Source organism: Pseudomonas sp. 22189 (assembly GCF_052045635.1).
GTDB classification, from domain to species: domain Bacteria; phylum Pseudomonadota; class Gammaproteobacteria; order Pseudomonadales; family Pseudomonadaceae; genus Aquipseudomonas; species Aquipseudomonas parakoreensis.
On record NZ_JBQEPG010000024.1, the window covers coordinates 1 to 57,671 of the forward strand.

The 57,671-nt window shown below is 63.3% G+C and carries 26 protein-coding genes and 2 pseudogenes (1 of these 28 running past the window's edge); 22 read left to right on the plus strand and 6 right to left on the minus strand.

What is annotated here, in order from left to right; genetic code table 11:
- Positions 1–197 precede the first annotated feature (197 nt).
- The 6 genes and pseudogenes from ACTJKS_RS22025 to ACTJKS_RS22050 form a co-directional block, all read left to right on the plus strand.
- Positions 198–13,211, plus strand: a complete 13,014-nt coding sequence (locus tag ACTJKS_RS22025; RefSeq protein ID WP_440828989.1) for an amino acid adenylation domain-containing protein — start codon at positions 198–200, stop codon at positions 13,209–13,211.
- A complete protein-coding gene (locus ACTJKS_RS22030) occupies positions 13,208–31,030 on the plus strand; it encodes a non-ribosomal peptide synthase/polyketide synthase (protein ID WP_262948581.1) in 17,823 nt (5,940 codons plus the stop codon). Before ACTJKS_RS22025 ends, ACTJKS_RS22030 begins: the two co-directional genes overlap by 4 nt.
- A 66-nt stretch (positions 31,031–31,096) precedes the next feature.
- Positions 31,097–32,245: a macrolide transporter subunit MacA gene (gene macA, locus ACTJKS_RS22035; protein ID WP_198758279.1), complete on the plus strand. Its 1,149-nt coding sequence runs from the start codon at positions 31,097–31,099 to the stop codon at positions 32,243–32,245.
- A 2-nt stretch (positions 32,246–32,247) separates the two neighbouring features.
- Positions 32,248–34,203 (plus strand): MacB family efflux pump subunit, encoded by a 1,956-nt coding sequence (locus ACTJKS_RS22040; protein ID WP_262948584.1) that lies wholly within the window; start codon positions 32,248–32,250, stop codon positions 34,201–34,203.
- A 614-nt stretch (positions 34,204–34,817) separates the two neighbouring features.
- Positions 34,818–35,189 (plus strand): DUF6124 family protein, encoded by a 372-nt coding sequence (locus ACTJKS_RS22045; RefSeq protein WP_262948586.1) that lies wholly within the window; start codon positions 34,818–34,820, stop codon positions 35,187–35,189.
- A 138-nt stretch (positions 35,190–35,327) separates the two neighbouring features.
- Positions 35,328–35,495 (plus strand): annotated as a pseudogene (locus tag ACTJKS_RS22050) (DUF6124 family protein); the annotation flags it as partial.
- A 55-nt stretch (positions 35,496–35,550) separates the two neighbouring features.
- Here ACTJKS_RS22050 and ACTJKS_RS22055 read toward each other — a convergent pair.
- Positions 35,551–36,309, minus strand: a complete 759-nt coding sequence (locus ACTJKS_RS22055; RefSeq protein ID WP_108182929.1) for a helix-turn-helix transcriptional regulator — start codon at positions 36,307–36,309, stop codon at positions 35,551–35,553.
- A gap of 148 nt (positions 36,310–36,457) precedes the next feature.
- On the minus strand, positions 36,458–37,381 hold the full coding sequence (locus tag ACTJKS_RS22060) for a universal stress protein (protein WP_108182928.1): 924 nt from the start codon (positions 37,379–37,381) through the stop codon (positions 36,458–36,460).
- 310 nt (positions 37,382–37,691) lie between these two features.
- Between ACTJKS_RS22060 and ACTJKS_RS22065 the strand changes: the two genes are divergently transcribed.
- From ACTJKS_RS22065 to ACTJKS_RS22080, 4 genes are all read left to right on the plus strand, one after another.
- The gene (locus ACTJKS_RS22065) at positions 37,692–38,765 is read left to right on the plus strand and encodes an NAD(P)-dependent alcohol dehydrogenase (protein WP_262948588.1); all 1,074 of its coding nucleotides are present in this window, start codon (positions 37,692–37,694) and stop codon (positions 38,763–38,765) included.
- Between the two features lie 35 nt (positions 38,766–38,800).
- Entirely contained in the window at positions 38,801–39,016 is a 216-nt protein-coding gene (locus ACTJKS_RS22070; protein ID WP_108182926.1) for a hypothetical protein, read from the plus strand.
- Between the two features lie 38 nt (positions 39,017–39,054).
- The gene (locus tag ACTJKS_RS22075) at positions 39,055–40,293 is read left to right on the plus strand and encodes an MgtC/SapB family protein (RefSeq protein WP_108182925.1); all 1,239 of its coding nucleotides are present in this window, start codon (positions 39,055–39,057) and stop codon (positions 40,291–40,293) included.
- Between the two features lie 116 nt (positions 40,294–40,409).
- Positions 40,410–41,333 carry a universal stress protein gene (locus ACTJKS_RS22080; RefSeq protein WP_041074985.1) on the plus strand — a complete coding sequence of 308 codons (924 nt, stop codon included), beginning with the start codon at positions 40,410–40,412 and terminating at the stop codon, positions 41,331–41,333.
- A 48-nt stretch (positions 41,334–41,381) separates the two neighbouring features.
- On the opposite strand, the gene ACTJKS_RS22085 is transcribed toward ACTJKS_RS22080, so the two are convergent.
- Positions 41,382–41,945 (minus strand): GNAT family N-acetyltransferase, encoded by a 564-nt coding sequence (locus ACTJKS_RS22085; protein WP_041074987.1) that lies wholly within the window; start codon positions 41,943–41,945, stop codon positions 41,382–41,384.
- Positions 41,946–42,170: 225 nt separating this feature from the next.
- On the opposite strand from ACTJKS_RS22085, the gene ACTJKS_RS22090 reads away from it, so the two are divergent.
- Positions 42,171–43,085, plus strand: coding sequence for a universal stress protein (locus ACTJKS_RS22090; RefSeq protein WP_086792804.1), 915 nt, complete (start codon positions 42,171–42,173; stop codon positions 43,083–43,085).
- Positions 43,086–43,101: 16 nt separating this feature from the next.
- On the opposite strand, the gene fnr is transcribed toward ACTJKS_RS22090, so the two are convergent.
- The gene (gene fnr, locus ACTJKS_RS22095; protein ID WP_440828990.1) at positions 43,102–43,845 is read right to left on the minus strand and encodes a fumarate/nitrate reduction transcriptional regulator Fnr; all 744 of its coding nucleotides are present in this window, start codon (positions 43,843–43,845) and stop codon (positions 43,102–43,104) included.
- Positions 43,846–44,105: 260 nt separating this feature from the next.
- Between fnr and ACTJKS_RS22100 the strand changes: the two genes are divergently transcribed.
- Positions 44,106–45,026, plus strand: coding sequence for a universal stress protein (locus tag ACTJKS_RS22100; RefSeq protein ID WP_108182924.1), 921 nt, complete (start codon positions 44,106–44,108; stop codon positions 45,024–45,026).
- A gap of 158 nt (positions 45,027–45,184) precedes the next feature.
- Positions 45,185–45,817: an isochorismate family cysteine hydrolase YcaC gene (gene ycaC, locus ACTJKS_RS22105; protein ID WP_041074995.1), complete on the plus strand. Its 633-nt coding sequence runs from the start codon at positions 45,185–45,187 to the stop codon at positions 45,815–45,817.
- 307 nt (positions 45,818–46,124) lie between these two features.
- Here the strand turns inward: ycaC and ACTJKS_RS22110 are convergent.
- A pseudogene (locus ACTJKS_RS22110) lies at positions 46,125–46,283 on the minus strand (cell filamentation protein Fic); the annotation flags it as partial.
- Complete coding sequence (locus ACTJKS_RS22115; RefSeq protein ID WP_041074997.1) at positions 46,280–46,543, minus strand: hypothetical protein; 264 nt, start codon at positions 46,541–46,543, stop codon at positions 46,280–46,282. The pseudogene ACTJKS_RS22110 and the gene ACTJKS_RS22115, both read right to left, overlap by 4 nt.
- Before the next feature lie 264 nt (positions 46,544–46,807).
- Between ACTJKS_RS22115 and ACTJKS_RS22120 the strand changes: the two genes are divergently transcribed.
- From ACTJKS_RS22120 to ACTJKS_RS22160, 9 genes are all read left to right on the plus strand, one after another.
- Positions 46,808–47,743 (plus strand): Gfo/Idh/MocA family protein, encoded by a 936-nt coding sequence (locus ACTJKS_RS22120; protein WP_108182923.1) that lies wholly within the window; start codon positions 46,808–46,810, stop codon positions 47,741–47,743.
- A 215-nt stretch (positions 47,744–47,958) separates the two neighbouring features.
- A complete protein-coding gene (locus ACTJKS_RS22125; RefSeq protein ID WP_108182922.1) occupies positions 47,959–49,011 on the plus strand; it encodes an isopenicillin N synthase family dioxygenase in 1,053 nt (350 codons plus the stop codon).
- A gap of 24 nt (positions 49,012–49,035) precedes the next feature.
- Positions 49,036–49,845, plus strand: a complete 810-nt coding sequence (locus tag ACTJKS_RS22130) for a MetQ/NlpA family ABC transporter substrate-binding protein (protein WP_108182921.1) — start codon at positions 49,036–49,038, stop codon at positions 49,843–49,845.
- Positions 49,842–50,642, plus strand: coding sequence for a methionine ABC transporter ATP-binding protein (locus tag ACTJKS_RS22135; protein WP_086792814.1), 801 nt, complete (start codon positions 49,842–49,844; stop codon positions 50,640–50,642). Before ACTJKS_RS22130 ends, ACTJKS_RS22135 begins: the two co-directional genes overlap by 4 nt.
- Complete coding sequence (locus ACTJKS_RS22140; RefSeq protein ID WP_108182920.1) at positions 50,639–51,310, plus strand: methionine ABC transporter permease; 672 nt, start codon at positions 50,639–50,641, stop codon at positions 51,308–51,310. The genes ACTJKS_RS22135 and ACTJKS_RS22140 overlap by 4 nt, the downstream gene beginning before the upstream one ends.
- A gap of 8 nt (positions 51,311–51,318) precedes the next feature.
- Positions 51,319–52,869, plus strand: a complete 1,551-nt coding sequence (locus tag ACTJKS_RS22145; RefSeq protein WP_108182919.1) for a sugar ABC transporter ATP-binding protein — start codon at positions 51,319–51,321, stop codon at positions 52,867–52,869.
- Complete coding sequence (locus ACTJKS_RS22150; protein ID WP_108182918.1) at positions 52,862–53,887, plus strand: ABC transporter permease; 1,026 nt, start codon at positions 52,862–52,864, stop codon at positions 53,885–53,887. The genes ACTJKS_RS22145 and ACTJKS_RS22150 overlap by 8 nt, the downstream gene beginning before the upstream one ends.
- 31 nt (positions 53,888–53,918) lie before the next feature.
- Positions 53,919–54,974, plus strand: a complete 1,056-nt coding sequence (locus ACTJKS_RS22155) for a substrate-binding domain-containing protein (protein ID WP_108182917.1) — start codon at positions 53,919–53,921, stop codon at positions 54,972–54,974.
- 611 nt (positions 54,975–55,585) lie between these two features.
- On the plus strand, positions 55,586–57,671 hold the 5' portion of the coding sequence (locus ACTJKS_RS22160; protein ID WP_108182916.1) for a TonB-dependent receptor plug domain-containing protein. The gene runs 302 nt beyond the window's last position; 2,086 of the gene's 2,388 nt are visible here — the first part of the coding sequence; it begins with the start codon at positions 55,586–55,588; its stop codon lies off the right edge, out of view.

A 57,671-nucleotide genomic window follows, 5' to 3' on the forward strand; every position in this document is an offset into this window, starting at 1 on the left:
CTTTTAACAGCAAGATCAAAAGATCGCAGCCTGCGGCAGCTCCTACAGGGTGATTGCGGCGACCGAGCCGGACGCTTGTCCCCGCTTCCCATGTCAGCCCCGCAAGCCCCGATGTTTTAGTTTTTCCAGGCTGCACACAGCAGGCACGGACTCGCGGCTGCGCGCTCCTTTTTCTCGTATTTACAGCAGGTTATCCCATGCATTTCAGCGAACTGATGGCTGTTCTTTCCACCCATGCGATCCGCCTTCAACAGGACGATGAAGACCTGGTCATCCTGGGCAGCGACGACGCGCTGGACGATGCGTTGTGGGACAGCCTCAGCGAACACAAGGCGCAGCTGCTGGAACTGGTCGCGCAAAACGGTGGCGACTGGCTGAGCCCGGCGTTTCGCATCACCCCGGACATGCTGCCGCTGGTGACACTGGATCAGCCGACCATCGACCGGCTGGTGGCCAAGGTGCCCGGTGGCGCCGCCAACCTGCAGGACATTTACCCGCTGGCGCCGTTGCAGGAGGGCATGCTTTACCTGCACCTGTCGGCACCCGCCGGCGATCCTTACGTGTCACAAGCGCGGTTCGCCTTCGACAGCCGCGAACGGCTGGAGGCCTTCGCCGAGGCGTTGCAGTGGATGATCGAACGCCACGACATTCTGCGCACTTCGTTTGTCTGGGAACGCCTGGACGAACCGCTGCAAGTGGTGCAGCGGCAGGCTCGTCTGCACTGCGAGGAAATCGCCCTCGACCCGGGCGCGGATGTATTGGCGCAACTGCTGGAGCGCTATGATCCACGATACTTCCGCCTCGACATCCAGCAGGCGCCGCTGCTGCGTCTGGTGTACGCCATGGACCCGGCCAACGGGCGCGTGGTTGCGCTGTTGCTGTTCCACCACCTGATCATGGACCACGTCGCCCTCGACGTGGTGCGCCGCGAAACCCGCGCACACCTGCTCGGCCAGACCGCGCAGGTCGGGCCGCCGGTGCCGTATCGCGATCACCTGGCCAAGGCCCGTCTGCGTCTGGACGAGCAGGTTCACGAAGCGTTTTTCCGCGAGATGCTCGCCGATATCGACGAGCCGACCTTGCCCTGTGGTCTGCAGGACGTGCAGGGCGACGGCCAAAGCATCGAAGAAGCCGTGCTGATGCTCGACGCCGACTTGAGCCGGCCACTGCGCACGCAGGCGCGTCAGCTCGGGGTCAGTGTGGCGAGCCTGATGCACTTGGCGCTGGCGCGGGTGCTCGGCCAGTTGTCGGGCCGCACCGCTGTGGTGTTCGGCACCGTGTTGCTGGGGCGGATGGAGGCGGGTGAGGGCGGCGAACAGGCGCTGGGGATGTTCATCAACACCTTGCCGCTGCGGGTGGATGTCGGGGCGGACGGCGTGCGTGACGGGGTGCTGGCCACCCATCGACGCCTGACCGCGTTGCTCGGCCATGAACAGACCTCGCTGGCACTGGCCCAACGTTGCAGTGCGGTGGCGCTGCCGACGCCGTTGTTCAGCGCGATCCTCAACTATCGCCACAGCAGCAGCGAAGAGATCGCCGAGGTCAGCGAACTGGCCCCTGGCGTGCAAGTGCTGGGCGCCCGCGAGCGCACCAACTACCCGCTGACGATCAACATCGACGACCTCGGCGAAGACTTGCGCATCACTGCGCTGGCGGATGCGGCGCTGGGTGCCGAACGCATCGCCGCTTACCTGCACACCGCGTTGCACAGCCTGCTGCAGGCCTTGCAATCGACTCCGGATGCGCCGCTGCAACGCCTGAATATCCTGCCGGCCGCCGAGCGCGAATTCTTGGTGCACGGGGTCAACTCGCCGTTGCCGCAATTCCCGGAAACGCCGTTGATTCATCAGCAGTTCGAAGCGCATGCGGCGGCACGCCCGGAGGCCACAGCGCTGCTGTTCGAGGAGCAGACACTGAGCTACGGCGAGCTCAACCGCCGCGCCAATCAGCTTGCGCATCACCTGCTGGCACAGGGAATTCGCCCGGATCAGCGCGTGGCGATCTGTGTCGAGCGCGGCCCGCAAATGCTCATCGGCCTGCTCGGTATCCTCAAGGCGGGCGCCGGTTATGTGCCAATCGACCCGGCGTATCCGCTGGAGCGCATCGCCTACACCCTGCAGGACAGCGCCCCGGTGGCGCTGCTGATTCAGGCCGATACGCTGGACCGGATTGGCGCGCTCGAAGTGCCGAGCATCGATCTGGACAGTGTGCAGTTGCAGGCTGAACTCAGCAGCAATCCGCAGATTCCCGAGCTGAGTCCGAGTCATCTCGCCTACGTGATCTACACCTCGGGCTCCACTGGGCTGCCCAAAGGCGTGATGGTCGAACACCGCAACGTCACGCGCCTGTTTTCCGCGACCCACGACTGGTTCAACTTCAACCCGCAGGACGTGTGGGCGCTGTTCCATTCCTTCGCCTTCGATTTCTCGGTGTGGGAAATCTGGGGCGCGCTGGCGTTTGGCGGCCAGTTGTTGCTGGTGCCGCAGGCCGTCAGCCGCTCGCCGGACGACTGCTACGCGCTGCTGTGCCACAGTGGCGTCACCGTGCTCAATCAAACGCCGAGCGCCTTCCGCCAGTTGATCGCCGCGCAGGGCCGCAGCCCGCTGCAGCACTCGTTGCGCGAAGTGATCTTCGGCGGCGAAGCGCTGGAACCGGGCCTGCTCAAACCGTGGTACGCGCGGGTCGGCAATGCCGGTACACGGTTGGTGAACATGTACGGCATCACCGAAACCACGGTGCACGTGACCTATCGGCCACTGGAGGCAGCGGACTCGCTACTGGTCGGGTGCAGCCCGATTGGCGTGGGCATTCCCGACCTGCAACTGTACGTGCTCGACGCGCAGCGCGAACCGGTGCCGGCCGGCGTGATCGGCGAGTTGTACGTCGGTGGCGCCGGGGTTGCCCGCGGCTACCTCAATCGTGAAGCGTTGACTGCTGAGCGCTTTATTGCCGACCCGTTCAGCGGCCGTGCTGCAGCGCGCCTGTACAAGACCGGTGACCTCGCGCGCTGGTCAGCGGATGGCAGCCTCGAATACCTGGGGCGTAATGACGATCAAGTGAAGATCCGGGGTTTCCGCATTGAACTCGGTGAAATTGAAGCTCGCCTCGCCGCCTGCGCCGGTGTGCGCGAAGCGCTGGTGATCGCTCGTGAAGACAGTCCCGGTGACAAGCGTCTGGTCGCCTACTGGCTGGCCGCCGCAGGCACTGAACCGAGCGCCGCGCAATTGCGCGACGCGTTGCTGCAATCGCTGGCCGACTACATGGTGCCGAGCGCCTTTGTGCGCCTCGACGCCATACCGCTGACCACCAACGGCAAGCTTGATCGCAAAGCCTTGCCACAACCGGACAGCGACGCGTTCGCCCGTCGCGGTTTCGAAGCCCCGCTGGGGCCAGTGGAAACCCTGATCGCCGGCATCTGGCAGAGACTGCTCGGTGTCGAGCAGGTCGGGCGGCACGACAATTTCTTCGAACTCGGCGGCCATTCGTTGTTGGCGGTGAAACTGATCGAGCGCATGCGCCAGCACGACTTGCAGTGCGACGTGCGCGTGCTGTTCGGCCAGCCGAGCGTGGCAGCATTGGCGGCGACCTTGAGTCACCGTCACGCCCGGCAGGTGCCGGAGAATCTGATTCCTGCCGATTGCACGCGGATCACCCCGGACATGTTGCCGCTGGCCACGCTGGATCAGGCCGCCATCGACCGCGTGGTCGCCAGCGTGCCCAGCGGCGTCGCCAATGTTCAGGACATTTACGGCTTGGCACCTTTGCAGGCGGGGATCCTCTATCACCATCTGGCGACCAGCGCCGGTGACCCCTACGTGTTGCAGGCGCAATTCGCCTTCGCCGGTCTGGCGCAGATCAAGGCCTTCGTCCGTGCGTTGAATGCGGTGATCGCGCGCCACGACATTCTGCGCACCAGCGTGGTCTGGGAAGGGCTTGAAGAGCCGGTGCAAGCGGTCTGGCGTGAAGCGCCGCTGGCACTGGAGCGGATCGACGCCGACCTGCTGGAAGGCGATGTGCTGGCGCAGATGCAGGCGCGGTTCGATCCACGGCACTACCGCCTCGACCTGCGCCGCGCGCCGCTGATGCGTCTGGCCTACACCGAAGACCGTGAACAACAGCGCTGGGTCGGCATCCTGTTGCTGCACCACATCGTGCTCGACCACACCGCACTGGAAGTGTTGCTGGCGGAAATGAACGACAGCCTGTACCCGAGCGGCGCCGATTTGCCGATGCCGGTGCAGTACCGCAACTACGTGGCGCAGGCGCAGCAACAGGCCAATGCCGAGGCGCATGAAGCGTTCTTCCGCGACATGCTCGGCGACATCGACGAGCCGACTGTGGCCTTCGGTGTGCAGGACGTGCATGGCGATGGCAGCAGCAGCGTCGAGAGCGCGCAAGCGCTGGATTCGGGCGTGGCCCAGCGCTTGCGCGAACAGGCGCGGCGCCTCGGCATCAGCGCCGCGAGTCTGGTGCACCAGGCCTGGGGTCAGGTGCTGGCAAAGGTCTCGGGCCGTGAGGAAGTGGTATTCGGCACCGTGCTGCTCGGGCGCATGCAGGGCGGCGAGGGCGCCGACCGCGCACTCGGCATGTTCATCAACACCTTGCCGTTGCGGGTCAGTGTTGGCGCGACCGACGTGCAGCAAGGCGTGCGCGCTACCCATGAACGTCTGGCGCAACTGCTGGCGCATGAGCAGGCCTCGCTGTCGCTGGCCCAGCGTTGCAGCGGTGTTGCCGCGTCGCTGCCGCTGTTCAGCAGCTTGCTCAACTATCGCCACAGCGCGGCCGAACCGGCTGGTGTGACCTGGGACGGGATCGAGATTCTCAGCTCGCGCGAGCGCAGCAACTATCCGCTGGTGGTCAGCGTCGACGACCTCGGCACCGGTTTCCGCCTTAGCGTGCAAGCGGTGCCGCAGGTGGATGGTGCGCGGGTCTGCGATTACTTGCAGACCGCGCTGCACAATCTGCTGACGGCGCTGGAGCACAATCCGGCCACACCGCTGCGACAGATTTCGGTGCTGTCGCCGAGCGAACGCCAGCGGGTCGTGGTCGGGTTTAACATCACCGGTCGCCAATACCCGCCGGCGCAAACCGTGCAGCGTTTGTTCGAGGTTCAGGCGGCAGCGCATCCCGAGGCCTTGGCGGCGGTGCAAAGTGCGCAGCAGTTGCGCTATGGCGAACTCAATCAACGGGCCAATCGTCTGGCACATCACCTGATTGGCCTCGGTGTGCAGCCCGATGACCGGGTCGCCCTGTGTGCCCGGCGCAGCCCGGACATGCTGGTCGCGTTGCTGGCGATCCTCAAGGCCGGCGCCGGTTATGTGCCGGTTGATCCAGCGTATCCGGCGGAACGCATCGCCTATCTGTTGCAGGACTGCGCCCCGGTGGCGGTGGTGGCGCAGGCATCGACTCGCGATCTGCTCGGTGGCGTGCCGGTCATCGATCTGGACAACGACCTCTGGCAGCACCTGTCGGATGCCAATCCGCAGGTGCCGGCATTGACGCCGAACCATCTGGCTTACGTGATCTACACCTCCGGCTCCACCGGCCAACCGAAAGGCGTGATGGTCGAGCATGCGACTCTGGAAAACCTCGTGCACTGGCACGCTGAAGCCTTTGACTTGCAGGCCGGCAGCCAGACCGCGAGTGTCGCCGGTTTCGGTTTCGATGCCATGGCCTGGGAAGTCTGGCCGGCGCTGTGTGTTGGCGCGACCTTGCACCTGCCGCCGCCGTCGATCCGCAACGAGCACCTCGACGAGCTGCTCGACTGGTGGTGCGCGCAGCCGTTGCAGGTCAGCTTCCTGCCGACGCCGGTGGCCGAATACGCGTTCAGCCGGCAATTGCAGCACCCGACCTTGCGTACGCTGCTGATCGGCGGCGATCGACTGCGTCAGTTCAATCGCCAGCAAACCTTTGAAGTGATCAACAACTATGGCCCGACCGAAGCCACGGTGGTCGCCACCTCGGGGCGGGTAGAGCTTGACCAGCCGCTGCATATCGGCCGCCCGATCGCTAACGCCAAAATCTATGTGCTGGACGCTGAGCAGCGTCCGGTGCCGGTGGGTGTAGCGGGCGAGTTGTATGTCGGCGGGGCGGGTGTGGCGCGGGGTTATCTGAATCGCCCGGAGCTTAGCGCTGCGCAGTTCCTCTTCGATCCGTTCAGCGACGAGCCGCAGGCACGCATGTACCGCACCGGCGATCAGGCGCGCTGGCTGGCCGACGGCAACATCGAGTACCTGGGGCGCAACGACGATCAGGTCAAACTGCGTGGCGTGCGTATCGAACTCGGTGAAATCGAAGCCGCGCTCGGCAGCCACGTTGCGCTGCAGGAAGCGGTGGTGCTGGTTCGCGATGGGCGGCTGATTGCGTGGTTCACCGAGCGCACGGCGGTCGATATTCAACAGTTGCACGCGCATTTACAGGCACGCTTGCCGGATGCGCTGCTGCCGGCGGCTTACGTGCGGCTGGATGCATTGCCGCTGACCGCCAACGGCAAGATTGACCGCAAGGCCTTGCCTGAACCGGAGCAGGGCGCGTGGCTCAGCCGCGAATATGAAGCGCCACAAGGTGCGGTGGAAACTGCGCTGGCGCAGATCTGGATCGACGTGCTGAACGTCGAGCGGGTCGGTCGTCACGACAACTTCTTCGAACTGGGCGGGCATTCGCTGCTGGCGGTGAGCCTGATCGAGCGCATGCGCCAGATCGACCTCGCGGCCGACGTGCGCGTGTTGTTCAATCAGCCGACTCTGGCCGCATTGGCGGCCGCTGTGGGCAGCGGTCGCGAAATTGAGGTGCCGGCCAACCGCATTCCGCCGGGCTGCACGCACATCACCCCGGACATGCTCAGCCTGACTGAACTCGATCAAGCGAGCATCGAGCGCATCGTCGCCACCGTGCCGGGCGGGGCTGCCAACGTGCAGGACATCTATCCGCTGGCACCGCTGCAGGAAGGCATTCTTTACCACCACTTGAGCGCCGAACAGGGCGATCCGTACCTGCTGCAATCGCGGCTGATCTTCGACAGCGTCGAGCGCCTGCGCACCTTCAGCCAAGCCTTGCAGCAGGTCATCGCGCGTCACGACATTCTGCGCACCAGCGTGGTCTGGGAAGGGCTGGCGAGTCCGCAGCAAGTGGTCTGGCGTCAGGCGCCGCTGGTGGTGCAGGCGGTGCCGCTGGATCCGGCGCAGGGCGACGTTCTTGAACAGTTGCACGCGCGCTTCGATGCCCGGCACAACCGCCTCGACCTGAGCCAGGCGCCGCTGATGCGCATCGTCTACGCCGAAGACCCGGCACAGCAACGTGTGGTGGCGATCATCCTGTTCCAGCACTTGATTCTCGACCACACCGCCATGGAGGTGGTCGGCCAGGAAATGCGTGCTTTCATGTTCGATCAGGCCGACCGCCTCGGCACGCCGATGCCGTACCGCAACTACGTGGCGCAGGCGCGTCTGGGCGCCAGCGAGCAGGAGCACGAAACGTTCTTCCGCGACATGCTTGGCGATATCGATGAACCGACCCTGCCGTTCGGTCTGCATGACGTGCAAGGCGATGGCGGCGACATCGAGGAGGCGCAGCAAGCCGTGGATGCCGGGTTGACTCTGCGCCTGCGTGAACAGGCGCGGCAGTTGGGTGTCAGCCCGGCGAGCCTGATGCACCTGGCCTGGGCGCAGGTGTTGGGGGTGCTTGCCAACCGTCGCGACGTGGTGTTCGGTACGGTGCTGTTGGGGCGTTTGCAGGGCGGCGAGGGCGCGGATCGCACCCTGGGCGTGTTCATCAACACCTTGCCGCTGCGGGTGGATGTCAGCGAAGGCGTGCAGTCGGCTGTCAAGACCACCCACGCACGGCTGACCGCGCTGCTGGCCCATGAACACGCACCACTGGCGCTGGCTCAGCGCTGCAGCGCGGTGTCCGGCGCGCCGCTGTTCAGCGCACTGCTCAACTACCGGCATACCGTCGCCGAGGCGCAGCCGCGTGACGGTCAGGGCATCTGGGAAGGCGTGCAATTGCTCGGCGGCGAAGAGCGCAGCAACTATCCGCTGACCCTCAGCGTCGACGATCTCGGCGCAGACTTTTCCCTGTCCGTGCTGGCGTTGACGCAGATCGGCGCGCAACGCATCTGCAGCTACATGCACACCGCGCTGGAGCATCTGCTGCACGCACTGGAGCAGGCGCCACAGCGTCCGCTCAACCGTTTGCCGATTCTCTCGGTCGATGAATACGAGCGCTTGCTGGTCGGTTTCAATCCGACCGCAACGGCCTATCCGCGCGGTGCAACGATTCAGACACTGGTGCAAGTGCAGGCCTCGCAGCAGCCGCAGGCACTGGCGGTGGTGCAGGGCACGCAACAGCTGACCTATGCGCAACTCAATCAGGAGGCCAATCGCCTGGCGCATCACTTGCTCGGCCTCGGCGTGCAACCAGACGACCGGATTGCCGTGTGCCTGCCACGCAGCCCGCAAATGCTGGTGGCGCTGCTGGCGATTCTCAAGGCTGGCGCCGGTTATGTGCCGGTCGACCCGGCGTACCCGGCGGAGCGCATCGCCTACCTGTTGCAGGACAGCGATCCGGTGGCGGTGCTGGCGCAGGGCTCGACCCGCGAGCTGCTGGGCCGGGTGCCGGTGATCGATCTGGATCAGAACCTCTGGCAGCACCTGGCGGAGACCAATCCACAACTGCCGACGCTGACCCCGGCGCATCTGGCCTACGTGATCTACACCTCGGGTTCGACCGGCCAGCCGAAAGGCGTGATGGTCGAACACGCAACCCTGGAAAACCTTGTGCACTGGCACTGCGAGGCGTTCGACCTGCATGCCGGCAGCCACACCGCCAGCGTCGCCGGTTGCGGTTTCGACGCGATGGCCTGGGAGGTCTGGCCGGCGCTGTGTGTCGGCGCGACCCTGCACCTGCCGCCGCCGTCGATCAGCAACGAACACCTCGATGAACTGCTCGACTGGTGGCGCGCGCAACCGTTGCAAGTGAGCTTCCTGCCGACGCCGATTGCCGAATACGCCTTCAGTCGTGAGCTGGGTCACCCGACCTTGCGCACGCTGTTGATCGGTGGCGACAAGTTGCGCCAGTTCCCGCGTGAGCAGACCTTTGCCGTGATCAACAACTACGGCCCGACCGAAGCCACGGTGGTCGCGACGTCCGGGCACATCAATGCCGGACAGCTGCTGCATATCGGCCGGCCGATGAGCAACGCCAGAATCTACCTGCTCGATGAACAGCAACGTCCGGTGCCGGTTGGCGTGGCGGGCGAACTGTACGTCGGTGGCGCGGGTGTCGCCCGTGGTTATCTGAACCGTCCCGAGCTGACCGCCGAACGCTTCCTCGAAGACCCGTTCAGTGACGAACCGCAGGCGCGCATGTACCGCACCGGCGACCTCGCGCGCTGGCTGGCCGACGGCAATATCGAGTACCTGGGGCGTAACGACGATCAGGTCAAACTGCGCGGCGTGCGGGTGGAACTGGGGGAAATCGAAGCCGCGCTGTCCAGCCATGCGGCGGTGCAGGACGCGGTGGTGCTGGTGCGCGAGGCGCGGTTGATCGCCTGGTTCACTGCCCGCGCAGCGGTCGATATCGAAGAGCTGCGTGCGCATCTGCAAGCGCGTCTGCCGCAGGCACTGGTGCCGGCAGCCTACGTCCGGCTTGAGGCGCTGCCGCTGACCGCCAACGGAAAACTCGACCGCAAGGCCTTGCCCGAACCGGATCAGGACGCCTGGCTCAGCCGCGAATACGCAGCGCCGCAAGGGCCGGTGGAAACTGCGCTGGCGCAGGTCTGGGCCGAGGTGCTGCAAGTCGAACAGGTCGGACGTCACGACAACTTCTTCGAACTGGGCGGGCATTCGCTGCTGGCGGTGACCCTGATCGAGCGCATGCGTCAGCTCGGCCTGAGCACCGACGTGCGCGTGCTGTTCAGCCAGCCAACCCTGGCCGCGCTGGCGGCCGCCGTCGGCAGCGGTCGCGAAGTCGCGGTGCCGGATAACCTGATTCCACTCGGTTGCACGCATATCACTCCAGACATGCTGACCCTGCTGCAACTGGATCAGGCCAGCATCGAGCGCATCGTCGCCACGGTGCCAGGCGGGGCCGCCAATGTGCAGGATATTTATCCGCTGGCGCCGTTGCAGGAAGGCATTCTTTATCACCACTTGAGCGCCGGGCAGGGTGATCCGTACCTACTGCAATCGCGCCTGGCATTCGACAGCCTCGAACGCTTGCAGGCCTTTGCCGCTGCGCTGCGCCAGGTCATGACTCGCCATGACATCCTGCGCACCGGAGTGGTCTGGGAAGGGCTGGCGACGCCGGTGCAAGTGGTCTGGCGTGAAGCCGAGCTGCCGCTGCAGGAGGTTGCATTCGATCCGGCGGGCGGTGATGTTCTGGCGCAGTTGTATGAGCGTTTCGACGCGCGGCATTACCGCATCGACCTCAGTCAGGCGCCGCTGATTCGCCTGGTGTACGCGCAGGATCCGGCCAATGACCGGGTGGTCGCCATGCTGCTGTTCCATCACATCGCCATGGACCACACGGCGCTGGCCGTGGTGCAGGAGGAAATGCAAGCGATCCTCTTTGGTCACGACGAAGCACTGCTGCCGGCCGTGCCCTATCGCAACTACGTGGCGCAGACCCGGCTGGGCGTCAGTGAGCAGGAACACGAAGCGTTCTTCCGCGCGATGCTCGGTGACATCGACGAGCCGACGCTGCCGTTCGGTCTGCTGGAGGTGCGCGGCGACGGGCAGGATATCGAAGAAGTCCGGGAGAACGTGCCCGAAGCGCTGGCGCGGCGCCTGCGCAGCCAGGCGCGGCAGATGGGCGTAAGCGTCGCGAGCCTGTTCCATCTGGCGTTTGCTCAGGTATTGGCGGCGACTTCCGGACATGCGCGCGTGGTGTTCGGCACCGTGCTGCTGGGGCGGATGCAGGGCGGTACCGGCGCCGATCGCGGTCTGGGGATGTTCATCAATACGCTGCCGCTGCGGGTGGATCTGGGTGATGTTTCGGTGCGTGCCGGCGTGCGTGCGACCCATGCGCAACTGACCGCATTGCTCGGCCATGAACATGCGTCACTGGCATTGGCCCAGCGTTGCAGCGGGTTGGCCGCGCCGTCGCCGCTGTTCAGCGCGATGCTCAATTACCGACACAGCGTCAGCGAGGAACAGCAGCAGGCCACGCGTCTGAGCTGGCAGGGCATCGAAAATCTTTCCAGCGAAGAGCGCACCAACTATTCGCTGAGTCTCAATGTCGATGACCTGGGCGAAGGTTTTATCCTCACCGCCATGACCCCTTCGCGCATAGGCGCGGCACGGGTGTGTGGCTTTATGCAGCAGGCGCTGGCGGGGCTGGTCGAGGCACTGGAACAGACACCGCAGCAGACCTTGAACCGCCTGCCGGTGCTGGCGGATGCCGAGCGCCAGCAGTTGCTGTTCGGCCTCAATGCCACGGACGTCGATTACGACCTTGAGCAGACCATTCATGGCTTGTTTGAAGCGCAAGTGGCGCGTTCGCCGCAGGCGCCCGCCGTGGTCGCGGGTGAGCCGCAACTGAGCTACGCCGAACTCAACGCCCGAGCCAATCAACTGGCGCGGCACCTGCGTGAATTGGGTGTAGGGCCGGATGCGCGGGTGGCTATCTGCGTCGAGCGCGGTCTGGACATGGTGGTCGGGCTGCTGGCGATCCTCAAGGCCGGTGGCGGTTATGTGCCGCTGGACCCGGCGTATCCGCTGGAACGTCTGGCCTACATGCTGGAGGACAGCGCGCCGCTGGCGGTGCTGGTGCAGGGTTCGACGCGTTCGTTGCTCGGCGATATAGCGGTGCCGCTGATCGACCTGGATCAGCCGTACTGGCAATCGCTGCCGACGGACAATCTATCGCTCGCTGAGCTGACCCCGCAGCACACTGCGTACGTGATCTACACCTCCGGCTCTACCGGCCAGCCGAAAGGCGTGATCAACGAACATAGCGGGGTGGTCAACCGCCTACTGTGGATGCAGGACGCTTACCAACTGAGTTCCACTGACACGGTGCTGCAAAAGACCCCGTTCAGCTTCGACGTCTCGGTCTGGGAGTTCTTCTGGCCGCTGATGACCGGCGCACGACTGGTCATGGCCCGACCTGAAGGGCACAAGGATCCGCAATACCTCAGCGAAATCATCGAGCGCGAACACATCACCACGCTGCACTTCGTACCGTCGATGCTCGACGTCTTTCTCGCCCACGCCGAAACCGCACGTTGCAGCAGTCTGCGTCAGGTGATGTGCAGCGGCGAAGCCCTGCCGGGCAGCGTGGTACGACGCTTCAAACAGCAACTGTCGGGCAGCGGACTACACAACCTCTACGGCCCGACCGAGGCAGCGGTGGACGTGACCGCGTGGAACTGCGCCGGGCCGCTGGAACAAACGCCAGACAACACGCCGATCGGCAAACCGATCGCTAACACCCGCATGTACATCCTCGATGCCCAGCAGCAACCGGTGCCGCACGGCGTGGTGGGTGAGCTGTACATCGGCGGCGTGCAAGTGGCGCGCGGTTATCTGAATCGCCCGGAACTGAACGCCGAGCGCTTCCTCAACGATCCGTTCCAGGCCAATGGGCGGATGTACCGCACCGGCGACATCGCGCGTTACCTGCCGGACGGCAACATTGAATACCTCGGTCGCAACGACGATCAGGTGAAGATCCGTGGTTTGCGCATCGAGCTCGGCGAGATTCAGGCGCGTTTGACCCAGATCGACGGCATCCAGGAAGCCGCCGTACTCGCCCGCGAAGATGCGTCCGGCGACAAACGTCTGGTGGCGTACTACACCGGGGCACGCCTGGAAGTCGACGTGCTGCGCAGCCATCTGCTGGAAAAACTGCCGGACTACATGGTGCCCGCGCTGTTCGTGCATCTCGATGCATTGCCGCTGAGCCCCAACGGCAAGCTCGACCGCAAGGCGCTGCCGGCGCCGGATCTGGCCGCATTGCCGGTGCGCGAATACGAAGCCCCGGTGGGCGACGTCGAAATCACCCTCGCACGGCTCTGGGCCGAGTTGCTCAACGTCGAGCGGGTAGGGCGCCACGATCATTTCTTCGAACTGGGTGGGCACTCGCTGCTGGCGGTCAGTCTGATCGGCCGGCTGCGTCAGGAAGGCATGGAAGCCGATGTCAGGTCGCTGTTCGAACATCCGACCCTGGCCGGCTACGCCGCAATTACCGAACGAATGGAGATCGTCCTGTGAACGTGATCGAACTGTTGGCCACATTGAAGGCTAAAGATATTCAGCTGGCGGTCGCGGACGACCAATTGCGGGTCAATGGCAACAAGCAGGCGTTGAACGACCCGGCGTTGCTGGCGCTGTTGCGCGAGCACAAACCGGCGCTGATCGAACTGATCAAGGCCGGGCAGTACTCGGCCAGCAAGCACGGCCAGGTCGAGGTGCCGGCCAACGGCATCGTTGCCGGCACCACGCGCATCACCCCGGCGATGCTGACGCTGGTCGAGCTCGATCAGGCGACCATCGACCACCTCGTCGCACAAGTCCCCGGCGGCGCAGCCAACGTGCAGGACATCTACCCGCTGGCGCCGCTGCAGGAAGGCATCCTGTATCACCACGTCAGTGGCGGTGACGGTGATCCGTATGTCATGCAATCGCATTTCGCCTTTGCCAGCCGCGAGCGTTTTCAAGCGTTCGCTCAAGCGCTGCAAGCAGTGATCGATCGCCATGACATTCTGCGCACCGCTGTGCATTGGGCCGGACTGGACGCGCCGGTGCAGGTGGTCTGGCGCCGGGCCGAACTGCCGGTGGAAGACGTGACGCTGCCAGATGCCGCCAACGACGTTCTGGCGTATCTGCATGAGCGTTTCGACGCCCGGCACTTCCGCCTCGACGTTACCCAGGCGCCGCTGATGCGTCTGGCCCACGCGTGGGATGAGGCCGGGCAGCGGGTGATCGCCACGCTGTTGTTCCATCACATGGCCCTCGACCACTCGGCCCTCGACGTGGTGCGCCACGAAATGCGCGCCTGCCTCACCGGGCAGCGTGAACGGCTCGGGCGCCCGGTGCCGTTTCGCAACTACGTGGCGCAGGCGCGTCTGGGCGTCAGCGAGGCCGAGCACGAGGCGTTTTTCCGCGAGATGCTCAGCGACATCGACGAACCGACGCTGCCCTACGGCTTGCAGGATGTGCAGGGTGACGGCAGCGAAATCGTCGAACTCAGCGTGCCGGTCGCGGCGCTATTGGGCCAGCGTCTGCGGGCGCAGGCGCGGACGCTCGGCGTCAGTGTCGCCAGCCTGTTCCATCTCGGCTGGGCGCAGGTGCTGGCCGCGCTGACCGGCAAGCAGCAAGTGGTGTTCGGCACCGTGCTGATGGGCCGCATGCAGGGCGCCGAAGCGATTGACCGGGCGCTGGGGATTTTCATCAACACCTTGCCGTTGCGGGTGAACATCGACGGGCAGGACGTGCGCGCGGCGGTCAACGCCACCCACGCCCGGTTGACCACGCTGATGCGGCACGAACACGCACCGCTGGCCCTGGCTCAGCGCTGCAGCCACGTGGTGGCGCCGACGCCGCTGTTCAGCACGCTGCTCAATTATCGTCACAGCCACAACGTCGCCACCGCCAGCGCCGAAACCCTCGCGGCGTGGGACGGTATCTCCACGTTGCACTCCGAAGAGCGCAGCAACTATCCGCTGACGATGAGTGTCGATGACCTCGGTGACGCCTTCAGCCTGACCCTGCTGGCCAGCACCGAGACCGATCCGCAGCGCATCTGCGACTACCTGCTCTGCGCACTGCAGAACCTGCTGCTCGCCCTGGAGCAGGCGCCGCAGACACCGGTCAATCAATTGCCGATCCTGCCGGCGGCAGAGCTTGAACAGCTGTTGCGCGGCTTCAATGCCACTCAAGTGGATTTCCCTGCTGCACAGACCATTCAGCAACGTTTCGAGGCGCAGGTGGCCGAACGGCCGGACGCGCTGGCGGCAGTGTTTGCCGACGCGCAACTGACCTACGCCGAACTCAATCGTCAGGCCAACGCCTTGGCGCAGCATCTGATCGGCTTGGGCGTGAAGCCTGACGATCGAGTCGCCATCGTCGCCCGCCGTGGGCTGGACACCCTGGTCGGACTGGTGGCGATCCTCAAGGCCGGCGCCGGTTACGTGCCGATTGACCCGGCGCACCCGGCGGAGCGCTTGAACTACCTGCTCGACGACAGCGCGCCAGTGGCGGTGCTGACCCAAAACAATCTGCGCGAGCGCTTGCCGACGCTGACCGTGCCGGTACTCGAACTCGACCGCTGCAACTGGCCGCAGGGCGTGACCCAGAATCCGCGCGTTCCCGGCCTGAGTACCGAAAACCTGGCCTACGTGATCTACACCTCCGGTTCCACCGGTCTGCCCAAAGGCGTGATGGTCGAGCATCACACCTTGAGCAACCTGGTCGACTGGCACTGCACCGCGTTCGACCTCTGTGCCGGTCGCCACACCTCAAGCCTCGCCGGTTTCGGTTTCGATGCGATGGCCTGGGAAGTCTGGCCGGCGTTGTGCGCAGGCGCGACCCTGCATCTGGCGCCGACCCACGAGGGCGGCGAAGACATCGATGCCTTGCTGGCGTGGTGGTGCGCGCAGCCGCTGGACGTGAGCTTCCTGCCGACCCCGGTGGCCGAATACGCCTTCAGCCAGAACCTCGAACACCCGACCCTGCGCACGTTGTTGATCGGCGGCGACCGCTTGCGGCAGTTCAATCGCAACCAGCATTTCGACGTGATCAACAACTACGGCCCGACCGAGGCCACAGTGGTCGCAACCTCAGGTCTGGTGCAAAGCGGCGACGCGCTGCACATCGGCAAACCGCTGAGCAATGCCACGGTGTACCTGCTCGACGAACAGCAGCGCCCTGTGCCAATTGGCGTGGCGGGCGAGTTGTACGTTGGCGGTGCCGGGGTCGCCCGTGGCTACCTGAACCGCCCGCAAATGACTGCCGAGCGCTTTTTGCGTGACCCGTTCAGCAGCGCACCCAATGCGCGGATGTACCGCACCGGTGACCTTGCGCGCTGGCGCGAGGACGGCAACCTCGAGTACCTAGGGCGCAACGACGATCAGGTGAAGATCCGTGGCGTACGCATCGAGTTGGGCGAGATCGAAACCTGCCTCAACCAGTTGCCGGGGATTCAGGAAGCGGTGCTGCTGGCCCGCGAAGATCAACCCGGCCAGCCGCGACTGGTGGCCTACTTCACCGAACAGGCGCAGGTCGAAGCGCTGCCGGTGGGCGAGTTGCGCGCGCAATTGCTCAGCCGTTTGCCGGAGTACATGGTGCCGACCGCGTTCGTCAAACTCGCCGCGCTGCCGCTGACCGCCAATGGCAAGGTCGACCGCAAGGCCTTGCCGGCGCCGGATCTGGCGGCGCTGTTCACCCGCGAGTACGCAGCGCCCGACGGCGAGGTGGAAACCGCGTTGGCGCAGATCTGGGCCGACGTGCTGCAAGTCGAGCGGGTCGGGCGTCAGGATCACTTTTTCGAACTCGGCGGGCATTCGTTGCTGGCGATGCGCATGGTTTCGCAAGTGCGCCAGCGCCTGGGTGTCGAGCTGGCGCTGAGCGATCTGTTCGCCAACGCCGAACTGGCGGCGGTTGCGTCAGTGCTGAGCGAGGCCGGACGCTGTGCGCAACCACAGATCGTGCCGGTACCGCGTGACGGCGCGTTGCCGCTGTCGTTCGCCCAGCAACGCCTGTGGTTCCTCGCGCAAATGGAAGGCGCCAACACCGCCTACAACATTCCCGTGGCCCTGCGGCTGCGTGGCCGTCTCGACGACGCGGCGCTGCAACGCGCACTGGCGCGGATCGTCGCCCGCCACGAAACCCTGCGCAGCCGTTTCGCGCAATTCAACGACGAAGCGCAGGTGCTGATTGCCCCAGTGGATACCGGTCTGCTGCTGCGGGTCGAAGACCTGCGCCAGCACCCGCAACCTGAGGAAACCCTGCAGGCGCTGATTCAGGGCGAAGCCTCCGGGCCGTTCGACTTGCAGGACGATCCGTTGATTCGCGGGCGACTGGTGCGGTTGGCCGACGATCACCATGTGCTGTTGCTGACCCTGCACCACATCATCTCTGACGGTTGGTCGATGGGGGTTTTGACCCGCGAGCTGATGGCGCTGTATCAGGCGTTCAGTCATGGCCAGCCGGATCCGTTGCCGCCGCTGGCGCTGCAATACACCGACTACGCGGTGTGGCAACGGCGCTGGCTCAGCGGCGAGGTGCTGCAACGCCAGAGCGAATACTGGCAACAGACCCTCGCTGGCGCCCCGGCGCTGTTGATGCTGCCGACCGATCGGCCGCGCCCGGCGCAGCAGGACTATGCCGGCAGCAGCGTTGCCGTGGTGCTCGACGAGCGCCTGAGCGCCGGGCTCAAAGCTTTGGGCCAGCGCCACGGTGTGACCCTGTACATGACGCTGATGAGTGCCTGGGCGATGCTGCTCAGCCGCTTGTCCGGACAGGCGGACGTGGTGATCGGTTCGCCAGTGGCCAACCGCACCCGCGCCGAAATCGAAGGCCTGATCGGCATGTTCGTCAACACTCTGGCCTTGCGCATCGACACCTCGGGCGAGCTGAGCGTCGAAGCGCTGCTGGCGCGGGTCAAGGCGCAAACCCTGCAAGCGCAGGCGCATCAGGATCTGCCGTTCGAGCAAGTGGTGGAAATCACCCGGCCCGTGCGCAGCCTGGCGCACAGCCCGTTGTTCCAGACCTTGCTCAGTTGGGACGGTCTCGAAAGCCCGGCGCTGGCCCTCGGCGAACTGACGCTGGAAGGCGTGGCCGAGCCTAGCCATTTTGCCAAGTTCGACCTGTCGCTGAGCCTCAGTGAGTCCAACGGCATCATTCGCGGATCGCTGGAATACGCCACGGCGTTGTTCGACCAGAGCACGGTCGAGCGCTTCGTCGGTTATTTCCAGCGCCTGTTGCAGGCGATGGTCGGCAATGATCAGGCGCTGCTGGAACAGGCGCCGCTGCTGGCGGAGGAGGAACAGCAGCGTTTGTTGGTCGAGTTCAATGCCACCGAGGTCGATTACGACCTTGAGCAGACCATTCATGGTCTGTTCGAAGCGCAAGTGGCGCGCACGCCGCAGGCTATTGCGCTGCAAAGTGACGAGCAGCGTCTGAGCTTTACCGAACTCAACGCCCGGGCCAATCAACTGGCGCGGCACCTGCGCGAATTGGGCGTAGGGCCGGACTCACGGGTGGCGCTCTGCGTCGAACGCGGTCTGGACATGGTGATCGGGCTGCTGGCGATCCTCAAGGCTGGCGGCGGTTATGTGCCGCTGGATCCGGCGTATCCGCTGGAGCGTCTGGCTTACATGCTGGAAGACAGCGCGCCGCTGGCGGTGCTGGTGCAGGGGGCGACGCGTTCGTTGCTCGGCGAAGTCGCGGTGCCGGTGATCGATCTGGATCAGCCGCATTGGCAATCGCTGCCGACAGACAATCTTGCGATAGCCGAACTGGTCCCGCAGCACACCGCGTACGTGATCTATACCTCCGGTTCCACTGGCCAACCGAAAGGCGTGATCAACGAACATAGCGGGGTAGTCAACCGCCTGTTGTGGATGCAGGACGCTTACCAACTGAGTTCTGCCGACACGGTGTTGCAGAAAACCCCGTTCAGCTTCGACGTCTCGGTTTGGGAGTTCTTCTGGCCGTTGATGACTGGCGCCCGATTAGTCATGGCCCGGCCCGAGGGACACAAGGATCCGCTGTATCTCAGCGAAATCATCGAACGCGAACACATCACCACGCTGCACTTTGTTCCCTCGATGCTCGACGTCTTTCTCGCCCACGCCGACACCGCACGCTGCAGCAGCCTGCGTCAGGTGATGTGCAGCGGCGAAGCCCTGCCGGGCAGCGTGGTGCGCCGCTTCAAACAGCAACTGCCGGGCAGCCAATTGCACAACCTCTACGGCCCGACCGAAGCGGCAGTGGACGTGACCGCGTGGAACTGCGCCGGACCGCTGGAAAGTACACCGGACAACACGCCGATCGGCAAACCGATCGCCAACACCCGCATGTACATCCTCGATGCCCAGCAACAACCGGTGCCGCACGGCGTGGTCGGCGAGTTGTACATCGGCGGCGTGCAGGTGGCGCGCGGTTATCTGAATCGCCCGGAACTGAACGCCGAACGCTTCCTCGACGATCCGTTCCAGAGCAACGGGCGGATGTACCGCACGGGTGACGTCGCCCGTTATCTGGCGGACGGCAATATCGAATACCTCGGTCGCAACGACGATCAGGTGAAGATCCGTGGTTTGCGCATCGAGCTCGGCGAGATTCAGGCACGCCTGACCCAGATCGATGGCGTGCAGGAAGCCGCCGTACTGGCTCGCGAAGACGTGCCGGGGGACAAGCGTCTGGTCGCGTACTACACCGGCGCACAGCTGGAAACCGACGTGCTGCGCAGCCATCTGCTGGAAAACCTGCCGGACTACATGGTGCCTGCCGTATTCGTGCATCTCGATGCACTGCCGCTGAGCCCCAACGGCAAACTCGACCGCAAGGCGTTGCCGGCGCCGGATCTGGCGGCGCTGACCGCCCGTGAATATGAAGAGCCGGTCGGCGAAGTGGAAATCGCCCTCGCGGAGCTCTGGGCCGAGTTGCTCAAGGTTGAGCGGGTAGGGCGCCACGACCATTTCTTTGAACTGGGTGGCCACTCACTGTTGGCGGTGAATCTGGTGGCGCGGATGCGCCGTGCCGGCCTGAGCGCCGACATCCGCGTGCTGTTCAACCAGCCGACCCTCGCCGCACTGGCCGCTGCGGTGGGCGGTGAACCGGAGGCCGAAGTCGCGGCCAACCTCATCCCGGCGGACTGCATGCGCATCACTCCCGAGCTGCTGCCACTGGTGGCGCTCGACCAGCCGAGCATTGACCGCATCGTCGCCAGCATCCCCGGCGGCGTGGCCAATGTGCAGGACATCTATCCGCTGGCGCCGTTGCAGACCGGCATCCTCTTTCATCACTTGTCCGCCGCCCAGGGCGATCCGTATGTGTTGCAGGCGCAGTTTGCGTTTGCCGATGAGCAACGCTTGAACAGCTTCACCCAAGCCTTGCAGAACGTAATCCAGCGCCACGACATCCTGCGCACCTCGCTGTTCTGGGACGGCCTGCAAGACCCGGTGCAAGTGGTCTGGCGTGAGGCGCCGCTGGCGTGCGAAGCGCTGGAACTGGATGGCGCGGACGGTGATGTACTGGAGCAATTGCGCCGGCGCTTCGACGCCGCGCAGTACCGCATGGCCGTCAATCAGGCGCCGCTGATGCGCGTAGTGCACGCGTGGGATTCAGCCAATCAGCGGGTGGTGGCGTTGTTGCTGTTCCATCACCTGGTCATGGATCACGTGGCGCTGGAGGTGCTGCAACACGAGATGCAGGCGGTCCTGATCGGTCAGCCGCAGCGTCTGGTCGAACCCGTGCCGTATCGCAATTACGTGGCGCACACCCTGTCGGGGCTGAGCGACCAGCAGCACGAAGCGTTCTTCCGCGAGATGCTCGGCGACGTCGACGAACCCACCTTGCCTTACGGGCAGAACCCGGCGCAGGAAGGGCTGGCCACGCAGGCCCGGTTGAGCCTCGACGCCACGCTGAGCCGCAACCTGCGCAGTCAGGCGCGGCGCCTGGGTGTCAGCGCTGCAAGTCTGATGCACCTGGCATGGGCGCAGGTACTGGGGCGATTGTCCGGTCGTGACGACGTGGTGTTCGGTACGGTATTGCTCGGTCGCTTGCAGGGCGGCGAGGGCGCCGAACGGGCGCTCGGGGTGTTCATCAATACCTTGCCGCTGCGCATTGATCTGCGCGCGCACAGCGTCAAGGGCGCAGCACTGGCGACGCATCAATTACTCAGCAAGCTGCTCCAGCACGAACACGCGCAACTGGCGCGCATTCAGCATTGCAGCGCCATGGCGTCGAGCACGCCGCTGTTCAGCACGTTGTTCAATTACCGTCATGGTGCCTCGGCGGGTGGCGGTTCTGCCGAGGCCCGGGCGGCCTGGCAGGGCATGCAATTGCTCGAGGCCGAGGAGCACAGCAACTACCGCCTGACCCTTAGCGTCGACGACCTCGGCGAAGGCTTCAGCCTGACCGCACTGGCCGGCGCCGGCATCGATGCGCGGCGCATTTGCGACTATTTGCAATGCGCCTTGCACGCGCTGGTGGAGGCGCTGGAGCACTCGCCGCATCAAGGCTTTGAACGGCTGTCGATCCTGCCGGGCGCCGAGCGCGAGCAGGTGTTGCACACCTTCAACGCGACCCGCGCCGATTACCCGCAGGGGCTGACGATCGCCCAGCGTGTCGAGCAGCAAGTCATTGAACGGCCGCAGGCGCTGGCAGCGGTGTTTGCCGGTGCCTCGCTGAGCTATGCCGAGTTGAACCGCCAGGCCAACACCTTGGCGCATCATCTGATTGCATCGGGTGTACAGCCTGACGACCGCGTGGCCATTGTCGCCCGGCGCGGTCTCGATACGCTGGTCGGGCTGGTGGCGATTCTCAAGGCCGGCGCCGGTTATGTGCCGGTGGATCCGGCGCACCCGGCGGAGCGCCTGAGCTATCTGCTGCAAGACAGTGCGCCTGTCGCGGTGCTGAGCCAAAGCGATCTGCGTGAACGCCTGCCGGCATTGTCGGTGCCGCTGATCGACCTTGATCTGCGCCAGTGGCCAAACGAGCCAATCGACAACCCGTCGCTGCCGGCCCTGACCCCGCAACACCTGGCCTACGTGATCTACACCTCCGGCTCCACTGGCCTGCCGAAGGGCGTGATGGTCGAGCATCAGACCCTGAGCAACCTGGTGGACTGGCACTGCGCGGCCTTCGATCTGCACGCTGGCAGCCATACTTCAAGCCTGGCCGGGTTCGGTTTCGACGCCATGGCCTGGGAAGTCTGGCCGGCCTTGTGCGTTGGCGCGACCGTGCATCTGGCGCCAAACCATGACGGCAACGAAGACATCGACGCGCTGCTGACCTGGTGGCGTGCGCAGCCGCTGGACGTGAGCTTCCTGCCGACCCCGGTGGCCGAGTACGCCTTCAGTCAGGAGCCGGCGCATCCGACCCTGAAAACCCTGTTGATCGGCGGCGATCGTCTGCGCCAGTTCAACCGCAACCAGCCGTTCCGGGTGATCAATAACTATGGCCCGACCGAAGCCACGGTGGTGGCGACCTCCGGCCTGATCGAGGCGGGCGACGTCTTGCACATCGGTAAACCGGTGAGCAATGCCACGGTGTATCTGCTCGACGCGCAGCAACGTCCGGTGCCGCTGGGGGTGATCGGTGAGTTGTATGTCGGCGGTGCCGGCGTGGCCCGGGGTTACCTGAACCGTCCGGACATGACCGCCGAACGCTTTCTGCGCGATCCGTTCAGCAGCGTGCCAAATGCACGTCTGTACCGCACCGGCGACCTGGCGCGCTGGCGCGAGGACGGCACGCTTGAATACCTCGGGCGCAACGACGATCAGGTGAAAATCCGTGGCGTGCGTATCGAGTTGGGTGAGATCGAAACCCGCCTCAATCAGCTCGACGGCGTTCAAGACGCGGTGCTGCTGGCCCGAGAGGATGAACCCGGCCAGCCACGTCTGGTGGCGTATTTCACCGAACAGGGCGCCGCGCTGAGCGTTGGCGATCTGCGCGCCCGGCTGTTGGCGCAACTGCCGGAATACATGGTGCCGGCGGCATTCGTCAGGCTCGACGCATTACCGCTGACCGCCAACGGCAAGGTCGACCGCAAGGCGCTGCCGAAGCCGCAGCTGACCGCGCTGTTCAGCCGCGAATACGTCGAACCGCAAGACGCGCTGGAAACCGCGCTGGCGCAGATCTGGGCCGAGGTACTGCAGGTCGAGCGGGTCGGTCGGCATGATCATTTCTTCGAACTCGGCGGCCATTCGCTGCTGGCCATGCGCATGGTCGCGCAAGTGCGTCAGCAACTGGGGCTGGAGCTGGTGCTGGCCGATCTGTTCGCCAACCCTGAACTGGCGGCGGTCGCCGAGTGCCTGTGCGTCGCGCAGGTCAGTAGCCAACCACCGATCGTAGCGGTGCCGCGTGACGGCACGCTGTCCTTCGCCCAGCAGCGCCTGTGGTTCCTCGCGCAAATGGACGGCGGCAATTCGGCGTACAACATTCCGCTTGGCCTGCGCCTGGGTGGGCGGCTCGATAGCGAAGCCTTGCAGCGCGCGCTGACGCAGATCGTTGCGCGCCACGACACCCTGCGCAGCCGTTTCGTCAGCGTCGACGATCAGGCGCAGGTGATGATTGCACCGGTCGACAGCGGCCTGCTGTTGCAGGTGGAAGACCTGCGCCAGGATTCACAGGCCGAAGCCACGGTGCAGGCACTGCTCACGCAGGAAGCCGCGACGGCCTTCGATCTGCAGCACGATCCACTGATTCGCGGACGCCTGCTGCGTCTGGCCGACGAGCAGCATGTGCTGTTGCTGACCGTGCATCACATCGTCGCTGACGGTTGGTCGATGGGCGTGCTGACCCGTGAGCTGATGGCGCTGTACCAAGCCTTCAGTCACGGGCAACCGGATCCATTGCCACCACTGGCGCTGCAATATGGCGACTACGCCGTGTGGCAGCGGCGCTGGCTCAGCGGTGACGTGCTGCAGCGGCAAAGCGATTACTGGCAGCAGACCCTCGACGGCGCGCCGGCGTTGCTGACCCTGCCCACCGACCGTCCGCGTCCGCCACAGCAGGACTTCGCCGGCAGCAGCGTCGAAGTACGGCTGGACGAGCGTCTGAGCACCGGGCTCAAAGCCTTGAGTCAACGGCACGGCGTGACCCTGTTCATGACCCTGATGAGTGCCTGGTCGCTGTTGCTGAGTCGGTTGTCCGGGCAGTCCGACGTGGTGATCGGCTCGCCGGTGGCCAACCGCACCCGGGCCGAGATCGAAGGCCTGATCGGCATGTTCGTCAACACCTTGGCGTTGCGTATCGACACCTCGGGTGAACCGAACGTGGCCACGCTGCTGGCACGGGTCAAGGCGCGCACGCTGGAGGCGCAGGCGCATCAGGATCTGCCGTTCGAGCAAGTGGTGGACATCGCCCGGCCGGCGCGCAGTCTGGCGCACAGCCCGCTGTTCCAGACCACGCTGAGTTGGGACAGCAGCGTCGGCCCGCACCTGGCGCTGGGCGATCTGAGTCTTGAAGCTGTGGCCGCGCCGGGCCGGGTGGCCAAGTTCGACCTGACCCTGACCCTGGCTGAGGTCAACGGGGTGATTCGCGGTTCGCTGGAATACGCCACGGCGTTGTTCGATCACGCGACCGTCGAGCGTTATGTCGGCTACTTGCAGCGCCTGCTGGCGGCGATGGTCAACGATGAGCGGACAGTGCTGGAGCATGTGCCGTTACTCACCGAGTCTGAGCGTCAGCGCTTGCTCTACGACTTCAACGCCACTGCACGCGAATACCCGCAAACACTGACCGTGCACGGGATTTTCCAGCAGCAGGCAGCGGCGCATCCCAAGGCGGTGGCGGCGGTGCATGGCGAGCATTCGCTGAGCTACTTCGAGCTGAACGCTCAGGCCAACCGTCTGGCGCATCACTTGATCGGCCAAGGCGTGCAGCCGGGCGACCACGTGGCGATCCTGTTGCCGCGTTCGCTGGAATTGCTGGTGGCGCAACTGGCGATTGCCAAGTGCGCGGCGGCCTATGTGCCGCTGGATATCAATGCGCCGAGCGAGCGGCAGGCGTTCATGGTCGAGGACTGTCAGGCCGCAGCGTTGCTGACCCTCAGCCGTGAAGTCATCGACTACGCTGCACCACGCATCGACCTCGACCGCTTGACCCTCAGCGGCCAACCGACGCACAACCCGAATCTGGCGCAGTCCTCGGAATCGCTGGCGTACATCATGTACACCTCCGGCTCCACCGGCACGCCGAAAGGTGTGATGGTGCCGCACCGCGCCATCGGCCGCCTGCTGCTGAACAACGGTTACGCCGATTTCAATGCGCAGGACCGCGTGGTGTTCGCCTCCAACCCGGCGTTCGACGCCAGCACCATGGACATCTGGGGGCCATTGCTCAACGGCGGACGCGTGGTGGTGATCGATCACCAGACTTTGCTTGATCCGAACGCCTTTGGCCGCGAGTTGAGCGCAACCGGGGCGACGGTGCTGTTCGTCACCACTGCGCTGTTCAACCAGTACGTGCAGCTGATTCCGCAGGCGCTCAAAGGCCTGCGCATTCTGTTGTGTGGTGGTGAGCGTGGCGATCCGGCGGCGTTCCGTCGACTGCTGGCCGAGGCGCCAGAGTTGCGCATCGTGCATTGCTACGGTCCGACCGAAACCACCACGTACGCCACGACGTTTGAAGTGCGTGAAGTGGCGGAAAACGCCGAGAGCGTGCCGATTGGCGGGCCGATCTCCAATACCCAGGTGTACGTGCTCGACGCGCACCAGCAACCGGTGCCGATGGGCGTGACCGGCGAGTTGTACATCGGCGGGCAGGGCGTGGCGCTGGGTTACCTGAACCGCGCCGATCTGACCGCCGAAAAGTTTCTGCGTGATCCGTTCAGCGAGCAACCGGGCGCGTTGCTGTATCGCACCGGCGACCTCGCACGCTGGCTGGCCCCGGGGCAGCTCGATTGCATCGGGCGCAATGACGATCAAGTGAAGATCCGTGGTTTCCGTATCGAGCTTGGGGAAATCGAAAACCGCCTGCTCAACTGCCAAGGGATCAAGGAGGCCGTGGTGCTGGCGCGCCGCGATGGTCAGGACATCACGCGTCTGGTGGCGTACTACACCGCGCACGCCGGCCACCTGGACAGCGCCGATCTGCACGCGCAGTTGCTGGCGCGACTGCCGGAATACATGCTGCCAAGCGCGTGGGTGCAATTGGATGTGCTGCCGTTGAACAACAACGGCAAGGTCGACCGCAAGGCGCTGCCGGCGCCGACACAGGCAGCGATGCTCAGCCGGGTGTATGTGGCGCCGATCTCGGCGCTGGAACACCATTTGGCGCGGATCTGGGCTGGCTTGCTGCAGCTCGAACAGGTCGGTCGTCACGACAGCTTCTTCGAACTGGGCGGGCATTCGTTGCTGGCGATGCGCATGCTGTCGCAGGTGCGCCAGCAGTTGGGCGTCGAACTGACACTTGCCGAGCTGTTCGCCAATCCCGAACTGGCCGCTGTCGCCGAGGTGCTGAGCCGGGCGGGGCGCAGCACCTTGCCGGAGATTTTGCCGGCACCGCGTGATCAGCGATTGCCGCTGTCCTTCGCCCAGCAACGCCTGTGGTTCCTGGCGCAGATGGACGGTGGCCACAGCGCCTACAACATCCCGGTCGGTCTGCGCCTGCGCGGTCGACTGGATGAAGACGCGCTGCAACGGGCACTGGCACGCATCGTCGCGCGTCATGAAACCCTGCGCAGCCGCTTCAGCCAGATCGACGATCAGCCACAGGTGCTGATCCTGCCGGCCGAGAGCGGTCTGTTGCTGCCGGTAGAAGACCTGCGCCAGCACCCACAGGCTGACAACGCCTTGCGTGGCCTGATTGAGGAGCAGGCCTGCGCCTCGTTCAATCTGCAGCACGATGCGCTGCTGCGCGGACGTCTGGTGCGTCTGGCCGACGACCATCATGTGCTGTTGCTGACGCTGCACCACATCATCGCCGATGGCTGGTCGATGGGCGTGCTGACCCGCGAGTTGGCCGCGTTGTATCAAGCGTTCAGCCGTGGCGAAGACGATCCGCTGCCGCCGCTGGCCCTGCAATACACCGACTACGCGGTGTGGCAACGGCGCTGGCTCAGTGGCGAGGTGCTGCAGCGCCAGAGCGATTACTGGCAGCAGACCCTGGCCGGCGCGCCAGCCCTGCTGACCCTGCCCACCGACCGTCCGCGTCCGCCACAGCAGGACTATTCCGGCAGCCGCGTCGACATACTGCTCGATCAACACTTGAGCACCGGTTTGAAAGCCTTGTGTCAGCGTCGTGCGGTGACGCCATACATGGTGATCATGAGCGCCTGGGCGATGCTGCTCAGCCGTTTGTCCGGGCAGAGCGACGTGGTGATCGGCTCGCCGGTAGCCAACCGCACCCGCGCGGAGATCGAAGGCCTGATCGGCATGTTCGTCAACACCCTGGCGCTGCGCATCGACACCTCGGGCGAGCCGAGCGGCGAGACGCTGCTGGCGCGGGTCAAGGCGCAAACCCTGGACGCTCAGGCGCATCAGGATCTGCCGTTCGAGCAAGTGGTGGACATCAGCAAGCCTGTCCGCAGCCTGTCGCACAGCGCGTTGTTCCAGACCATGCTCAGTTGGGACAACAACGACGGCCCGAGCCTGACCCTCGGCGACCTGACCCTGGAAGGGGTGGCCGGCGACAGCCACTTTGTGAAATTCGACCTGTCACTGAGCCTCGGCGATTCGCCCGACGGCATTCGCGGTTCGTTGCGCTACGCCACGGCGTTGTTCGACGAGGCGACCATTCGCCGCTTCGTCGGCTACTTCCAGCAACTGCTGGCGGCGTTGGTCAACGATGATCAGGCGCTGTTGACGCAGGTGCCGTTGCTGGCGACGGATGAGCGTCAGCGCTTGCTGGTGGATTTCAACGCCACCGAGGTTGATTGCCCGCTGGAGCAGCCGTTGCACGGCTTGTTCGAAGCGCAGGCGCGCCGGCAACCAGAGGCTGTCGCGCTGCAATCCGCACAGGGAAACCTGACCTACCGCGAGCTCAATCAGCGCGCCAACCGCTTGGCCCGGCACCTGCGCGCACAAGGTGTGCAACCGGATGCGCGGGTGGCGATCTGCGTCGAGCGCGGGCTGAATCTGATCGTTGGTTTGCTCGGCATCCTCAAGGCCGGTGGTGCCTATGTGCCGCTGGATCCGGGGTATCCGGCGGAACGCTTGGCGTACATGCTCAAGGACAGCGCGCCGACCGCGGTGCTGGTGCAGACCGCTACTCGCGGGTTGTTCGATGACGCGGTCGCCACGGTAATCGACCTTGACCGCAGTACCTGGCAGCACCTGCCGGATCACGATTCGCCAGTACCGGGCCTCAGTGCTTCGAATCTTGCGTACATGATCTACACCTCGGGTTCGACCGGGCTGCCGAAGGGCGTGATGATCGAGCACCGCAGCGCCTGCAACATGGTGCATTGGGGTTCGCAGCTCAGTCCGCCGACCGAGCACGGCGCGCTGCTGCAAAAGGCGCCGTTCAGTTTTGACAGTTCGGTGTGGGAGATCTTCTGGCCGCTGTGTTCCGGGATGCGCCTGGTACTGGCGCGACCGGATGGCAACCGCGATTCGGCGTATGTGGTGCAGACCATTCGTGAGCAGCAGGTCACCGTAGTCAAATTCGTTCCGGCGCTGTTGCAGCAGTTCATCGAGCAGGACGGTGTCGAGCAATGCACCAGCCTGACCGATGTGCTCAACGGTGGTGGCGAACTCAGTGCAGCGCTGGCCCGCCAAGTGCGCGATCGCCTGCCGTGGGTGCGTTTGCACAACGTTTATGGCCCGACCGAAACCACCGTGGACAGCACCGGCTGGACGCTGGAGCCGGACGTGCCGGTGCCGGACAACGTGGTGCCCATCGGTAAGGCATTGAGCAACACCCGTCTGTATGTGCTCGATGCCTACGGTCAACCGGTACCGCAAGGCGTCAGCGGTGAGTTGCACATCGGTGGCGTCGGCGTGGCGCGGGGTTATCACGGTTTGCCGGAGATGCAGGCCGAGCGCTTCATCGACAGCCCGTTTGTGCCGGGGGATCGGTTGTACCGCACCGGGGATCTGGCGCGCTACAACCACGCTGGCGAGCTGGAATTCCTCGGTCGCAACGACTTCCAGATCAAGTTGCGTGGCTTGCGTCTGGAGCCGGGAGAAATCGAGGCACGGTTGATCGAACATCCGGCGATTCGCCAAGCGGTGGTGATGGTGCGCGATGAGCGTCTGGTGGCCTGGTACAGCTTGCGTGCCGGCATCGACGCGCCATCGTTGGAAACCTTGCGCAGCCATGTGCTGGAGCGTTTGCCGGAGTACATGGTGCCCGGCGCGTTTGTGCTGCTCGACGCTTTGCCGCTGACACCGAACGACAAGATCGACCGCAAGGCCCTGCCGGAGCCGGGAGCCGACGCAGTCATCAATCGCCCATACGTGGCACCCGAGGGTGAAGTTGAAACCACGCTGGCGCAGATCTGGAGCGAGGTGCTTGGCGTCGAACAGGTCGGTCGTCACGACAACTTCTTTGAACTGGGCGGGCATTCGTTGCTGGCGGTGAAACTGGTCAATCTGCTGCAACGGGCCGGGCTGCAACTGTCGCTGGCCGAGCTGTTCCAGCACCCGAGCATTGAATCTGCCGCCGTGCTGCTCAGTCAGGACGAGGCACTCAGTCAGCCTGACGGGCTGGTCGTGGTTCGTGCCGGGGCGCACGGTACGCCGCTGTTCCTGCTGCATGAATTCAGCGGCAGGGACGTGTACTTCCCGACTCTGGCCCAGCACATCGGTGGCGAGTTCCCGATTTACGGCCTGCCCGGCGTGCCGTTGGGGCAAGCGCAATTACGCACGCTTGAGTGCATGGCGCAGCGCATGGTCGGGATCATCCGCGCGGTACAGCCACACGGCCCGTATCGGCTGGCGGGCTGGTCGTTCGGCGGGGTGCTGGCGCATGAGGTCGCGCAGCAATTGCTTGGCCTCGATGAACCGGTGGAGTTTATCGGCATGCTCGACAGCTACGCACCGAACCCGCTGGCTCAGGACAAGGCCATGTGGAGCGGCGAGGGCCTCGACAAGCGCCAGTTACTCGGCCATTGCCGTGGCCGTTCGCTGATGCTCGGTGCTGAAAGCGAGGCAGCGCTGGCGGCGGTGCAAACGCTGGAAGCGCAAGTCGAACAACTGGACTTCCCCGAGCTGTTCCAGCGCTGTCAGGCGCAACAACTGACCGACCCGGAACTGGCCACGGTCAGCGCGGCGGACGCCTGGCATTACTTTGATCGCGAAGCGGCGCATCGTCTGGCGCTGGCGCATTACCGGGTCAGCCCGGCGAGCCAGCCGATCCACTTGTTCCGTGCCCAGGAACTGATGGACGGCCAGTCATTGCCGAGCCCGACTCGCGGCTGGGAAGAGCGCTTCGATATCGGCTTGCTGCGTTGCATCGACATCCCCGGCGATCACCGGACCATGATGAAGCATCCGCACATTCAGGCACTCGGTCAGGCCATTACCGGGGCGCTGGAAACCCTGGTGACGCCGCAGCCGACACTGTATCAACCGCTGCTGACGATTCAGACCGGGCAGCCGGGGCATGCGCCGATTTTCTGCGTGCCGGGGGCGGGTGACAGTGTCACCGGGTTCATTCACCTGACCGAGGCCATCGGCCCGGAATGGCCGATCATCGGCTTGCAACCGCGCGGGCTGGACGGCGCCAGTGTGCCGCACAGCGCGGTCGAAGCCGCTGCCGCGTTCTACCTGCAGGCCATCGAGCAGATCCACCCGCAAGGGCCGCTGCACCTGATCGGGCATTCGTTCGGCGGCTGGGTCGCGCATGCCATGGCGGCGCAGTTGCAGGCGGCCGGGCGCGTGGTGGCGTCGCTGACCTTGATCGACAGCGAGGCGCCGGGCGGTGACGGCACGGCGGGCAAGCCGTATACGGCCACTGCCGCGCTGCAACAGCTGATCGACACCCTGCAATTGTCCTGTGGCAAATCGCTGGGCATCGATCCGGCGACCTTCGCCAACGCCGATGACACCACGCAACTGCGCCTGCTGCACGCCGGCATGGTGCGCGCCGGGGTGCTGTCGGAGCGGGCGGCGTCAGATGCGATGCACGGCCCGGTCCGCACATTCGCCAGCGCCTTGCGCACGGTCTATCAGCCGCGTCTGGCCTACAGCGGGCCGGTGCGGCTGGTGCTGGTCGATGACCCGACGCTGGACGAGTGGGGCAATCAGCGCGAACAGGCGGCGATGCTCGAAGGCTGGCAGCGGCAGGTCAGTGATCTGGCGGTGTGGTACGGGCCGGGCAACCACTTCACGATTCTCAAGGCGCCCAACGTCTTCAGTTTCGCCGCGTGGTGGCATGACGGCCTGGCGCTGGCGGTCGGCGAAGCGCTGTCCTGAGTGTGGTTTTTCTATCAAGACCCGGCCGCTGGCCGGGTCCATCCCTGAACGGACTTGTGGTTATTTATGGAAAAGTCGAAGTTGCGCAAAGTCGGTATGGGGTTGGCGTTGGCGGCGGTGGCCGGGTTGGTGCTGTACACGGTGCAGGCCCCGGCCGAAGCGCCGAAATACCAGACGGCGCCGGTCGAACGCACGGACATCGAAAACACCGTGCTCGCCACCGGTTTGCTGGAAGGCGTCAAGCAAGTGGATGTCGGCGCGCAAGTGTCGGGGCAGTTGAAGTCGCTCAAGGTCAAGGTCGGCGACAAGGTGAAGAAGGGCCAGTGGTTGGCGGAAATCGATCCGCTGGTGCTGCAGAACACCCTGCGTCAGGCGCAGGTCGATGAGGAAAACCTGCAGGCGCAGAAGCGCGCGACGCAGGCGCAGCTCAAGCAGACCAAAGCGATTTACGAGCGTTATCAGAACCTGCAGGAAGACGCTTCGATCTCGCGTCAGGATTTTGAAACCGCTCAATCGAACTACGAGGTGCAGCAGGCCAATCTGTTGTCGCTGGACGCGCAGATCAAGAGTGCGCACATCCAGATCGACACCGCCAAGGTCAACCTCGCGTATACGCGGATCGTCGCACCCATCGATGGCGACGTGGTCGGCATCGTTACCCAGGAAGGCCAGACCGTGATCGCTAACCAGTTGGCGCCGATCCTGCTGAAACTGGCGGATCTGGACACCATGACCATCAAGGCGCAGGTCTCGGAAGCGGACGTGATCCATATCGCGCCGGGACAGCAGGTGTACTTCACCATCCTCGGTGAGGACAAACGCTATTACGGCAAGCTGCGCGGCACCGAGCCGGCACCGCAGAACTTCCTCGAAACGCCGCCAGCCGGCACCCCGAAACAAAACACCGCAGTGTTCTACAACGCGCTGTTCGAGGTGCCCAATCCCGACCATCGCTTGCGTATCTCGATGACCGCGCAGGTGCGTATCGTCCTTGATACCGCGCAATCGGTGCTGACCGTGCCGGTGGCCGCGCTCGGCCCACGCAATGCCGATGGCAGCTTTCCGGTGCGGGTGCTGGACGCCAAGGGCCAGGCGCAGTCGCGCAACGTGCAGACCGGGATCAACAACAACGTCAAAGTGCAGATCAATCAGGGCCTGAATGAAGGCGAGCGGGTGGTGATCGGTGATCCGCTGCCCGCCGTGGCGGGGGCTTGAGCATGACGCAGCCGTTACTGCAACTGACCGGCATCACCCGCAGTTTCACTGCCGGCGACCGCGAGTTTCTCGCGCTGAAGAACATCAACCTGACGATCAACGCCGGAGAAATGGTGGCGATCATCGGCGCCTCCGGCTCCGGCAAATCAACCCTGATGAACATCCTCGGCTGTCTCGATTACGCCACCGCCGGCAGCTACAGGATCAACGGTCAGGAGACCCGCGACCTCGACGATCAGGCGCTGGCCGAACTGCGCCGCGATTACTTCGGCTTCATCTTCCAGCGCTATCACTTGCTGCCGCACCTGAGCGCGATGCACAACGTCGAGATGCCGGCCATCTACGCTGGCATTCTCGCGCCGCAACGCCACGCCCGCGCCCGCGAGTTGTTGGCGCGACTGGGTCTCGACGGGCACCTGACCCACCGGCCGAGCCAGCTCTCCGGCGGTCAGCAGCAACGGGTGAGTATCGCCCGGGCCTTGATGAATGGCGGTGAAGTGATTCTCGCCGACGAACCCACCGGCGCCCTCGACACCGCCAGCGGCAAGGAGGTGATGCGCATTCTGCTGGAGCTGCACGCAGCCGGGCACACGGTGATTCTGGTGACCCACGACCCGAAAGTCGCGGCCAACGCCGAGCGCATCATCGAAGTCAGCGACGGCGAAATCCTCAGCGACCGCCGCAACCAGCGCGACACCGGGCAACTGCCGGGTGAAGACGTGCCGCCAAAACCCCCGGCTACCCGCCGCCTGGTCGCCAGCCTCGGGCTGTTCAAGGAAGCCTTCAACATGGCCTGGGTGGCGCTGATTTCGCACCGCATGCGCACCTTGCTGACCATGCTCGGGATCGTCATCGGCATCACCTCGGTGGTGTCGATTTCGGCGATCGGCGAGGGGGCGAAAAACTACGTGCTCAAGGACATTTCGGCAATCGGCAGCAACACCATCGATATCTATTCCGGCAGCAGTTTCGGCGACAAGCGCGCGGCCTCGATCGAGACGCTGGTGCCGGCCGACGTTACCGCGCTGAATCAGCTGTATTACGTCGACAGCGCCACCCCGGTGGTCGGCCGCAGCATGCTTTTGCGTTACCGCAACATCGACCTCGACGCGCAGATCAACGGCGTCAGCGACCAGTACTTTCAGGTGCGCGGGATCAAACTGGAGGCGGGCATTACCTTCAGCGAAAGCGATGCGCGGCGCCAGGCGCAGGTGGTGGTGATCGACTACAACACCCGGCATCGGTTGTTCGGTGAGGGCGTCGATCCGCTGGGGCAGGTGATCCTGATCGGCAACCTGCCGTGCACGGTGATCGGCGTGGCGGCCGAGAACAAAAACCTGTTTGCCTCTGGCAAGACCCTCAACGTCTGGGTGCCCTACGAAACGGCCGCCGGGCGTATCCTGGGCCAACGCTTTCTCGACAGCATCAGCGTGCGCATCAAGGACGGCCAGTCGAGCAAAGTCGTGGAAAATCATGTCACCCAATTGCTGCTGCAACGCCACGGCATCAGGGATTTCTACACCAACAACCTCGACAGCGTGATGCAGACCGTACAGAAAACCAGCCGCTCGCTGGCCTTGCTGCTGTCGCTGATCGCGGTGATTTCGCTGGTGGTCGGCGGCATCGGGGTGATGAACATCATGCTGGTGTCGGTGACCGAGCGCACGCGGGAGATCGGCATTCGCATGGCGGTCGGCGCGCGCCAGTCGGACATTCGTCAGCAGTTTCTGGTGGAGGCGGTGATGGTCTGCCTGCTCGGTGGGGCCATCGGCATTTCCCTGTCGTACGCCATCGGCCACCTGTTTTCGCTGTTTATCAAGGAATGGGAAATGGTGTTCTCCATGGCCTCGGTGTTGACTGCGGTGATCTGCTCGACGCTGATCGGCATCGTCTTCGGTTTCGTTCCTGCGCGTAATGCTTCGCGCCTGGACCCGATCGAGGCGCTGGCGCGGGACTGATTGCCGGAGCTGATTGGCCGGGCTCGTGCCTGATGCGCACAAATCGAAAGGGACGGGTCATGACCCCGTCCCTGTTTTTCGCCCTCAATCCAACTGTGGGAGCTGGCTTGCCAGCGATGACGGCCCACAAGCCGACCAACCTCCCAACTGAATGCACTCAATTCAACTGTGGGAGCGAGCCTGCTCGCGAAAGCGGTCTGCCAGACGACATCAAAACTACAGGAGCAATCCCGGTCCTCCACACACACCATAAACGCACCCTGCAACCACGTTTAAAATACACGAGCCGTTACGCCATACCGGCTACAACGCCTTGCGCCGTTACCTACGCGTACGCCAGAATCCGCCGGCTTACACGGCTATGGGGCGGGCTATATCGTTTCCCTGTCACTGAAAATCAGTGATCGGGTTTGGTAGCCCGTTTCTAAGTGTGATGGCGACGCCATATTCAGTACCTTTTCAGGGACTCGATTTTATGGTGGCCATGCGTGGGGCTCATTCGTGAGCGCCGGGTTTTCCTGCTTAGACCGGTCTACCAACCCGCGTATGGCCGCCACCCTCGTTTGGTAGCGAGAGTGATGGCTCCTTACTTTTGCTAAGCAGGAGCTTCATCCATGTTCAAAGCCACACCCAACCCCCCAGACACCTCAATCCCGTACGACCCAGCCCTCGACCCGCAGAAGATAAAAGCGGCCACCGACCGCGCCATCAACTTCTACCTCAACCCCGGCGCCCTGAAGATCTCGATCCCTTCAACACCCTCAAGCAAATCCAACAGAATCTTCCTCATCGACCCCACCGTGGACGAGGAAACCTTGCTCGTCGAAGCCTGCGAATCGTTAGCCGCCGCCAGCGATATGGCCCGTGATATTGGCGACGTCATCGACCACCCACAGCGCCGGGCCATGCTGATGCTGCATCAGGTGATCATGCTCAGTGAACTGATGGTCAACCGAGTACTCGATGGCCGCCGCATCCCGAACTAACTGCCCGGTCCTCTGTAGGAGCTGCCGCAGGCTGCGATCTTTTGATCTTGTTTTTAAAAGCAACATCAAAAGATCGCAGCCTTCGGCAGCTCCTACATTGAGAAATTCTTTCAAGTGCCTCGATCGGAGTCCCAGCTGATGCCCGAAACCCCACCCAGCCCGCCGGCCACAGACCCGGTATCACCCTACGAATCCCTCAACTCCAGAAAACTCCACGAAGCCGCCGAACGCGCCCTCGATCACTACCTCGCGCCCGCGCACATCATGGCCACACCGTACACCCCCAGCAGCATGTTCCTGGTCAACCATGTAAAAAACCGCCACCCGGGGAGGGCGGCGGTTTTTTTCTTCAGTGGCGGACTCAGGCCGCGCTGGTGGCGGTGGACGTGTCCTCCGGCGAGTACATCCAGCGCATCAACGAATGCCGGCCGCTGATCCCCAGTTTGATCGCGGCGCGCTTGAGATAGCTTTCCACCGTGTTGACCTTCAACTGCAATTGCTCGGCGAGCTCCGGCGCGGTACGCCCGGCGAGCAGGCCAATGCACACTTCGGTTTCGCGATTGGACAGGCTCAGGCCCAGTTGCTGTAAACGTTCGTTGAAGCGCAGTCGCAGGTTGTCCAGGCCCGGTTGCGCGCCGTCAGTGCCGGGCGACGGCTCTTCAGTGCCGGTCTGCAAGGGTTGCAGGGCGTGAATGTGTTTTTCCAGCATCGGCAACAGCACCGGAGAGATGTCCTGCAACAAACTCTGCTCCTGGGCCGAGAACCGTTGCGACTGGTCGTTGCGATACACCGAAATCACGTAGCGGTAGCCGTCCTTGCGTCGGGTCAGGTGCAATTGTGAGGCGTCGGCGCTGGCGGAGGCGGGCGCGTCTATTGGCGCACTCGAGCGTGCGGCAATGTGTTCGCAGAATACCGTTTCAGCCTGCTGGGCCGAGTCTTTGCCGGTTTCCGGCGGATTGCGATGGGCGGGGCGGCCGACCGGCTCAACGCGCATTTGCCGAATGTGCGTGGCGTCCACCGCCAGTTGCGTCTGGATCAGGTCATGCAGCATTCGCGGAAAGTGCCGACTACCGGTGCTCGCAATGACTTTGCCGATATGGGGAAACAGGTGTGAGTTCATAAACATCATCCATGAGTTGCAGGTGAAACAGTCCCATTCCTGACCTGCGTCGAGCATGTTCCCTGGTCGACGCAATGTCAGGATGTGGATCCTATCCTAGTACAACGTTTGAAAGACGGTTTAATGAAGGCGTTATCAGCTTATAACTTCACTCGATTTTTTCCGGCGCCACCACCCACACGCTGCATGGCATCTTGTACAGCAGGTGTTCGACGGTGCTGCCGATCAGACGGCCCACACCCCGGTGGGCGATGCGGCCCATGACGATCATGTCGATGTCATAAGCATCGGCGTAGCTGGCCAGTACCTTGGCCGGGTCGCCCAGGATCATGTGCTGGTTTTCTGCCGGAATATCGTTGCGTTCGGCCAGCTCACGGAACGCTTCGCCCTGGGCATCGAACAGCGCCTTGGCGGCACTGGAGGAAAAGAACGCGGAGGCGTGATCGAAACCGAATTCGGCGGCGCTGAGCGAGGTCAGGTCATGGGCGTAAATCACGTCGAGCTGCGCGTTACACAGCGTCGCCAGTTTATCGGCCTCGTACAGGATCCGGTCGTTCAGACCTTGGTACTGACCATCGCGATGGAACGGGTCGACCGCCGCGACAATCCGCCGTGGCAGGGCGTGTTGCACATGGCTGACGAAATGCAGCGGCACCGGGCATTCGCGCAGCAGGTGCACATCCAGCGGGGTGAACATCAGGCGCGACAGCAGTGATTCGTGTTCCAGTGCCTTGATCAGCGCCGCCATCGGTTGTTCGCGCAGGTGAATGAGGATTTCCTGCAGCGGCCTCTCGACCCAGACCACCTCGGTGGTGACGTGCACCCCGAGTTTGCGCAATGGCCGGGCCTGGTCCTCAAGCCATTGATGATGGCGTTCGATGTAGCCCAGGCGCATCTGTTCCAGCGCCTGTTCGTTGACCAGTCCGGCGGTCGCCAGGCCTTCCAGATAATCGAATGCAACGATGTGCAACGCCGCGTCGGAGGCCTTGGCCAGCGCGGCGGCGCGCTCGAAAGCCGGGCTGTTTTTCATCAGGGGCGAAACCACCAGCATGAAACGCGATTGCTCAGACATGACAAATCTCCCGTGGTTGATCGCACACACGACGCGAAAGGGCGGCGTTGTGTTCGGGCCGTGAGCCTTGAGTCCATCGTGGCCCGGGCGTGGCGGGCGGGATTGATATTTGTCAACGGGGCGATTCACCCACACAGTCCATCGGACGTGCGGTATGAGGAGGCTGTCCGAGATCCCGGGTGGGAGCGGGCGTGCTCGCGACAGCGGTGGGCTGATCCGCAGTTTGTTTGACCATTATCAACGTTGGCGCTGTGACGACGGCGCAGTCTTGAAGACATCTCAAGCTGCGACCCGCTCAGAGGATTTGATCATGACCATGATGAAAGCAGCGATCTTCGTCGAAAAGAACCGCATCGTGCTCGAAGACAAGCCGATTCCGCAAGTTGGGCCACTGGATGCGCTGGTGCGCGTCACCACCACGACAATCTGCGGGACAGACGTGCATATCCTGCGCGGCGAATACCCGGTGGCCAAGGGGCTGACCATCGGTCATGAGCCGGTGGGCGTCATCGAGCGGCTGGGTTCGCAGGTGCGCGGTTTCGTCGAAGGTCAACGGGTGATCGCCGGGGCTATCACGCCCAGCGGCCAAAGTTACGCCTGCCTGTGCGGTTGCGGCTCGCAGGACGGCCCGGACACCCGCCACGGCTTCAAGGCGATTGGCGGCTGGAAGTTCGGCAACACCATCGACGGCTGCCAGGCCGAATACGTGCTGGTGCCGGACGCCCTGGCCAATCTGTGCCCGATCCCCGACGGCCTCAGCGACGAACAGGTGCTGATGTGCCCGGACATCATGTCCACCGGTTTTTCCGGGGCGGAACGCGGGCAGATCAACATCGGCGACAGCGTCGCGGTCTTTGCCCTCGGGCCGATCGGCCTGTGTGCGGTGGCGGGGGCGCGCCTCAAGGGCGCCACCACGATCATCGGCGTCGATGCCGTGCCCGAACGCATGAGCGTCGCCCGCCGACTGGGCGCGACCCATGTGGTCAACTTCAAGGACGGCGACGTGGTCGAGCAGATCATGGCGTTGACCGATGGCCGTGGTGTCGACGTGTCCATCGAAGCGCTGGGCACCCAAGGAACTTTCGAATCGGCCTTGCGGGTGCTGCGTCCCGGTGGACGCTTGTCGAGCCTGGGAGTGTACTCCGGCGACCTGCGCATTCCGCTCAATGCCTTTGCCGCCGGGCTGGGCGATTACAGCATCGTCTCGACCCTGTGCCCTGGTGGCAAGGAACGCATGCGTCGCTTGATGGCGGTGGTGCAAAGCGGCGCGGTGGATCTGTCGCCGCTGGTGACCCATCGCTTCAAACTCGATGACATCGAGGCGGCGTATGAGCTGTTTGCGCATCAGCGCGACGGGGTCATGAAGGTGGCGATTACCCCTTGAACAAGGGCCTTTTCCGATTTGACGGAGGCTTTTCGATGAACATTGATATCAGTGCAACGGCGGCGCCGCATGGCTGGGTGGTGTCGCTGGATGATTGTCGCGTGTACTTCAATCAGTTGCAGGAGGCGCAGGCTTTTGTCAGCCGGCTCCAGACCCGCATCGACGCGCCGCATCCCTGGCCACACGCAACTGAGCGTCAAATATTTACTCCACCCGCGCCGGTCAGAACCGTGAAGGCTGTGGTGGGCTGAATTCGATCCGCGCAGGGGTAAGGCAGGGCAAATCGACGATGAATGAATCCCTGGGCATGACGGGGGCGGCGGCTGCCTTGGGCATCGGCATGCTCATCGGTCTTGAGCGCGAACGGCACAAGGGCACGGGTGAGCGTCGAGGCAGCGCAGGTTTGCGCACCTTCGCGATCAGCGCGTTGCTGGGCTACGCCGCGATGGTGGTCGGGGCGGCGCTGTTGGTGGGGATTGTCGCGATCGGTTTGACCTTGCTGATCACCGTCGCCTATTGGCGCGGGCGCGATGACGACCCCGGCGTGACCAGCGAAGTGGCGCTGCTCATCGTGCTCATATTGGGCGCGTTGTGCACACGCTCACCCGAACTGGCGGTGGCGATTGGCGTGGTGGTGGCGGGTTTGCTGACGTATCGGGAAAAGCTGCATGACTTCGCGATCACGCAGTTGAGCGAAACCGAAATGCGTGATGGCCTGATCTTGCTGATAACCGCGCTGGTGGTGTTGCCGTTGACACCGGATCGCTACATCGGGCCGTACGCCGCGCTCAATCTGCGCACCATTTGCACCTTGACGGTGTTGCTGATGCTGGTGGGCGCCGGCGGGCACATTGCCGTTCGTACGCTGGGCATTCGTTACGGCTACGTTCTCAGCGCCATCGCCTCCGGCTTCGCTTCCAGCACCGTGACCATTGCGACGATGGGCCATCGGCTCGCCCGGGAGCCGGCGAATCTGCGAATCCTCAGCGCGGCAGCGCTGCTGTCCAATCTGGCGACCATGGTTCAGACCGGGCTGATTCTCGCCACCGTCGATCCAGCCTTGTTGCGCAACATGTGGCTGCCGTTAGTCTGCGGCAGCGTGGCGGCGCTGATCTACAGTGCTTGTCTGATGTTTCCCCGACCCGCCAGAGGAGCTGAAGAGACGCTGCCGGCAGGCGGTGCATTCAATCTGAAACTGGCCTTGATCGTTGCGTTGACCATGACCGCGATCACCCTGGTCTCGTCGGCCATGCTCAGTCAATTCGGCCAGGTGGGCGTGATGCTCACCGCCACCTTCAGCGGGTTCGCCGATGCGCACGCGTCAACCGCCTCGATCGCCGGGTTGGCCAAGGCCGGCCTGTTACCGGTGGCGGCGATTGTCGCTCCAGCGCTGATCGCGATCAGCAGCAACTCGTTGAGCAAATGCGTGGTGGCCTGGGTCAGCGGCGGCAGGCGTTTCGCGGCGATTGTCATCCCCGGGCAGGTGCTGCTGACACTGGCGATGTGGGCCGGCACCTTATGGCACTGAAACGCGGCGGCGCGGGTTTGAGGCAGAGCTGATCAAGATCAACTCGTCGGCAGCAGGAGCGGGCAATCTGGAGATCTGTTCACTTGATCCCGTTGGCCGCCGTGCCGAGGTGCCCCATGTCGCAGACCCAACGCTTGTTGTTGATTGCTCCCCCTACCATGAGCCACACCCCGGCGTTCGAGCGTGCCGCCGCGTTGGCCGTCGCCATGCAGTTGCCGTTGCACATCGTCGCCTTCGATTACCTGCAGGCGCTGGCGGTGGCGGGCCTGTTCGCTCCTGAGCAAATCCGTCTGGCCCGGGACGGTTATTTGCGCACGCATCGCCAGTGGCTGGCCGAGCAGGGCAAATTGCTCGAACGGCATGGCATCCAGGTCACCAGTGAGGTGGTCTGGGTGCAACATCCTTACGAAGAAGTCCTGCAGTTCGTCAACGAAATGCCGTTGGCGCTGATCATCAAGGATGCGCAGCAGGAGTCGGCGTTGAAGCGGGTGTTTTATACCCCGCTGGATTGGCAGCTGCTGCGCGATTGCCCGGTGCCGGTGCATCTGGTCACCGATGACGTGCATCCAAGGCCACGCAGTGTGCTGGCGATCATTGACGTACTGCGCAGTGAAGATCAGGACCTGCTGTTCAATGATCAGATTGTCGACGCTGCGGTGCGCCTGGCCGAGCAGTGTGATGCCAGGCTTGAGTTGCTGCATGTCTACGACTGGGCGGCGGTGTATGCCACGGACATGGGCTACGGCGCCTTGCCGCTGGCCACCGGCATCTATGAGTCACTGGGCAGTGCGCAACATGAGGCATTTGCCGCCCTGGCCGAACGCCACGGTGTGCCTCCGACCTGCCGACATTTTGTCGAGGGTCCACCGGTGCCGAGCATTTGCGAGTTTGCCGCCGAACATCACATTGAGGTGATCGTGTTGGGCACGGTGCAGCACCACGGTTTGAACAAGTTGTTGGGCACCACCGCCGAACAGATCCTGCATCGCGCGCCGTGCAGTGTGCTGGCGATCAAACCGGGACATACCTTGCAATCGTGAAGAATCGCCCGGTGCCGAGTCGTTTGCAGACTCGGCACCGGGCGATTTTTACAGGTGAAGACGGTGTATGACCTGACGGCTGTCTTCAGGATCGTGGTGGGTTTCGAACTTCAGCGCCCGGGCCAGTTCGCGCATCGGTTCGTTGCTGGCAACGTCGACCGAATACATCTGGCGGAAGCCGTTCTGGCGTGCAGCCTTGATCAGATGCTCCATCAACAGTGTTCCCAGGCCCAGGTGTTGCCATTCATCGGCAACGGTGACGGCACATTCGCATTCATGCTCGCCGGTGGCGGCATACCGGCTGATGCCGATTTCGATCAGTTGGCCGTTTTCATGCACCAGCGCGATAAACGCCGTGCGTTGCCGGTTATCGGTGTCCATCAGTTGGTCGAGCATTGCCGGGCCGGGCTCGCTGATCTGCGCCAGAAAACGCATGTGCCGGGACTCGGGCGACAGGCGCTTGATGAAGGCGTATTCACGCTCGCGATCCTTTTCCGCCAACGGACGGATCAACACATGACGCCCATCCTTGACGGCCTCGATCCAGTGTTGCCCGGAGACTGCGGCGTAGGCCGCCACGGCTCGATCGTTGTGGTCTTTGACTGTAAGCATGGGGTAATCCTCCATCCGGTTTGAAAAGGCTGACACGCGTTGAGCAACGGTTGTTTTTGATGGTTTTACGCCGTCGCCGAGGCCCGCATCTGATCTGGATCAGACACACGCAAACGCGTCACTCAATGGCTGTTGGTTGATGTAAATCAACGTCGGGCAGTGGGCCGCGAGCGCAGGCTGGAACCTTGCCGGTCGTGCAACGCCGGTGCCGAGCGGAGGTGTGTGATGGGGCAATATCAACGTTTGCTGCTGGTCGCCGACCAGACCCTGCATCAGTCACCCGCCATGCTGCGCGCCATGGCGCTGGCCAAGGCGAGCGGGGCGGCGCTGGACGTACGGGCCTTTGTCGAACCGGTGCCGGTTGCGCATCTGTGGGAAGAAAGAATCGACGAAGTCGACGCTCAGCGCTATTTGCGGCGCTACCGCCGCTGGATCGCCGATGAGGTCGAACGACTCAACGGCCATGGCCTGAAGGTCACCGTCGATGTGGTGTTCACCACGCACCCGTTGCTGGAGATTCTCAGGACCGTGCAGGCACTCAAGCCCGATCTGCTGATCAAGGATGTGGCGCTGGAGCCAGTGCTGAAACGGGTGTTCATCACGCCACTCGATTGTCACTTGCTGCGTGAATGCCCGGTGCCGGTGCACCTGGTCAATCAGATTCGCTACGCATTACCGCATCGAGTGGTCGCGGCGGTGGATCCGTTCGATCCGGCCACGCAGATCAACGGCTTGAACGACACCATCATCCAGACGGCCAACGCCCTGGCCTTGCAATGTGACGCGCCGTTGCACTTGTTGTACGCCTATGACTTGTCGGCGGCATTCAACGGTGACGCACCGCTGGTGACCGGTGGCTGGAACGGCAATTTTGTCGAAGAACTGCGTGAATCGCTGCATCAGGCTTTTGTGACGCTGGCCGATCGTCATGGCGTACCCCCGGAACGTCGGCATTTCGCCATGGGCTTGCCGGTGCCGGTGATCAGCGAGTTTGTCGAGCAGTACCTGGCTGACGTGGTGGTGATGGGTACGGTGCATCGGGTCGGGGTTGACCGGTTGATCGGCAGCAACACCGAGCGGGCACTGTACTCGGTGCCGGGCAGCATTCTGGCGGTCAGGCAACGGGGCCCCAGCGATTGACCGGCCGGGGCCGGCCTCAGCGTGGCGAGCGGTGGCAGCCGGCAACCAATTGCTTGAGGCCGTCCATGTTCTGGATTCGCACGTCGCGGCCGCTGATTTCCACCAGTCCCTGATCCCGCAGGTGAGCGATGCCCCGGCAGATGGTTTCCAGACGCAGCCCGAGAAAGGAGCCGATTTCCTCGCGGCGCATTTTCAGCACGAAATCCTTTGCCGAGTAACCGCGCAGGCTCAAGCGTTGCGACAGATTGAGCAGAAACGCCGCCAGCCGCTCATCCGAGTTCATGTTGCCCATGAGCATCAACATGCTGTGGTCGCGCACGATTTCACGGCTCAGCAGCCGATTGAGGTTGTGCTGCAGCGACGGCAGGTTCTGCGCCAGTTTTTCCAGCTGCGCGAAGTGGATCGGGCAGACCTCGCTGTCCTCCAGGGCAAAGGCATTGCAGGCATGCTCGTCGGCGCTGATGGCGTCCAGCCCGAGCATCTTGCCGGGGATGTGAAAACCGGTGACCTGCTCACGGCCGTCCACCGACAGCATGCTGGTCTTGAACGAGCCGATTCGCACGGCATACAACGAGCGCAGCGGATCGCCGGTGCGGTACAGCGCAGCACCCTTTTTGACCTTGACCCGTTGCACGATCAGCGTGTCCAGGCGCTCGACTTCTGCACCGCTCATGCCGATCGGCAGACACAACTCCAGCACACTGCAGTTGGAGCACGCGGTTTTGAGGTGGTGCACAGGCAGAGCAAGTTTTTCGGACATGGGAGAGTTCACGCGGTTGGGGGTGGGTTAAGCATAGGTGCCCCGCATACGGACACCGATTTCATTTAACAACCGCCTGCGCCAGCTGACGAACGGACGAAAGCGCACTGCGGGGGAACGCAGCTGCGCCATTGCTTGATAAAAATCAGAACCCTCGCAAGGTACCGTCGGATACTGGCCGGGCAAGTGGTCACTACTCGATCGACAGGGATGTCAGGCTGGCCCTCAGGCCAGTACCGCACTGCCAGGATGAGGTTCGTATGCTCAGATTCAAGCGAATGCTGTTGATCGCGCCTGCCGAAATGGTTCGCACCCCGGCCTTCGATCGCGCGATGGCTCTGGCGCAGGCAACCGGCGCGGCGCTGCACATCGTGGCGTTCGATTATGTGCAGGCGCTGGCGGTGGCCGGTCTGTTTGACCACGATGCGATGGCCCAGGCACGCGAGGGTTATTTGCAGGTACACCGGCACTGGCTGGAGCAACAGGCCCGGTTCCACACCGGCAGCGGCGTGCAGGTCAGCAGCGAAGTGGTCTGGGCCAGGGCCACGCCGGCGCATCTGCTGGAGTACATCAATGACTATCGAGCCGATCTGGTGATCAAGGATACTCATCATGTCCCGGCGCTGAATCGGGCATTCCATCGACCGCTGGACTGGCTGTTGCTGCGCGACTGTCCGGCCCCGGTGCATCTGGTCACCGAAACCCGTCATCCTCTGCCGCTGAAAATGCTCGCCGCCGTCGATCTGTCGCATCTGGAGGCTCTGACCCAAGGCCTCAACGACCGCATCCTCGATCTGGCCGCCACGCTGGCAAGCGCTTGCGGCGCCGAGTTGCACCTGCTCAATGTCAGCAACTGGTCGGTGCTGGGCGATGCGGCGATGAGCGTGCCGACGCTGAGTCTGGATCACAGCCTGTGCGAGGCGATCAACGACACCCAGCAAGAGGCGTTTGATGCGCTGGCCGAGCGTTACGCAATCGAGACTCAACGCCGACACCAGATGAGCGGGATCCCGCACAAAGTGATCGAACAGTTCGCTCGCCAGAACGCGTTCGACCTGCTGGTGCTCGGTACGACCTACCAGCAGGGCCTCGACGGCTTCATCGGCGCGACGGTCGAGAGTGTCCTCAACCGGGCGCCGTGCAGTTTGATGATCGCCAAACCCCTACCCGAGGTGAATTGAGACGGAAGCATGCGAGGCCGATCCTGGTCACAGGATTGTCCGTTATGAGTTGACAGTGAAACGCTTTTCAACCGATTTATCGGTTCCGGTTGTGTCAGTAATCTGTGCCCATGTTCAACGCAACGCCAACCACCACAACCAAGAAAAGGGAATCAAACATGAGCACTGCAACCTACAACCGCCTGAACAAAGACGACGCCGTAGTCCTGCTGGTCGACCACCAGACCGGTCTGATTTCTCTGGTTCAGGATTTCTCGCCAAACGAATTCAAGAACAACGTGCTGGCGCTGGCCGACCTGGCGAAATTCTTCAACCTGCCGACCATCCTCACCACCAGTTTCGAACAAGGCCCCAACGGCCCGCTGGTTCCGGAGCTGAAAGAAATGTTCCCGGACGCGCCGTACATCGCCCGCCCAGGCCAGATCAACGCCTGGGACAACGAAGACTTCGTCAAGGCGATCAAGGCCACCGGCCGCAAGCAGATCATCATTGCCGGTGTCGTGACCGACGTCTGTGTCGCATTCCCGACCCTGTCGGCACTGGCCGAAGGCTTCGACGTCTTTGTCGTCACCGACGCCTCCGGCACGTTCAACACCACCGTCCAGCAAGCCGCCTGGAACCGCATGACTCAGGCCGGGGCACAAATGATGAACTGGTTCTCGGTCGCCTGTGAGCTGCACCGCGACTGGCGCAACGACATCGAAGGACTGGGCAATCTGCTGTCGCAGCGGATTCCGAACTACCGGAACCTGATGAACAGTTACTCGGCGTTGACCGCGCAGCAAAAGTGACTGCAGCGTTGTGAATGTGAAAGCCTGCCCTGAAAAGTTAATGCTGTTCACTTAAGCCCGACACTGTGACTGTGGCGAGGGAGCTTGCTCCCGCTGGGCCGCGAAGCGGNGCCCCAAAAGAGGGACTGCTACGCAGTCCAGCGGGAGCAAGCTCCCTCGCCACGGGTTTCAATTGAACGCAAAGTTTCTTAAGTGAGCAGCATTAGCCCTGAAAAACAGGCTTTTTTCTCCGTTGTCAGCCTGCAGGCGTGCGGCCCAACTCAAACGTGATGAGGATTCGCAGGGAGGGCTTTACAACTGATGCTCACTCAATGGGCTTTTCCTTGATGAGATAGGCGAGAGCGTCGTCGATACTGGCTTCAAATGAGAGGTGCTCGGACTCTTTGACTTCAATGGGATCTTTGAGTTTGAGCGAGTTCTGAAGATAACCTTCAGTCTCAAAATCGCCAAAGGGGTCGAAACTCATGCACTGAGTTGCTTTTTGCAACGCCTTTTTTCCTGCAGGTAGCGGCCTTGGAGGGCCATGATTTCTGTCTTGCTCAAAACGCCTTTTCTTTTCAGGTTGACGAGCAATTGCTCAACACCGTCCAGTTCCACGACATCACCGGCCAGGCGCGTGATGGTCACCGCCATGCAACTGAGGTTGTCACGATCGGCGGTAACCTTGTGGGCTTTGGCAAGCAGGCGAACTTCAGTCGCGACGCTCTGAGTCGCTGATCTGGTCATTTGGAACCCCCTCGTTTTCTCTGTCGGACCATAGCACGGCGTCGTTTCTGTGAGCGTGCCAGCTAACGTTTGGCTATCTGGGAAGGTACGTAAAGAAAGCAGGCTCTATTCGTCTGCGCCGCTGCATTGATGCACGCTACCCTGCGCGATGAACCGAGCGCTGACATCTGCGGTTTTTTGATCAGACTCAGCTGGGTTTTCCGTGACGTTTACGGCTAATCTGCGCACTCGCTGACGACAACAAGACAAAAACAGGAGTCATTGATGCAACCGATCCGTCTCGGTCTGGTGGGCTACGGCAAGATTGCCCAGGATCAACATGTTCCGGCGATCAACGCCGATCCCGGATTTCGTCTGGTGGCGGTCGCCACGCAAGGTAAACCCTGTGCCGGGGTGGAGAACTTTCACTCGTTGAGCGAGTTGCTGGAGAACGGCCCCGAGGTGGATGCGATTGCGTTTTGTACGCCGCCGCAAGGTCGGTTCGCACTGGTGCAGCAGGCGCTGGCCGCCGGCAAACATGTGTTGGTGGAAAAACCGCCGTGCGCCACGCTGGGCGAGGCGATGGCTTTGGTCAACCAAGCCCGGCAGCAGGACGTCAGTGCGTTGTTCGCCTGGCATTCGCGCTACGCCCCCGGTATTGAAGCCGCCCGCGACTGGCTCGCCAGTCGCACGCTGCAAAGCGTGCGGATCGACTGGAAGGAAGACGTGCGCAAATGGCATCCCGGTCAGACGTGGATCTGGCAACCCGGTGGTCTGGGCGTTTTCGATCCGGGCATCAATGCCTTGTCGATCGTCACCCGTTTGCTCGCGCAGCCACTGTTTGTCGAGTTCGCCGAACTGCGGGTACCGGACAACTGCCAGTCGCCGATTGCCGCGTCGATCAAGATGTCCGATGCCAGCAGACTCGACGTGCGGGCCGAGTTCGATTTCGACCACGGTCACGACGAACTCTGGAGTATCGAGATTCGCTGCGCCGAAGGGGTGCTGCGGCTGGATAACGGCGGAGCGCTGCTGAGCATCGACGGCGTGCGTCAAGTGGTGTCGGAGGAGGGCGAGTACACGGCGGTGTATCGACACTTCCGGCAGCTGATTGGTGATCGGGCCAGCGATGTGGATCTGCAACCACTGCGGCTGGTGGCGGACAGTTTCTTTGTCGGCAGCCGGGTGGCAGTCGAGCCGTTTTATGATCCGGCACGCTGATCGGTTGAAACGGGATAGCGGTTGTGCGATGACGGCGAACCTCAGCGTCAGGCCTAAGCTAATGCAAAAAGGGTATTTGTTCGTGGTTTTTAAGATCGTTTAGTTTTGTCTCACGACGAATCAAACGCATCAAACCGATAGACCCCCGATTGCCATGACGGCACACGCTGAATCGATCAAAGGCTCTTCAGGTTTGGTTCACACGGGAGTGAATCATGCCGCATACCCTCGATATCACCACGCTGCCGACGCTCGACCTTTCGTTGTTCGAAGGCACCGCGCAACAGCGTTATGAATTTCTTGAAAACCTGCGTCACGCCGCGCGTGACGTCGGCTTTTTCTATCTTACCGGCCATGGCATCGACAGCCACCTGCTCAAGCAGGTGCAGGATCACGCCCGGCAGTTCTTCGCCTTGTCCGAGCACGAAAAAACCGCCGTCGGCATGATCAATTCGCCGCACTTTCGCGGGTACAACCGTGCCGCTTCCGAGATCACCCGTGGTCAACCCGACTGGCGTGAGCAATTCGATCTCGGCGCCGAGCGTGAAGCGTTGCCGCTGGACGCGGACAGCCCGTTGTGGGCTCGGTTGCAGGGGCCCAATCAATGGCCGGCGGCGCTGCCAGCGCTCAAACCGCTGCTGCTGGAATGGCAACAGGCGATGACGCGCATGGCGTTGCGCCTGCTGCGTGCCTTTGCCCAGGCGCTGTCGCTGCGGGCGGACGCGTTCGATCAGTTGTACGGCGACAAGCCCAACGAACACATCAAGTTGATGCGCTACCCAGGTCAGGCTGCCAGCGCGAGCCAGCAGGGCGTCGGTGCGCACAAGGATTCGGGGTTTCTGAGCTTTCTGCTGCAGGACCAACAGGCCGGTCTGCAAGTGGAGGTCGAAGAGGGGCGCTGGATCGATGCGCTACCCCGCGACAACACGCTGGTGGTAAACATCGGCGAATTGCTGGAGCTGGCCACCAACGGTTATCTGCGCGCCACGGTGCATCGGGTGGTGTCGCCGCCCGCAGGCAGCGAGCGTTTGTCCATCGCCTTCTTCCTCGGCGCGCAACTCGATGCCGTGGTGCCGCTGTACCCGTTGCCCACCGTGCTGCTGCGTGAAGCGCGTGGCCCGGCGAGTGATCCGCTCAATCCGTTGTTTCGCGATGTCGGCTGGAACTACCTCAAGGGTCGGTTGCGTTCGCACCCCGACGTCGCCCGGCGCTTCTATGCCGATGCGCTGATGCCCGCCGCACCGGCTCGCAAGACCGTCAACGCCTGATTCATTCGCTCAAGGACTCCGCCCATGTTGAAAAAAACAGGTTTGACCCTGGCCGTGCTCGGCGCGCTGGTGACTTCGTTCGGTGCTCAGGCGCTGGAGCCGCTGCGGGTGGCCGCTGATCCGGTGCCCCACGCGCAGATTCTCGCGTACATCCAGACAATCGATCCGCAACTCAACCTCAAGGTCATCGAGATTCCCAACGGCGTGAACTCCAACGAGCTGTTGGTGCATGGCGATGTCGATGCCAATTACTTCCAGCATCTGCCGTACCTGAAATCCCAGGAACAAGCGCTGGGGCAGAAACTCGCGGTGGCCGCCACGGTGCATATCGAGCCGTTGGGCATCTATTCGCGCCGGCACAAAAGCTTCGCCGAGGTGCCGGAAAAAGGCACCGTCGCCGTGCCCAACAACGTCACCAACCTGAGCCGTGCGCTGTACCTGTTGCAGGACAACGGGTTGATCAAACTCAAGCCCGGCTTCAAGGATCCGGCGGCCGATCAGGCCACCCCCAAGGACATTGCCGAGAACCCGAAACAGCTGAAGATCCTCGAAATCGAATCGCCGCAAATCCCTCGGGCGCTGGACGATGTCGACCTCGCGGTGATCAACGGCAATTACGCACTGGAAGCCGGACTGGTGCCGGCCCAGGATGCGCTGGGGCTGGAAAAGGCCGAGCACAATCCGTACGCCAACATCCTGGTGACTACGCCGACACTGCAAAACGATCCGCGCATCGCACAACTGGCCAAAGACCTGACCTCGCCGCAAGTGGCGAAATACATCAGCGATAACTTCAAGGGGTCGGTGATTCCGGTGGAGGATGCCAAGCCATGATCGTCGTCGAGCGTTTGAGCAAGACCTACCCGTCAGCGCCGGCACCGGCACTGGATCAGGTGTCACTGAGTATTCCCGACGGCGCGATCTACGGCATCCTCGGGCGCAGCGGCGCAGGCAAGTCGACCCTGTTGCGTTGTCTCAATCTGCTCGAACGCCCGGACAGCGGGCAAATTCTCATCGACGGCGTGGACCTGCTGACCTTGACGCCCAGCGACCTGCGCCGCCAGCGTCAGCGCATCGGCATGATCTTCCAGGGCTTCAATCTGCTGCACTCGCGCACCGTGTTCGACAACATCGCCGTGCCGCTGGAAATCGCCAACGTCGGCAAACCGTGGCGCCATGTGCGGGTGCGCGAGCTGCTGGAACTGGTCGGTTTGACGGACAAGGCGCAAGCCTTTCCCTCGCAGTTGTCCGGTGGGCAAAAACAGCGGGTGGGGATTGCCCGCGCCCTGGCAGCGGAGCCTGCGTATCTGCTGTCGGACGAAGCCACCAGTGCGCTGGACCCGGAAACCACCGCGTCGATTCTTGAGCTGCTGCGCGATATCAACCGGCAACTGGGTGTGACCATTGTGCTGATCACCCATGAGCTGGACGTGGTCAAGTCGATCTGCGATCACGCAGCGTTGATGGCCGACGGGCGCCTGGTCGAGTCCGGCCCGGTGCCGCGTTTGCTCGCCGATCCGCAGTCGAGTCTCGGCACGTCGTTGCGTCCGACCTGCGGCCTGCCGCTGGGCCACGACATCCCCGGGCTCAGCTTCCTCAAGCAATACGGCGTGCGAGCGGCTCAGTCATGAACCGCGCGATCAACTGGGATGAAATCCTGCAACTGCTGTTCAACGCCACCGGCGAAACCCTGTACATGGTCTTGCTTGCCGGGCTGTTCACGCTGCTGATCGGTTTGCCGCTCGGGGTGTTGCTGTTTATCAGTCGCCGCGACGGCCTGCGGCCGCTGCCACGGCTCAATGCCGCGCTGGGTTCGCTGGTCAATCTGGGGCGCTCGCTACCCTTTGTGGTGATGTTGATTGCGCTGATTCCGCTGACGCGTCTGCTGGTGGGTACGACCCTCGGCAGCACCGCTGCGGTGGTGCCGATCACCATCGGCGCGTTTCCGTTTTTCGCGCGGATCGTCGAGAACGCGCTGGACGAAGTCGACAAAGGCCGGATCGAAGCGATCCTCGCCATGGGCGGCGATATCCGCCATGTGATTTGCAAAGTGCTGCTGCCCGAAGCGCTGCCGGCCCTGCTGGCGGGGATCACCCTGACGCTGGTGATGCTGATCGGTTTTTCTTCCATGGCCGGGGTGATTGGCGGTGGCGGCCTCGGTGATCTGGCGATCCGTTACGGCTATCAGCGTTTCAACAACGAAGTGATGGTCGCCACCGTGGTGGTGCTGGTCATTCTGGTGCAGGGCGTGCAGAGCCTGGGCGACCGGCTGGTGCGTTCGCTGGCCCATCGACGTTAAGGAATTTTATGAGTGTCGTCGTGGCCCGCGCGCCGCTGATTCAAGTGCGTGAATTGAGCAAGCGCTTCGGCTCGAACCGCGCACTGGATCGCGTCAGCCTGCAGATTCATGCCGCCGAAGTGGTGGCGTTGCTCGGTGCCAACGGTGCCGGCAAATCGACGCTGGTGAAAATTCTCGCCGGCAGCCAGCGCGCCGATGGCGGCGAGATTTACATCGACGGCCAGCCCCGGCAATTCAGTTCGCCGCTGTCGGCCCGTCGAGTCGGAATCGTTGCCGTGCATCAGCAGATCAATGAGGGCATTGCGCCCGGTTTGAGCGTGGCGGAAAACCTCCTGCTCGATGAGTTGTGCAGGCCCGACGCGGACTTCTGGCTCAACCGCCAGCGCCTGCTGGAGCGCGCCGCGAGTATCGCCGCCGGGCTGGGCCTGAAATTGCCGCTGGAGCAGCCGATTGAACACCTGGGCCAGGCCGAACGGCAGTTGGTGGTGCTGGCGCGGGCCTTTGCCCTGCAGCCGCGTCTGCTGATTCTCGATGAGCCGACCGCAGCGTTATCAGATGCCGAGGCGCAGCGGCTGTTCGGGCTGATCGACACCCTGCGCAGCCGTGGCGTGGCGATTCTGTACATCTCCCATCGCTTGTCCGATCTGCAACGGGTGGCGGACCGCGCCATTGTCCTGCGCGATGGTCGACTGGCCGGGGAATTCAGCGCACGGCAGTTGCCGGAAGCGGTGCACGCCATGCTCGGGCAGGCGCTGGACGGGCATGTCTACACGCCCGGCAGCGTGGGCCGAAAAGTATTGGGCGTGCGCGGTTTGCAGGTTTTACCGCGCTCCAGGCGCTTCGATTTCGACCTGCACCAAGGCGAAGTGGTGGTGCTGACCGGGCTGCTCGGCGCCGGCAAAAGCGAGATTGCCGAAGTGCTGTTCGGCTTGCGCAAAGCTGTGGCCGGCAGTCTGCAACTGGACGGCGTGGACTGGCTGCCGGGTTCGCCAAGGGCGGCGATTCGCAGCGGTGTGTTTCTCGCGGCGGAGGATCGTGCCAGTCAGTCGCTGGTGCCGGATTTCTCCCTGCGCCGGACCCTGACGCTGCCGTTTCTGCAGCGCTTCACCCGCGCCGGTTTCATTCGTAACCGCGCCGAAGCCGCAGCGGTCGAGACGCAAGTCGCGGCGCTGGGGATCAAGACTGCCGGTATCGAGGTGCCGATGAGTGCGCTGTCCGGCGGCAATCAACAGAAAGTTGTGCTGGGTCGCTGGCTGCTCGGGGACGGGCGGGTGTTGATTCTCGATGAGCCGTTTCAGGGCGTCGACGTGCGCGCCCGTCGCGAGATCGGCCAATTGCTGCGCGACACTGCCGCCAGCCGCGCGACCCTGGTGATCTGCGCCGATGTCGATGAAGCCCTGGAAATCGCCGACCGGATTCTGTTGGTGCGCGATCACGCGGTGGTCGGCGAATACCCGCGCGCCGGCCTTGAACGCGCGACCCTGGTCGCCGCGCTGGCCGGCAGCGACGCTAGCGAACATCCCTTTCATGCCACGCCAAGGAGCAGAGCGAGTGCCTGATTCGAGTTCATTGTTGTCGTCCGCTACGGCACCCGCCGAGCGCCTGTTGCACGCGCTGATCCGCTACGGCCTGTTGTGGCTGCTGGCGCTGATCGTGGTGTTTTTCAGTGTCGCGGAGCCGGCGTTTTTGCGCGTCGGCAATCTGTTCAGCATCTTGCAGTCGGTGTCGATCGTTGCGCTGTTGGCTCTCGGTGTGACCCTGACCATGGCCGTCGGCGGACTTGATCTGTCGATTGGTGCGGTGGCGGCGATGAGCCTGATGATCGCCAGTTACGTGATGGTGGTGCTCGGCTGGGGCGCGGTGCCGGCGGTGCTGATCAGTCTGGGCGGTGGCGCACTGGTCGGGCTGCTCAATGGCTGGCTGATCGTCAAGCTGCGGGTGCCGGATATTCTCGCGACGCTGGGCAGCATGTTTCTGGTGATCGGCGTGCAACTGATTCCCACGGGTGGGCGCTCGATTGCGGTGGGCATGACCTTGCCCAGTGGTGTGGAAACCGAAGGCACGTTCAGCGCGGCGTTTCTCGCCCTCGGCCGCGGACGTTTGTGGGAGGTGGTGCCGGTTCCGGTGTTGATCACGGCGCTGGTGGCGCTGGCGGTGTGGCTGTTTCTCGAGCGCACGCGCATCGGCCGGTTGTTTTATGCGATTGGCGGCAACGAGCAGGCAGCGCGGCTGGCGGGGGCGCCGGTACAGCGCTTCAAGTTACTTGCTTACGTGCTGTCGGCGTTGCTCGCCGCGCTCGGCGGTTTGCTGTTGGCGGCGCGGTTGGGGCGCGGCGATGTCAGCTCCGGCAACGGCCTGGTGCTGGACGCCCTCGGCGCGGCGCTGATCGGTTTTGCCGTGCTCGGAGCGAAGAAGCCCAATGCGTTCGGCACTTTGGTCGGCGCGTTGTTGGTTGCTTCATTGCTCAACGGTCTGACCATGCTCAACGCGCCGTATTACGCGCAGGATTTCGTCAAGGGACTGGTGCTGGTGCTGGCCCTGATGTTCACCTTCGGCCTCGCGCATCGGGCGCGCTGAGCCGGTTCATTTGTCGCTGCAAGGAAGATGTATGCACGGTTCAATCAAGCAGTTCGCACGCCATTGCCTCGCCGGCGCGGTGCTTTCGGCGTTGGCGTTGAGCGCTCAGGCCAAGGCATTGCCGGGTGCTCCGGCGCCGTTCGACAAGGGCCAGGTGCAGATCGCGCTGGTCGGTTACCTGTTTTCCGGGGACTTTCCCGAGGCGTACCTGCGCGGCGTGGAGAAACAGACCGAGGCGCTTGGGGCCAATCTGCGGGTGTTCGATGCGCGGCAGCAGGCGGCGAGTCAGGGCGAGATGATCGATCAGGCGATTGACCTCGGGGTCGACGGGATCATCGTGCAACTGGGCCTGGCGGAAACCCTCAAGGGACCGATTGACCGGGCGATCGCCAAAGGCATCAAGGTGGTGGCGTTCGACGTTGACCTGAACAGTCCGCAAGTGACTCAGGTCGAGCAGGATCACCATGCACTGGCGCGGCTGGCGCTGGATCAGGCCGTGAAAGACAACGGCACGCGGTTCGATGCCGGTTACGTGTACATCAGCGGCTTCACGCCGATGGAGCGCCGCGACGAGATCTGGAGTGAGGTGAAAAAGGCCAATCCGGGCATCATCGAGAAGGCGCGGTTCGGCACGCTCAATCCGCCGATTGCCAACTCGGTGGCGGATCAGGCCAGCGCGGTGCTGCGCGCCAATCCGGATATCCGCGTGATCTTCGCGCCGTTCGACGAGTTCGCCAAAGGCGCGAAAATCGCCGTCGACGAGGCCGGGCTGGGGCGCAAGGTGAAGATCTACAGCGCCGACATTTCCACCGCCGACATTCAGATCATGAAAGAACCGGACAGCGCCTGGGCGGCGACCGCAGCGGTCAATCCGCAAGTCGCGGGGGCGATCAGCGTGCGCAGTCTGGCAATGTTGATTGCCGGCGAAAATCCGGGGCATCAGGTGCTGGTGCCGCCGACCCTGATCACCCGTCAGCAACTGCTCGATCTGGACGTGAAAAACGTTCGCGACCTGGCGCAGAAACTCCCGGCGTTCGGTGATACCGCCAACGTGGCGCGGGCGGAGTGGATTCCTGTGGCGAACTGAAAAATCTGTATTCATCCACCGATCCCTGTGGGAGCTGGCTTGCCAGCGATAGGGCCTGTTCAGCCACCTTATTTATTGACTGATACACCGNGCGATAGGGCCTGTTCAGCCACCTTATTTATTGACTGATACATCGCTTTCGCTGGCAAGCCAGCTCCCACAGGTTTTGCGGCGTGCACCAATCCGCTGATCGACACAATCCACTGTGGGAGCGGGCTTGCCCGCGAAGGCGCCGGTTCAGTCGATAAAGATGTTGGATGTGCCAACGCCATCGCTGGCAAGCAAGCTCCCACAGGGAAGTGGTCTACATTTTAGTTAGTTGATCTTTAGTTGGTTTAAGTGTTGATGGAACAACACTTGTGTTGCTCTAAAAACAACTATTCAGCCGGATCTAACCTAAGTGTTATTGGTTCTTTTACGGCAAGCCTTCAGCCCGTCTAGCATCGGTGTTCAACGGAGAAACTGACTTTGGGGATGCTGCGCTTCAGTCACTAATCAGCCTTCACCGCCTTCCTGATTTCCATAACTACAGCAGACATTGCCGTGCATTGATTGCCGACCCTTTATTGTCGGTAACGGCCGGGTATTAGCTGCGATAAAGGAGCTGTCCCATGTATCAGCGTTCGCGTTCATTACTGGCCATCGCGGTGGTCGGTGCGATCTGGCAACTTCCGGCGCAAGCCGAAGACACTTCCACCCGCGTTGACGATGACACACGGCTGGGTACCGTGCTGGTCACCGGCACTCGGGGCACGGCACGTACGGTGCTCGATTCTCCAGTGCCGGTGGACGTGTTGACCGCCGCCGATCTCAAGTCCACGGGCGCGGCTGACGGTGAACTGGGCCAGGCGCTGCAGACGTTGCTGCCGTCGTTCAGCATGCCGCGTCAGTCCAATTCCGGTGGTGCCGACCATGTGCGCGCCGCACAGCTGCGCGGCATGAGTCCGGATCAGGTGCTGGTGCTGGTCAACGGCAAGCGCCGTCACACCTCGGCGGTGGTCAACGACTCGTCGAAAATCGGTCGCGGCACGGCGCCGGTGGACTTCAACTCGATCCCCATCAGCGCGATCAAACGCATCGAAGTGCTGCGCGACGGCGCCGGGGCGCAGTACGGTTCCGACGCGATTGCCGGGGTGATCAACATCATCCTCGACGACGCGCCCGAGGGTGGTGAAGTGTCCACCAGCTACGGCGCGTTTCACACCCATCAGGACGCCATCGGCAGAACCACCACCGACGGCCAGAACAGCGTGACCACGGCCAAGATCGGCACGCGTCTGGGTGAAGAGGGCGGGTTCATTCGCGGCGGCACCGAGTACAAAAATCGCAATCCAACCAACCGCGCCGGTTTCGACGGTTTTGCCAATACCCCGGACCAGCGCAACTACGTGATGGGCGACGGCCTGGCGCGGGACGTCAACCTGTGGTTCAACAGTGAGCTGCCGCTGGCGGGTGGCAAGGCTTACAGCTTCGGCACCTACAACCAGCGCCACACCACCGGCGCCGAATTCTATCGCTACCCCTACGAGCAGCCGCAGTTCTATCCCAACGGCTACCTGCCGCAGTCGCTGGGCGACAACAAGGACGTCTCTGCCACCGCCGGTTTCAAAGGCATGATCGGCGCAGACTGGGACTTCGACAGCAGCGTGACCCATGGCCGCAACCGCTTCGACGGCTCCACCCGCCGCACGCTCAACGTCAGCCTCGGTGAGGACTCGCCGACCCGGTTCGACACCGGCGATTACGAGCTGCGCCAGACCACCACCAACCTCGATTTCAGCCGCGAACTGCGCCTCGGCGGACGCTCGTTCGTGCTGGCGCTGGGCGGTGAATACCGCTACGAAAACTACCTGACCTACGCCGGTGACGCGGCCTCGTACATCGGTTCCGGCGCTGACGGCGCCAACGGCCTGCGCCCCAGCGAAGAGTCGGACCTGGACCGCAACGTGTTTGCTACCTACGCCGAGTTGTCGGGCGATCTGACTGACCGCTTTTTCGTCGACGCCGCCACCCGCTGGGAACATTACGATGATGCCGGCAGCAAACTCACCGGCAAGCTCAGTGGTCGCTACAAACTGACCGAGCAGTGGGCGTTGCGCGGTGCGGTGTCGAACAACTTCCGCGCGCCGTCGCTGGCGCAGAGCGGCTTTCAGAACACCACCAGCAACTTTGGCGAAGGCGGCACGCTCACCGATATTCGTGTGCTCTCGGTCAACGACCCGATCGCCCGCGCGCTGGGGGCCGAGAAGCTCGATCCTGAAACCTCGAAGAACTTCAGCCTCGGCCTGACCTTCCAGCTCAACGAGCGCTTCGATGCCTCGCTCGATGTGTTCCGTATCGACGTCAAGGATCGCATCACCCTGTCGCAGCGCATCGGCAGCGATGCCATGGAGCAATACATCAACGACAATTTCGGCGTGGCCGGGGTGCATGACGTCAACTTCTTCACCAACGCCGCCGACACCAGCACCCACGGTGCCGAACTGGTGCTCAACTACCACCAGCCGCTGTATGAAGGGCAACTGGGCCTGACCACCGCGTACACCTACAACCACACCAAAGTCACCAGCACCAAAGGCACGCCCGCGCAACTGACGGCGCTGGGTATCGGCAACGATGCACTGGTCGGCGTTGAAGAAACCAACACCCTGACTGACGCGGCGCCCAAGGATCGCTTCGTGTTTTCCGCCAACTGGG

Bases quoted from the DNA above. Each gene is read 5' to 3' on its own strand.
- ACTJKS_RS22125 (WP_108182922.1), top strand. From the start codon at position 47,959: ATGCCGCATACCCTCGATATCACCACGCTGCCGACGCTCGACCTTTCG.
- ACTJKS_RS22115 (WP_041074997.1), bottom strand. From the start codon at position 46,543: ATGACCAGATCAGCGACTCAGAGCGTCGCGACTGAAGTTCGCCTGCTT.
- ACTJKS_RS22140 (WP_108182920.1), top strand. From the start codon at position 50,639: ATGAACCGCGCGATCAACTGGGATGAAATCCTGCAACTGCTGTTCAAC.
- ACTJKS_RS22070 (WP_108182926.1), top strand. From the start codon at position 38,801: ATGAACATTGATATCAGTGCAACGGCGGCGCCGCATGGCTGGGTGGTG.
- ACTJKS_RS22025 (WP_440828989.1), top strand. From the start codon at position 198: ATGCATTTCAGCGAACTGATGGCTGTTCTTTCCACCCATGCGATCCGC.
- ACTJKS_RS22060 (WP_108182928.1), bottom strand. From the start codon at position 37,381: ATGTCTGAGCAATCGCGTTTCATGCTGGTGGTTTCGCCCCTGATGAAA.
- ACTJKS_RS22090 (WP_086792804.1), top strand. From the start codon at position 42,171: ATGGGGCAATATCAACGTTTGCTGCTGGTCGCCGACCAGACCCTGCAT.
- ACTJKS_RS22085 (WP_041074987.1), bottom strand. From the start codon at position 41,945: ATGCTTACAGTCAAAGACCACAACGATCGAGCCGTGGCGGCCTACGCC.
- ACTJKS_RS22055 (WP_108182929.1), bottom strand. From the start codon at position 36,309: ATGAACTCACACCTGTTTCCCCATATCGGCAAAGTCATTGCGAGCACC.
- ACTJKS_RS22075 (WP_108182925.1), top strand. From the start codon at position 39,055: ATGAATGAATCCCTGGGCATGACGGGGGCGGCGGCTGCCTTGGGCATC.
- ACTJKS_RS22135 (WP_086792814.1), top strand. From the start codon at position 49,842: ATGATCGTCGTCGAGCGTTTGAGCAAGACCTACCCGTCAGCGCCGGCA.
- ACTJKS_RS22130 (WP_108182921.1), top strand. From the start codon at position 49,036: ATGTTGAAAAAAACAGGTTTGACCCTGGCCGTGCTCGGCGCGCTGGTG.
- ycaC (WP_041074995.1), top strand. From the start codon at position 45,185: ATGAGCACTGCAACCTACAACCGCCTGAACAAAGACGACGCCGTAGTC.
- ACTJKS_RS22155 (WP_108182917.1), top strand. From the start codon at position 53,919: ATGCACGGTTCAATCAAGCAGTTCGCACGCCATTGCCTCGCCGGCGCG.
- fnr (WP_440828990.1), bottom strand. From the start codon at position 43,845: ATGTCCGAAAAACTTGCTCTGCCTGTGCACCACCTCAAAACCGCGTGC.
- ACTJKS_RS22040 (WP_262948584.1), top strand. From the start codon at position 32,248: ATGACGCAGCCGTTACTGCAACTGACCGGCATCACCCGCAGTTTCACT.
- ACTJKS_RS22100 (WP_108182924.1), top strand. From the start codon at position 44,106: ATGCTCAGATTCAAGCGAATGCTGTTGATCGCGCCTGCCGAAATGGTT.
- ACTJKS_RS22080 (WP_041074985.1), top strand. From the start codon at position 40,410: ATGTCGCAGACCCAACGCTTGTTGTTGATTGCTCCCCCTACCATGAGC.
- ACTJKS_RS22145 (WP_108182919.1), top strand. From the start codon at position 51,319: ATGAGTGTCGTCGTGGCCCGCGCGCCGCTGATTCAAGTGCGTGAATTG.
- ACTJKS_RS22120 (WP_108182923.1), top strand. From the start codon at position 46,808: ATGCAACCGATCCGTCTCGGTCTGGTGGGCTACGGCAAGATTGCCCAG.
- macA (WP_198758279.1), top strand. From the start codon at position 31,097: ATGGAAAAGTCGAAGTTGCGCAAAGTCGGTATGGGGTTGGCGTTGGCG.
- ACTJKS_RS22045 (WP_262948586.1), top strand. From the start codon at position 34,818: ATGTTCAAAGCCACACCCAACCCCCCAGACACCTCAATCCCGTACGAC.
- ACTJKS_RS22065 (WP_262948588.1), top strand. From the start codon at position 37,692: ATGACCATGATGAAAGCAGCGATCTTCGTCGAAAAGAACCGCATCGTG.